Source organism: Mesorhizobium sp. CU3, assembly GCF_006442965.1.
GTDB lineage: Bacteria > Pseudomonadota > Alphaproteobacteria > Rhizobiales > Rhizobiaceae > Mesorhizobium.
In genome coordinates this window covers 110,604-166,485 of sequence record NZ_VFWX01000006.1, presented here as the reverse complement: position 1 = coordinate 166,485, position 55,882 = coordinate 110,604, and the positions used below count along the sequence as shown (strand labels likewise).

Sequence of the window (55,882 nt, the reverse complement as noted above, 5' to 3'; positions counted from 1 at the left end):
ATCGAGCTTGCGCGAAAACACCCGCTGTTTTCCGGCATCGAGACCGGGCCGAAGGGGCTGCACGCCTATTTCGTCCATTCCTATCATCTGGATGCGACGAATTCCGGCGAGGTGCTGGCGACTGCCGACTATGGCGGGCCGGTCACCGCTGCCGTGACGCGCGACAATCTCGCCGGCACGCAGTTCCACCCCGAGAAAAGCCAGACGCTCGGCCTCGCGCTGATCACCAATTTCCTGCGCTGGAGGCCCTAGAGATGAGCAAGAAGGGCTATTGGCTCGTCATGCTGGCCATCACCGATCCGCAAGGCTACCAGCGCTATCGCGAGGCCATCGGCGATGCGATCACCGCTTTCGGCGGCCGCTATCTGGTCCGCGGCGGCGATGTCACCAATCCTGAGGGATCGGATTTCGGCCGGCACGTCGTGGTCGAATTCGATTCCTACGAGACCGCGCTGAACTGCTATCGCTCGCAAGCCTATCAGAGCGCGCTCAAGCACAGGCGGGCGGCCTCAACCGGACATTTTGCCATCGTCGAGGGCGCCTGATGATCCTGTTTCCGGCAATTGACCTCAAGGACGGCAAATGCGTGCGCCTGAAGCATGGCGACATGGCGACGGCCACCATCTATAACGACGACCCTGCGGCGCAGGCCAAGGCCTTTGAGGACCAGGGTTTCGAGTGGCTGCATGTTGTCGACCTCAACGGCGCCTTCAAGGGCCAGAGCGTCAACTCGGCAGCCGTCGGCGCCATCCTCAAGGCGACGAAGAACCCGGTACAACTCGGCGGCGGCATCCGCACCTTGCCGCAGATCGAGGACTGGCTGGATCGTGGTCTCGCCCGCGTCATCCTCGGCACCGTCGCGGTGCGCGAGCCGGAACTGGTGAAACAGGCCTGCAAGGCATTCCCGGGCAAGGTCGCCGTCGGCATCGACGCCAAGGGCGGCAAGGTCGCCGTCGAGGGCTGGGCCGAAGCCTCGGAGCTCGGCGTCATCGAGCTGGCGAAGAAATTCGAAGGTGCCGGCGTCGCGGCCATTGTCTACACCGACATCGACCGCGACGGCGTTTTGACCGGCATCAACTGGGATTCGACCATCGACCTCGCCGAGGCCGTGTCCATTCCGGTGATCGCGTCCGGCGGCCTTGCCTCGATCGCCGACATCGTGCGCATGACCATGCCCGATGCGAGCAAGCTCGAAGGCGCGATCTCGGGCCGCGCGCTCTATGACGGACGCATCGACCCGGCCGAGGCGCTGGCGATCCTGCGCGGCGAGACGGCGGAGGCAAGAGCGTGAAGGTCTCGATCATCCTGGCCTCCTATGACAGCGGCCATTTTCACGGCGGCTGCGGCCAAGGCCCCGACGCGCTGATCTCGGGCGGGCTGGCCGATGCGCTGAAGCTCGCCGGCCACGACGTCGAGGTGCATGACATCGGCAAGGTGGTCGAGGACGAGGACGAACGCGAGATCGGCACCGGCTTTGCCGTCTGCAACGCCGTTTCGGGCGAGGTCCGCATCGCGCTGGACAAGAAGCGTTTTCCGATCGTGCTCGCCGGCAACTGCCTGACCGCCGCCGGCGCGGTGGCCGGCGAAGGCGCCGACGCCATCATCTGGGCCGACCAGCATGGCGACCTCAACACGCCGGAAACCACCACCACCGGCTTTCTCGACGGCATGGCTTTCGCCACCGTGCTTGGCTTGTGCTGGCAGCGGATGGCGGCGCAGATTCCCGGCTTCAAGCCGATCGATCCGGCCCGCAGCATCCTGGTCAACGCCCGCGACCTCGACCCGGCCGAGAAGGAGCTCTTGGAAAAGCTGCCGGTCATCCGCACCGAATGCCCTGGCTGGGCCGCGGCGGCGCAACGGCTGAAGGCGGACGGCGCAAAGCAGGTGCACATGCATGTCGACCTCGACGTGCACGATCCGGAAAAACTGCAGGCCAACCGCTACACCACGCCCGGCGGACCGGGGCCCGAGCAGGTGCGCGATGCGATGTGCGGCCTTGCCGGGCCGCTGGCGATCGCCGGCCTGACCATCTCGGCCTATGATCCGGCCTTCGACCCCAAGGCCGACGTGCCGCCGCTCGTCGGCGAACTGGTGGTGACCCTGCTTTCGACCATGGAAGCCAAGTGATGCTGAAGGCCCGCGTCATCCCTTGCCTCGACGTCAAGAACGGCCGCGTGGTCAAGGGCGTCAATTTCGTCGACCTGATCGATGCCGGCGATCCGGTCGAGGCGGCCAAGGCCTATGACGCGGCCGGCGCCGACGAGCTCTGCTTCCTCGACATCACCGCATCGTCCGACAACCGCGAGACGATCTTCGACGTCGTCGCCCGCACGGCCGAGCAATGCTTCATGCCGCTTACCGTCGGCGGCGGCGTGCGCCAGGTGGCCGACATCCGCAAGCTGCTTCTGGCCGGCGCCGACAAGGTGTCGATCAACACGGCGGCAGTGAAGAATCCCGATTTCGTCTCGGAAGCCGCCGACAAGTTCGGCAACCAATGCATCGTCGTCGCCATCGACGCCAAGAAAGTGTCGGCGCCCAGTGAGGCCGACCGCTGGGAGATCTTCACCCATGGCGGGCGCGAGAAGACCGGCATCGACGCGGTCGACTTCGCCCGGCGCATGGTCGATCGCGGCGCCGGCGAGATCCTTTTGACCTCGATGGACCGCGACGGCACCAAGGCCGGCTACGACATCGCTCTGACGCGCGCCATCGCCGACGCGGTGCGCGCGCCGGTGATCGCTTCCGGCGGCGTCGGCACGCTCGATCATCTCGTCGAAGGCATCCGCGACGGCCATGCGGGTGCCGTGCTTGCCGCCTCGATCTTCCATTTCGGCACCTACACCATTGCCGAGGCCAAGGCGCATATGGCCAAGGCCGGGCTGCCGATGCGGCTGGACTCACCTGTCGAACGAGCATAAACGGTTGTTATGGCAGACTTTTCGCTCGCCGAACTGGAACGGATCATCCATCAGCGCGCCCATTCCGGCGACCCGGACTCGTGGACGGCGAAGCTGTTCGCCAAGGGCATGGACAAGGCGGCGCAGAAGCTCGGCGAGGAGGCGGTCGAGAGCGTGATCGCCGCCATCAAGGGCGACAGGAAAGCCCTCGTTTCGGAAAGCGCCGATCTTATATATCATTGGCTTGTCGTCCTCGGCATAGCGGGAATTCCGCTGGACGACGTGCTGAAAGAGCTCGAAGGCCGCACCGGCCATTCGGGCATCGCCGAAAAGGCATCGCGGCCCAAGGGCTGACCGCGAGGGAGGCAGGAAACTCGATGGATCAGCTTGCTCCTACCGAGAAATACTCCCCTTATCGTTTCTTCTCGGCCGAGCAATGGTCGCAATTCCGCGCCGACACGCCGTTGACGCTGACCGAGGACGAGATCGACCGGCTGCGCTCGCTGAACGACCCGGTCGACCTCGAAGAGGTCAAGCGCATCTATCTGTCGCTGTCGCGACTGCTTTCGGCGCATGTCGAGGCAAGCCAGCTGCTGTTCCGGCAGCGCCAGGTCTTCTTCAACGCGCTGGATGTGGTGAAGACGCCTTTCATCATCGGTATCGCCGGCTCGGTCGCGGTCGGCAAATCGACCACGGCGCGTGTCTTGAAGGAGCTGCTGGCGCGCTGGCCGTCGAGCCCGAAGGTCGACCTGATCACCACCGACGGCTTCCTTTTGCCCAACGAGATCCTGCGCCGCGAAAACCTGATGGAGCGCAAGGGCTTTCCCGAGAGCTACGACGTCGGCGCGCTGCTGAGGTTCCTGTCCGGCATGAAATCGGCGCAAAGCAGCGTACGCGCCCCGGTGTATTCACACCTGACCTACGACGTCATTCCGGGCGAGTTCGTCACCATCGACCGTCCCGACATACTGATCTTCGAAGGCATCAACGTCTTACAGCCGGGCAAGCTGCCGCGGGACGGCAAGATCGTGCCTTTCCTGTCGGACTTCTTCGATTTCGCCATCTATATCGATGCCGACGAGACGCTGATCCATCAATGGTACATCGCCCGCTTCATGCGGCTGCGCGAGACCGCCTTCCGCAACCCCGATTCCTTCTTCCACCGCTATTCGCAGCTGTCGCAAGATGCCGCGCGGGCGATCGCCGAGGGGCTGTGGGCCAACATCAACCTAAAGAACCTGCGCGAGAACATCTTGCCGACCAGGGCGCGCGCCGACCTCATCCTGCGCAAGGGCGCCAACCACCTGGTCGAGGAAGTGGCGCTGCGGAAACTGTGACAATGGGGTTAACGGCAGCTTAGGCAATCCCGAATAGGTTGTACCCCAACCCCGGCGGGTTGGGAGCAACAGGTGATCAACGCGAGCAATACCGCGGGCCGGCGAGCCCCGGTCTATTCCCTGGTGATACCGATCTTCAACGAAGAGGCGGTGCTGCCGTTGCTCGTCCGGCGGATCACGGCCTTGCTGGACAAGTTCGATGCCGGTGCCGAAGCCATTTTCGTCGACGACGGCAGCCAGGACACGAGCGTTATCTTCCTGCGCGGCATGGCCGCCACGGATCAGCGTTTCCGGCTGATCGAGCTGTCGCGCAATTTCGGCCACCAGATCGCGATCACCGCCGGGATGGATGCGGCGGCCGGAGAGGCCGTGATCGTGATGGACGCGGACCTGCAGGATCCTCCCGAAGTGGTGCTCGACCTGGTGGCCAAATGGAAGGAAGGCTACGAGATCGTTTATGCTCGCCGCACCAAACGCGAGGGGGAAACGCTGTTCAAGCGGGCGAGCGCCAGCCTCTTCTACCGCGCCCTCGAACAGATGACTTCGGTGACCATCCCTCGCGACGTCGGCGATTTCCGGCTTGTGGGAAGAAAGGCCCTGGAGACGTTCCGACAGATGCCCGAGCGCGACCGCTTCGTGCGCGGCATGTTCGGCTGGATGGGTTTCAAGCAAACGGCGGTGTCTTTCGATCGGCCCGAGCGGGCGGCCGGCGAAACCAAATATCCGTTCTGGAAAATGGTGCGGCTGGCCGTCCACGGCGTCATCAGCTTTTCCGACAAGCCCTTGCGGTTGGCGCTGTGGTCTGGTCTGGCCATTTCCGGTTTTGCCGCCATGCTTGGCGTCTACGCCCTGTTCTCCTGGCTGTTTGCCAGCGGCGTCGTTCATGGCTGGACTTCGACGGTGATGATCATATCCTTCCTGTCCGGCATCAATCTCTTCATGACCGGCATCATCGGCCTCTATGTCGGCGGCATCCATGCCGAAGTGAAGCGGAGACCACTCTATGTGGTCGATCGCCTGACCGGTTTCGAGGAAGCGATCGCCGCGGCGAGAGACGCAGAAGCGCCTAAGCACCGGGTGCCCGCGACGCGCGAAAGGCGGCTCGGCTGACTTTGCTGCAAACAGTCAAATCCGATAGCTCGCTCGCCTCTGCCGAGCATCGCTTCCGGGCGTGGGCGATGGGCCGCTCCGAGCCTGCGCGAATCCTGCGATTTGCCGCGATCGGCGGCCTGTCGACGCTGATCTATGCCGTCGGGACGCTCGCGCTTTCGGGCCGGTTCGGCCTGTCGGCAGCGATCGGCTCGGTCGTCGCCTATGGCGCCGGGGCGGTGTTTTCCTATTGCGGGCATCGTTTCGTGACGTTCATGTCCGATGGCGCTGTCGGCTTCGAGCTTGCGCGCTTTGCCTGTGCCACCGCGGTCGGATTTCTCCTCTCCGTCGGTCTGGCCTCGATCCTCACCGATCTCGGCGGGCTCTCGCCGTCGATCCCGGTGACGCTGGCTTCCGTCCTGGTGCCGGTTCTGAACTTCGTGCTGTTGCGAAAGTTTGTCTTCGTCGGAAGCGACCCAATAAGTTCGAGCGACCCCCTCTATCTTGAAGGGGGCAGCCGATGAGCGTCGCCCTGGGCGGCTCGACAGCCGGCGCGCCGACCGCCGACGTGCGCAACATGTGGGCACGGACAGCGGTTCTTTGCCTGGTGGTGCTGGCAGCCGCCATACCCTGGCAGATGCGATGGGGCGTCGTACCGGACACCAGCTGGATAATCGCCATGTGCGAGCGGATGCTCGCAGGGGATCGGCTGTATATCGACCTCGTCGAGGTCAATCCGCCTTTCACGCCATGGATGTTAATGCCGGCCGTTGTGGTCGCGCACAAGATCGGTTTGTCGCCGGAAATCGTGGTTCATGCCTATAGCTATGCGATATGCCTGGCAGGATTGGGCTTTGCCGCGCTGGTCGCCAGGCGGGCCGGATTTGCCGAGAACCCCACGCTGTTTGCGATGTTGCCCCTGTTCCTGGCGCTGCTGGTAATTTTCCCAGGCAATGCTTTCAGCCAGCGCGAACAACTTGCGATCGCACTGTTCTTGCCATTTCTGATGCTGGCTGCGTGGCGCGCGGCGCCGATCGAAGGACGCAAGCCAAGCCTCCTGATGGCGGTTCTTGCCGGGCTTGGCGGCAGCGTGCTGGTTCTGGTGAAGCCTTATTACGCGGTGGTCGTGCTTGCGCCAGCACTTTATGTGGCCTGGCGCCGCCGGTCGATCCGGACGCTTTTCGCCGTGGAGTACTGGGTGATCGGCCTGATCTGCATCGCCTATGTCGTTGCCGTGCAGCATTTCTATCCGGAATTCCTGAGCGTCATCTATCCGATGCTGGCAGACACCTATATGCGGCGGGTGGAAAACACCTGGGAGCTGCTGACGGCCTACGGGCCGACCTATGTAGTCGCGCTTCTGGCGTTGCATTTTCTTCGACCGGGACTGTCCTTTTCGCCGCTGGTCTGCGTGCTCACGCTTGCTTCGCTGGCTTCGATCGCGCCGCTGATCTACCAGGCCAAGGGCTGGGCCTATCATGCATTTCCGGCCTTCAGCCTCATTCTGGCAGCCCTCGTTCTGAGGATGGCTCAAGCGGCTCCGGCAACAGAAAAGCCGCCGGGTACTGCATTGGAACTAGGGCGCAAGGTGTTGCTGGCCATCATCATTGGCGCAGCCGCCATCCCGTTCATGCAAACACAGAAGCCCAGCGCCGAGATTGTCGCCAAGCTCGAGGCCGTTGCTCCCCAGCCGACCGTCGCGATGGTCGGTGCCGACATATCGGGGGGCCACCCGCTTACACGAATGCTCGGAGGGACATGGATTTCACGCTATTGCAGCGACTGGCTGGGGGAATCGTCGCTCTATCTTTCGCGCATCGCAAACCGGGACGGCAACAAGGAACTGGCATCCCACTACCGGCAGATCGTCGATCGCTACATCGACGACAAGCTCGCCGAGCTCGAAGCCAAACAGCCCGTCGTGATAATCGTCGAGAAAGCGGACGTGAACTGGAACGAGGAGCTTTCCCTGCACCAGGACTACGTCAACTTCCTGCGAAGCTACAATCAGACTGCCGAAGACGACAAACTGCTGGTGCTGGTGCGCAAATCAGCGACTGCGCAGGCAGAGTGATCCGCGCATCGATTCAGGCTGAAGCTACGTCGCTGCGCGCTTTCCCTGGGTTTGCCTTAAGCTAACGACGGCTCTATGGAGAGCTCGGCTTTCCGGCACCGCGTCCATGTCGAAAGCAGCATCCACGCGGCGATAAACAGTGGGATCAGAACGCCAACGCAATATCCCCAATGGGTGAAGAAGTGTGTGACGAAGGGCCAAAGCCAGCAGACCGCCAGGATCAGCCGGGGTGGCCTTGAAACCATGGCTGCAAGCATCGCAACGGCTATGGAAACACCGATCGTGTCGTACGAGTAGCCGTAGGGCGTAGCAAGGATGGCAAGCACGGCGGTGAGCGCCACGCGCTCCTGATGTGAGACCTGGCGCCCCGGCCACCAGAGCCAGATCGCCGCGGCAATGCAAGCGAGGGTCGCGACCCCCTGCACGGCATAGGCGGCGGACAGCCCCAGGCCTGCCGCCCTCGCGGTGAAAAACACCGTCATCGCATTGTATTGATAAGGCTGCGGATAAGGCGCCTCCATGATCGCCGTCATCAGGGGACGGGTCTCGGTCAGGAACAGACGCCAGACATCGAAGCCGAAGAACAGGCCGGTGGCCATGACAATCAGGACGGCGGTGCCGGCCGCCGACAGGATGGCCCGCCAGTTGCCGCTGGCGAGCAGGCAGAAAGGCACCAGGATGCCGAGATGCGGCTTGGTCGTCAGCAAGCCGAAGAGGATCCCGGCCACCACCGGGCGCTTGGGCGCCACGGCGAGGCCGCCGACCAGCAGTGCCGTCGTCAGCGCGCCGTTCTGGCCAAAGACCGAGTTCCAGATGACTGCGGGACTGAGCACGATCGCCAGTTCCAGCGCCGCGCCGAGCTTCAGCGGCCGGACCGCCAGCCAAAGGCACAGGACGGTGCCCACCGTCCAGATGAGATAGGCTGGCAGGATCGGCACGGTCGCCAGCGGCACACCAAAAAGAAGGATGCTGGGCGGATAACTCCATTCCTGGTCCGGCAGTTCCGGCGAGAACATGGCGCGCAGCGCAGCGCGGTAGGCATCGGCGTCGAAAAGAACGGCGACGTGGCCCTCGATAGCGAGGCGGGAGCCGGCCCACAGATTGGTGAAATCCCAGTAGGGCAGTTTATGCGAGAGGTCGGAAAAACCTCGGCCGTCCAGCGTCCACAGAAGGCTCAGGTAGACCCAGGCCATGCATAGGGCGATGATCGACACGACCGTGACGATGGCCACATCCAAAAGGCTTCGGGTCTTGATCCAGTCCGGCTGCATGGCGCTCTCGGTCTCGCAGCCGCCCTTGTAGCCAAGGTGTCCTTAAGATCGCGTTGCCGCTCGCTTCATGCGGGTATCGGCTTGGTCACCCGCCGCAGCGTCAGATTGATGCGGCCGCCGTTCTTCAGAAGCGCCGAGGTCGCGGGATAGATGCGGTCGACGCCATGGAAGGCGAGGCGCCCTTCGCCGCTGAGCACGACGACGTCGCCGCTCTTCAGCCTGAACGACTTCGTGCCGCCTTCGCGGCTGTTCTGGCCTACCCTGAACAGGCAGTCGTCGCCCAGCGACACCGACACCACGGGCGCGGCGAACTCGTCCTCGTCGCGATCCTGATGCAGGCCCATTTTTGCCTCGGCCGAATAGAAATTGACCAGGCAGGCCTCCGGCGGGTGCGGGTAGGCGGCGACCTCGCGCCACAGTTGCAGCAAGGCTTCGGGGATCGGCGGCCAAGGCTCGCCCGTCGCCGGGTGGGTGGGCTGGTAGCGATAGCCGCGCTCTTTGTCGGTCACCCAGCCGAGCCCGCCGCAATTGGTCATGCGCACGCTCATCTCCTTGCCGGTGCGCGGCATGGACGGCACGTAAAGCGGCGCCGCCTGCACGACGCGCCTGATCGCTTCGACCAGCGCTTCCTGTGCGGGGCGGTCGATGTAGCCCGGCATGTGGCGCACACCCTTGGGTAGAACGAGCATGGGATTCGATCCGTTGTGCCCGCAGCATGCCATCCTTGAAACAAGACGGCGACCCGAAAGCCGCAGCTTCGACGGGATCAGTCGCTGTCCACCCGGCCGCGCAGCTTCTTCACCGTCGAGCGTCCGGCCTTGGACTTGAGGCGGCGCTCGACGGCGCCCTTGGACGGCCTGGTCTTCTTGCGCGGCGGCGGCGGCGGTTCGGCAGCCTTGGCGACCAGGGCGGTCAGCCGGGCGCGGGCATCGGCGCGGTTCTGCTCCTGAGTGCGGAAGCGGCCGGCCTCGATGACGATAACGCCGTCCTTGGTGGCGCGCTGGCCGGCGAGCTTGATGGCGCGGGCGCGGACCCGCTCGGACAGGCCGGAAGCATTCGCGGCGTCGAAGCGCAGTTGCACGGCGGTCGCAACCTTGTTGACGTTCTGGCCACCGGGACCGGACGAGCGGATGAAATCCTCGTGCAGGTCGCCCGGGCGGATGATCGCCTCGCCCGATATGATGATGTCGTCGTCGCTCGCCATGCGCGCAGTCATGACGCGACGGCCGCAAAAAGAAAAGGCCCGGCGCCAGAGGTTCGCCGTTTCACGGAAACGTCGAACCTCTGGCTTTGTATGTCGACGCAATTCCGGACGGAAAACCGTTTCACACTTTTCCTGGAATTGCGCTGGCCGAGCCCTGGAGCAAAGGTGCCTGAGACGGCCCCTTATTCCGCCGCTTCCTGGAGCCGCGGCGCCGCGCCCAGTATGGTTGCGTCGACGTGGTGCTCGAACTTCTCGAAGTTGGTCGCGAACATGTTGACCAGCTTCGTCGCCTGGCGGTCATAGCCGGCCTTGTCGGCCCAGGTCGAGCGCGGGTCGAGGATGGCCGCGTCGATGCCGGGGACGGCGACCGGCACCTCGAAGCCGAAATTGGCGTCGGTGCGGAAGTCGACCGCGTTCAGCGAACCGTCGAGCGCGGCGCCCAGAAGCGCGCGCGTGACCTTGATCGGCATGCGACGTCCCGTGCCGTAGGCGCCGCCGGTCCAGCCGGTGTTGACCAGCCAGCAATCGACCTTATGCGCGGCGATCAGTTCGCGCAGCAGATTGCCGTATTCCGAGGGATGACGCGGCATGAAGGGCGCGCCGAAGCAGGTCGAGAACGTCGCTTCCGGCTCGGTGACGCCCTTTTCGGTGCCGGCGACCTTGGCGGTGTACCCGGAAAGGAAATGGTACATCGCCTGCGCCGGCGTCAGTTTCGCGATCGGCGGCATGACGCCGAAAGCATCCGCCGTCAGCATGATGATGTTCCTCGGGTGGTTGGCGCGGCCGGTCCGCGAGGCATTGGGAATGAAGTCGAGCGGATAGGCGCAGCGCGTATTCTCGGTCAGGCTGCCGTCGTTGAAATCCGGCGCACGGCCGGCGTCGAGCACGACATTTTCCAGCACCGTGCCGAAGCGCTGCGTGGTGGCGAAGATCTCGGGCTCGGCCTCGGCCGACAGCCGGATCGTCTTGGCGTAGCAGCCGCCCTCTAAATTGAAGATGCCGTGCGGACCCCAGCCATGCTCGTCGTCGCCGATCAGCGTGCGCGACGGGTCGGCGGAAAGGGTCGTCTTGCCGGTGCCGGAGAGGCCGAAGAAGACCGCAGCGTCACCAGCCGGGCCTTCATTGGCCGAGCAATGCATCGGCATCACGCCCTTGGCCGGCAAAAGGTAGTTCAGCATGGTGAACACCGACTTCTTCATCTCGCCGGCATAGGAGGTGCCGCCGATCAGCACGATCCGGCGGGTGAGATCGACCGCGATCACCGTTTCGGTGCGGGTGCCGTGGCGCGCCGGATCGGCGCGGAAGGACGGCAGGTCGATGATCGTCATTTCCGGCACGAAACGCTCGAGCTCGGCGGCTTCGGGGCGGATCAGAAGATTGCGGATGAACAGCGAATGCCAGGCGAATTCGGTGATGACCCTGGTCGGCAGCTTCAGATCGGCGTCGGCGCCGCCGACGAGATCCTGGACGTAGAGGTCCTTGTCGGTCGCATGGGCACGAAAATCGGCCAGCAGCGTCTCGAACTGAGCCGGCGAGAGCGCCTTGTTGTTGTCCCACCATACATGCGGCTCGGTGGCGCCGTCGCGCACGACGAACTTGTCCTTCGGCGAGCGGCCGGTATGCTGGCCGGTCTCGGCGACCAGGGCGCCTTGCGCCGTCAGCCTCGCCTCTGAACGCCGGATCGCTTCCTCATAGAGTTCGGCGGCGCCGAAATTGTAGCGCACCGTGCCCGAAGTCTTCAGGCCGATCGCGTCGATGGCGCAGTCGGGGTTGCGTTTGCCGGCTTCCGACATCAAATTTCCTCTCTGGATTTGGCCGTATCTGAACAGGGATTTCCCGGAGCCCGCGGCCGGGCTGACTGATCCAGAACCAGAAAAGCCAAATGATATCAAATCATTAATCGATTTAAAAAATTTGAAAGTTGTTTAAATCGTTTATATGTGCAAAAAATCACAGAGGTTGCCCAAAGGATTGGCAGGTTCTGTTCGTCCAATCCGAGTCGGGGTGCGATTGTGGGTAGCGGCACGCCGCCCGTGACAGCGGACGGGGCGTATGCCACATTTTGTACCTAATTTGTCCTGCAAAAGCCCCTTCTCGACGACAGAAGGGACAGCTCATGAGGGAGCCGCTTGAAATGGCAACAATCGCGCTTGTCGACGACGACCGCAACATTCTGACCTCGGTGTCGATCGCGCTCGAGTCCGAGGGCTATCGCGTCGAAACCTACACGGATGGTGCGTCGGCCCTGGAAGGCCTGGCGGCGCGGCCGCCGAACCTCGCCATCCTCGACATCAAGATGCCGCGCATGGACGGCATGGAGCTTTTGCGCCGGATGCGCCAGAAGTCCGACCTGCCGGTGATCTTCCTGACCTCGAAGGACGACGAGATCGACGAATTGTTCGGCCTCAAGATGGGCGCCGACGATTTCATCCGCAAACCCTTCTCGCAGCGCCTTCTGGTGGAACGGGTGCGCGCCGTGCTGCGCCGCACCAGCGCCCGCGAGGCGGCAGCCAAGACGCCCGCCCAGCAGGCCCGTTCGCTCGAGCGCGGCCAGTTGGTGATGGACCAGGAGCGCCATACCTGCACCTGGAAGGGCGAGCCGGTGACACTGACGGTGACCGAGTTCCTCATCCTGCATTCGCTGGCCCAACGGCCCGGCGTGGTGAAAAGCCGTGATGCGCTGATGGATTCGGCCTATGATGAACAGGTCTATGTCGACGACCGCACCATCGACAGCCACATCAAGCGGCTGCGCAAGAAGTTCAAGGCGGTCGACGACGACTTCCAGATGATCGAGACCCTTTACGGAGTCGGCTACCGGTTCCGCGAAGCTTGAAAGGGCAATAGGCAGTAGTCAGTAGGGAATAGTCGGTAGTCAGTTTTGAATGATGCGAACGGGCACTTCATGCATCGCTGCAATCTCAGTCGTTTCTCCATTGCCTACTGCCTATTGCCTACTCACTACTCACTAAACAGGGCCTGCTAGTCGATGGCAGTGGAAGTAGAGCGAGGCAGGCGAGCGGGCGCGGCAAGGCGCCCGGCGCGGATCGTGCCCGCTTTCGTGTCGAAATTGACGGTGCCGATGCGCCGGTTTCTCGGCCATCACATCTTCTCCAGCCTGACGCGGCGCATCCTGTTCCTCAACATGGCCGGTCTTGCCGTGCTGGTGACCGGCATCCTTTATCTCAACACCTTCCGCGACGGACTGATCGACGCCCGCGTCGAAAGCCTGATGACGCAAGGCGAGATCATTGCCGGCGCAATCGCCGCCTCGGCGACCGTCGAGACCGATTCGATCAGCATCGACCCGGAGAAGCTGCTCGAGCTGCAGGCCGGCGAGAGCCTGGGGCCGGGCTCGGACCAGCTCGACAATCTCGACTTCCCGATCAATCCGGAACGCGTTGCGCCGGTGCTGCGGCGGCTGATCTCGCCGACGCGAACCCGCGCTCGCATCTATGACCGCGACGCCAACCTCTTGCTCGATAGCCGCCACCTCTATTCGCGCGGCCAGATCCTGCGCTACGACCTGCCGCCGGTCGAGGACGAGCAGCCCGACCTGGTCGAGCGGATCGAAAAGTTCATTTTCGATTTCTTCCGCAACAAGGACCTGCCGGTCTATCACGAGCAGCCCGGCGGCAACGGCGCGGCCTTCCCGGAAGTGGTCAAGGCGCTGACCGGCAGCCCTTCGACAATCGTCAGGGTCAGCGAGCAGGGCGAACAGATCGTCTCGGTCGCGGTGCCGATCCAGCGTTTCCGCGCCGTACTCGGCGTGCTGATGCTGTCCACCGAAGGCGGCGACATCGACAAGATCGTCGCGGCCGAGCGCAAAGCGATCCTGCGCGTCTTCGGCGTCGCGGCACTGGTCACCGCCATCCTGTCGATGCTTCTGGCCTCGACCATCGCCAATCCGCTGAGGCGGCTCTCAGCCGCGGCGGTCAGGGTGCGGCGCGGCGTCAAGAGCCGCGAGGAGATCCCGGACTTCTCCGACCGCCAGGATGAGATCGGCAACCTCTCCATCGCGGTGCGCGACATGACCAATGCGCTCTATGCACGCATCGAGGCGATCGAGAGTTTTGCGGCGGACGTCTCGCATGAATTGAAGAACCCGCTGACCTCGCTGCGCAGCGCGGTGGAAACGCTGCCTTTGGCGAAAAACGAGAATTCGCGCGGCCGGCTCATGGAAATCATCCAGCACGACGTGAAACGGCTCGACCGGCTGATCACCGACATCTCCGATGCCTCCCGCCTCGACGCCGAACTCGCGCGCGAGGATGCCGGCACCGTCGATTTGAAGAAGTTCATCACCGACCTCGTCGCGGTGTCGCGCGAGACGACGCGCAACAAGAAGGCAGTCGAGATCGAGCTCAAGGTGGCCAAGTTACCGGCCGGCGCCAAAGGCTTCTTCGTTATCGGCCATGACTTGAGAATCGGCCAGGTCATCACCAACCTGATCGAGAACGCGCGCTCCTTCGTGCCCGACGAACATGGGCATATCGCGATCTCTTTGGCCCGCGCGGGCAAGTTCAACATCATCACCGTCGACGACAACGGCCCGGGCATCCGGGTGGAGAACATCGACCGCATCTTCGAGCGCTTCTACACCGACCGGCCGGCCGGCGAAGCGTTCGGCCAGAATTCCGGCCTCGGCCTGTCGATCAGCCGCCAGATCGTCGAGGCGCATGGCGGCACGCTGACGGCCGAGAACATCCCCGGCACCAAGCCCGGCGAGCTCAAGGGCGCGCGCTTCGTGGTGACGCTGCCCGCCGAAGGCTGATGTCGGACGATGCCGGCAACCGCCAAGCAAAACATCCACGGCACGGCGATCCTGGTCGGCGAGCGCGGCTTGCTGATCACCGGACCATCAGGCTCCGGCAAGACGACGCTGGCGCTGGCGCTGATCGACCACTGCCGCGGGCGCGGACTGTTTTCCCGATTGGTCGGCGATGACCAGCTGTTTGCGGCCGCGCATGGCGGCCAGCTGGTGTGCCGCGCACCCGCCAGCATCGCCGGATTGGCCGAGGTGCACGGGATCGGGCCCCAGAAGGTGCCGTTCGAGCCTTCCGCCGTGATCGACCTTGTCGCGCGTCTGGTGCCGGCGGGCGAGATGGCGCGTCTTCAGGACGAGGCAAGCGAGACGATCGCTGGTTGCGCGGTGGCGCGCATCGATGTTGTCCGACAAAACGTCGCCGCCGCCCTGCCTGCCCTTTCGGCGCGGCTTTGCATCGCGCCTTTTTCATGATCCGGCCGGGGTTTTTTGTTGCGATGCGTCAAAATGGCCCAAGCCGCCGCAATTTTGGACTTGTCAACCGGCCGCGCGTCGACAAGATAGCGCTCCCGCCGCCTGGAATGGCCGGCGACCATAAGATACGCCTGTGAAGCGGCGATGACGGGAGCCACCAGAGAATGATCGGACTCGTGCTCGTGACGCACGGTCAACTCGCCACCGAGTTCCGGCATGCGGTAGAGCATGTGGTCGGGCCGCAGGACAATTTCGAGACCGTAGCGATCGGCGCGGACGACGACATGGAGAAGCGGCGCGCCGACATCGTCGACGCCGTGGCGCGGGTCGACACCGGAACCGGCGTCATCGTGCTCACCGACATGTTCGGCGGCACACCTTCGAACCTCGCCATCTCGGTGATGGAATCGGGCCGCACCGAAGTGATCGCCGGCATGAACCTGCCGATGCTGATCAAGCTGTCCTCCGTGCGCAAAGGCGACAACATGGCCGCCGCGCTCGACGAGGCGCAGGCCGCTGGCCGCAAATACATCAACGTCGCCAGCCAGCTCCTGAGCAGCAAATGAACGCCACCGCGCCGGAAAAGGACGAGGTCGTGCGGGAATTCCCGATCGTCAACCAGCGCGGCCTGCATGCGCGCGCCTCGGCCAAGTTCGTCCAGGTCGCAAGCGGCTTCGACGCCACCATCCATGTCGAGAAGGACGGTGTGAAGGTCGGCGGCACCTCGATCATGGGGCTGATGATGCTGGCCGCCAGCCCCGGCTATTCGATCCGCGTCATGGCCAGCGGGCCGGACGCCGTGCCGGCGATGGACGCGCTGGAGCAGCTGGTGGCGTCGCGCTTCGGCGAAGAAATCTAAGGTTTTCCGCATTCGATGTAGCGCCGTTGAACATATGCGCGCATAAAGATTTCTTTATATCCCATTGTCGTCCGGCAGCCGATCTGCTAGTCAGGCCCGCAACCGCGCCCTTCCATGCGCCTTCCGGCGCCGGCGCGCTTTTGAGAAAAAATCACACCGGAGCACTGCCATGACGGGTAGCAAGGACTATGTGATCGCCGACATCTCGCTTGCCGGCTGGGGCCGCAAGGAGATCGAGATCGCCGAAACCGAAATGCCGGGCCTGATGGCCTGCCGCGAGGAATTCGGCGCCAAGAAGCCGCTCAAGGGCGCGCGCATCACCGGCTCGCTGCATATGACCATCCAGACGGCGGTGCTGATCGAGACGCTGAAGGCGCTGGGCGCCGACATCCGCTGGGCTTCCTGCAACATCTTCTCGACGCAGGACCATGCGGCGGCCGCCATCGCCGAGGCCGGCATCCCGGTCTTCGCCATCAAGGGCGAGTCGCTGGAGGACTATTGGGACTACACCGACCGCATCTTCCAGTGGACCGATGGCGGCACCTCCAACATGATCCTCGATGACGGCGGCGACGCCACCATGTACATCCTGCTCGGCGCGCGGGCCGAAGCCGGCGAGGACGTGCTGTCCAATCCCGGCAGCGAGGAGGAAGAGATCCTGTTCGCCCAGATCAAGAAGCGCCTGAAGGCCTCGCCCGGCTTCTTCACCAAGCAGCGGGACGCGATCCGCGGCGTCACCGAGGAGACCACCACGGGCGTCAACCGGCTCTACCAGTTGCAGAAGAAGGGCCTGCTGCCCTTCCCGGCGATCAACGTCAACGATTCCGTCACCAAGTCGAAATTCGACAACAAATATGGCTGCAAGGAATCGCTGGTCGACGGCATCCGCCGCGGCACCGATACGATGATGGCCGGCAAGGTCGCCGTGGTCTGCGGCTACGGCGATGTCGGCAAGGGCTCGTCGGCCTCGCTGCGCGGCGCCGGCGCCCGCGTCAAGGTCACCGAGGTCGACCCGATCTGCGCGCTGCAGGCGGCGATGGACGGCTATGAGGTGGTCACGCTGGAAGATGCCGCGCCCAGCGCCGACATCGTCATCACCACCACCGGCAACAAGGATGTCGTCACCCTCGACCATATGCGGTCGATGAAGGACATGGTGATCGTCGGCAATATCGGCCACTTCGACAACGAGATCCAGGTCGCCTCGCTGCGCAATCTGAAATGGACCAACGTCAAGCCGCAGGTCGACCTGATCACCTTCCCGGACGGCAAGCGCATGATCCTTCTGTCCGAGGGACGCCTGCTCAATCTCGGCAACGCGACCGGACATCCGAGCTTCGTCATGTCGGCCTCCTTCACCAACCAGGTGCTGGCGCAGATCGAGCTTTTCGCCAAGCACGGCCAGTATCAGAACCAGGTCTATGTGCTGCCCAAGCACCTCGACGAGAAGGTCGCGCGGCTGCATCTCGACAAGCTTGGCGCCAAGCTGACCGAACTGTCGGGCGAACAGGCCGCCTATATCGGCGTGACGCCGCAGGGCCCGTATAAGCCCGAACACTACCGCTATTAACCAAATCGAAATTTTCTACCACATATTGAAGCCGGGCGATTGACTTTCCGCCCGGCTTTATTTTTTGCGCGGTGATTCTTCACGCCGATTCCGGCTCGCGTTATTGTTGTGATTCGCGGTCCAGGGGCATCGAGGGGCCGGGGACGCATTCAGGGCGGTCTTGCATTCAAGCGGCGAAGAGGACCAAGACATGCCGGGGGATTACCCGCCAAGCGCGGGACAGGCCGTTTCCGGCGGCCAGACGGATTCGAGGAACAGCGGCACCGCCGCCAATGGCGACGGTTTTCGATGGCGCGCGCGTCGCATGGGCGCGCTTCTCGGCGTCACGGCGCTTGCCGGACCGCTGCTCAGCTTTGCCGCGCGCGCCGATACGGGCTCGAAGGCGGGGTCTTACGTCAACACCGCCGAGGTCATGCAGCTCGCCATGTTCGTCGGCGTCATGGGCGCTGCCCTGCTCTCGGCCATCTTCCTGATCCGCGAGCGCGCCCGCACCACCTCGCAGAACGCGCAGCTCCGGGCGCGCATCGCCGACGTCAATGCCGCGCTGCAGCGCTCCGAGTCGCTGCTCAACCTGCGCGACCAGCGCGTGATCGTCTGGAGCACGGAGAACAAGAAAGCCGAACTGATCGGCAGCCTGCCGCTGGAAAGCGGCGCGCCCGACGACCGCTCCGCCTTCCTCGCCTTCGGCCGCTGGCTGATGCCGCGCTCGGCCGCGGCACTCGAGCACGCGGTCGCGGCGCTGCGCGAGCAGGCCAAGGCCTTCGACCTCGTCATCGAGACACAGGCCGGCATGCCGCTCGAAGTGCATGGCCGCAAGAGCGCCGCGCATGTGCTGGTGCGCTTCATCTCGCTTTCGGAGACGCTGCGCAACCAGGCCCGGCTGAAGATCGAGAACCAGCGGCTCAGCGCCGACTATGACACGATGCTCGGCCTGCTCGACGCCCTGAAGATGCCGGCATGGCTGCGCGCCGCCGACGGGCGGCTGCAATGGGTCAACCGCGCCTATGCCGACGCGGTGGAAGCGGAAAGCGCGACCGCGGCCATCCGCGAAGCCAAGGAGTTCCTTGGCGGCCAGGCGCGCGAGCAGATCGCCGAGCAGCATAAGACGCGTCCCGTCTTCGAACAGACACTCTCCACCGTGATCGAAGGCGATCGCCGGGTCTTCGCGGTTACCGATTTCGCCGGCGCCGACGGCTCGGCGGGACTTGCCTGCGACACAAGTGCTGCCGAGACGATCCGCGCCGAGTACGAGCGCACCGTGCGCAGCCACGCCGACACGCTCGACCAGCTGAACACCGCGGTGGCGATCTTCGACACCGACGAGAAGCTGCGCTTCTTCAACCAGGCTTTCCAAAAGCTGTGGGGTCTCGATTCGGGCTTCCTGCTCAGCGCCCCCTCCAACACGCTGCTGCTCGACCGGCTGCGCAGCGAGGGCAAGATCGCGGAACAACCGGAATGGCGGCGCTGGAAGGAGAATCTGCTCGGCGCCTACCGCGCCGTCGAATCGCAGGAGCATTGGTGGCATCTGCCGGACGGCAAGACGATCCGCGTGGTGGCCAACCCGCAGCCGAAAGGCGGCGTCACCTGGGTGTTCGAGAACCTGACCGAGAAGATGGACCTCGAAAGCCGCTACCAGACCGCCGTGCGGGTCCAGGGCGAGACGCTGGACAACCTCGCCGAGGGTGTGGTGGTGTTCGGGCCGGACGGCCGGCTGCGGCTGTCCAACCCTGCTTTCGTCTCGCTGTGGGGGCTGACGGCCGAGGACGTCAAGCAGAGCGTCCATGTCTCGGCGATCCGCGATCTCTGCGACCAGCGCGCCGGCGAGAGCCCGTGGAGCGGCTTCGTCGCCGCCGTCACCGGGTTCGACGAGGAGCGCCGCGACCGCCGCGGCCAGACCGAACTGAAGAACGGCAACGTGCTGAGCTACGCGGTGATCCATCTGCCCAACGGGCAGGTGATGATCACCTTCGTCGACGTCACCGACACGGTCAATGTCGAGCGGGCGCTGAAGGACCGCAACGAGGCGCTGGAGAAATCCGACCTGCTGAAGAACGAGTTCGTGCAGCATGTTTCCTACGAACTGCGCTCGCCACTGACCAACATTATCGGCTTCACCGAGCTTCTGTCGCTGCCAGTCACCGGGCCGCTGACATCCAAGCAGCGCGAATATGTCGAGCATGTCGGCTCGTCATCCTCGGTGCTGCTCACCATCGTCAACGACATACTCGACCTTGCCACGGTCGATGCCGGCATCATGCAGCTCGACATTTCCGAGATGAACATCGACCGCACGATCGCCGCGGCCGCCGAGCTGGTCGCCGACCGGCTGGACGAGCACCGGATCAAGCTCGAGATCGATGCGGCCGAGGCGCCGGCGAGCTTCCATGGCGACGAGACCCGCATCCGCCAGATTCTCTACAATCTGTTGAGCAACGCGGCGAACTACGCGCCGGAGGCGAGCACGATCCGGCTGACCTGCCGCCGCCTGACCGACGGCGTCGAGTTCTCGGTGCATGATGACGGCCCCGGCATGCCGCCGGACGTGCTGGAATCGGTGTTCCGCCGCTTCGAGCCGCGCACCAATGGCGGGCGGCGGCGCGGCGCCGGGCTGGGGCTCTCGATCGTCAAGAGCTTCGTCGAACTGCATGGCGGCACCGTGCGCATCGAGACCGGCAAGGACAAGGGCACCACGGTCATCTGCACCTTCCCGGACAAGCCATCCGGAATCCCGGACACGCCGGCGGGCATCCGCGACGCGGCCGAGTAGCGGGCCGTATGACGCAGACGATGCTGGAGCGTTTTCTAGCCGACGAGGCGGCAACGGCAAGGCTTGGCGAGGATCTCGCCATGGCGCTGCGCGCCGGCGATGCGATCGCGCTCAAGGGCGATCTCGGCGCCGGCAAGTCGACGCTGGCGCGCGCGCTGATCCGGGCGCTGGCCGACGATGCCGGCCTCGAAGTGCCTAGCCCGACCTTCACGCTGGTGCAGAGCTACGAAACGCGCGTTCCGGTCAGCCATTTCGACCTCTACCGTCTCGCCTCACCGGACGAGCTCGACGAGCTGGGCCTCGAAGACGCGCTGGCGCAGGGCGCGGCGCTGATCGAATGGCCGGAACGCGCCGGCGACCGCTTGCCGGCAAACGCGCTTTGGGTCGAGCTTGCCGAGCAAGGCGAAGGCCGCGTCGCAAGGCTGTCCGGACAGGGGCCGGTCTTCGAGCGTGCGGCGCGATCGCTGGCCATGCGCGACTTTCTTGACTACGCCGGCTGGGGCGATGCCAGCCGACGCTATTTCGTCGGCGACGCCTCGGCGCGCTCCTACGAGATCGTCTCACTGCCCGGCCAGGCGCCACGTGTGCTGATGAACTCGCCGCGCCTCGTGCTCGGTCCGCCGGTGCGCGACGGCAAGCCTTATGCGGTGATCGCCCATACCGCACAGTCCGTCGCCGCTTTCGTCGCCATCGACCGGGCATTGCTTGCCGCCGGGGTCAGCGTGCCGGTGATCCACGCGCAGGACCTCGACCAGGGTTTTCTGCTCATCGAGCATCTCGGCTCGGAAGGCTTTCTGGGCAGCGATGGCCAGCCGATCGCCGAGCGCTACGAGGCGGCGGCGGAGCTGCTCGCCATGATGCATGACGAGGCCTGGCCCGAGCATATGGAGGCCGCGCCCGGCGTGTTCCACGACGTGCCGCCCTTCGACCGCGACGCCATGCTGATCGAGGCCGATCTTCTGGTCGACTGGTATGTGCCCTGGATCACCGGCAAGCCGGCAAACGACGATTTGCGGGCCGGCTATCATGCGGCGTGGAATGCGGTGCTCGACCGCCTCGCGGGCAGCGAGTACACGCTGATGCTGCGCGACTTCCATTCGCCCAACATCATCTGGCGCGCTGAACGTAACGGCCTCGACCGGCTCGGCATCGTCGATGTCCAGGATGCGCTGATCGGCCCGGCCGCCTATGACGTCGCCTCGCTGGCCATGGATGCTCGCGTCACCGTTTCGCCCGAGATCGAGCGGCGAACTTTCGCGGCCTATGTCGCGGCGCGGCGCAGTGCCGGAGCCTTCGACGAGGCCACTTTCGCCGAGGCCTATGCAATCATGGCGGCGCAGCGTAATTCGAAGATCCTCGGCATTTTCGTGCGGCTCGAAAAGCGCGACGGCAAACCCTATTATCTGAAACACCTGCCGCGCATCCGCGATTATCTGAGGCGGGCACTGGCGCATCCGGAGCTCAGCAAGCTGAAGGACTTTTACATGGCCCACGGGCTGCTCGAGGAACGCGCGCCATGAAGCCGACGACCGCAATGGTGCTGGCGGCCGGCCTCGGCAAGCGCATGCGGCCGATCACCGACACGATGCCGAAGCCGCTGGTCAAGATCGCCGGCAAGACGCTGCTCGATTGGGGGCTGGACAGCCTGCAGGCCGCCGGCATCGGCAAGGCCGTCGTCAACGTGCATTACCTGCCGGAGCAGATCACCGCCCATGTCGCCGGCCGCAAGGCGCCTAAGATCGTCATTTCCGACGAGCGCGAGGGCTTGCTGGATTCGGCAGGCGGCATCGTCAAGGCGCTACCGCTGCTGGGCAGCGAGCCGTTCTACATCATCAATGCCGACACATTCTGGATCGACGGCGGCCAGCCCAGCCTCGACCGTCTCGCCCTTGCATGGGATGCCGGGAGAATGGATATTCTCTTGATGCTTGCCGATCTCGACTCAGCGACGGGGCACGGCGTCGGCACGGACTTCCTGGTCGCGCCGGATGGCGCACTGCGCCGCTCGAAAGGCGACCCTGCTGGATTGATCTATGCAGGTGCCGCGATCATCCATCCGCGCATCTTCAAGAACGCCCCCGCAGGCCCGCATTCGCTCAATGCCTATTTCGACACGGCGATCGCCGCCGGGCGGTTGTTCGGCATGCAGATGCGCGGCCGCTGGATCACCGTCGGCACGCCGGACGCGATCCCTGCTGCCGAAGCCGCCGTGACCGGCGCGCTCGCGAAAGCGGTATGAGCGGCGCGCGCCGCGTTCTTTCCATCCCATCCGGAGCGCCGTTCCTGCCGACTCTGGCGGGGGCGTTGCTCGACGGCCGCCTGATCCCCGGTTTCCGCTTCGACGGCGACCCGCTGGCGCTGGCCGACGCCACCATCTATGTGCCGACGCGGCGCGCCGCGCGCGCCTTGCGCGGCGTCTTCGTCGAAGTATTGGGCCGGCGCTCGGCCATCCTGCCGACGGTGCGACCGCTGGGCGAATTCGACGAGGACGAAGCGGCTTTCGACGCCGAAGCGGCTCCGGCCATCGAGCTGACGCCGCCGATCGGCGCGCAGGAGCGGCTGCTTTTGCTGGCGCCGCTGGTGCGCGCCTGGAAGGAAAGCCTGCCGGCGCATGTCAGGCAGCGCTTCAACGAGGAATTCGTGGTGCCGACCTCGGCCGCCGACGCCATCTGGCTGGCGCGCGACCTCGCCCGGCTGATGGACGAGATCGAGACCGAGGGTACGGATTGGGCGAAGCTCGCGGCGCTGGTACCCGGCAATCTCGCCGGATGGTGGCAGGTGACGCTGGATTTCCTCGGCATTGTCACCGACAACTGGCCGGAGTTGCTGAAGGAGCGCAACCGCTCCAACCCGGCCGCGCATCGCAGCGCGCTGATCAAGCTGGAAGCGGCGCGACTGAAGCGCAATCCGCCTGCGGGACCGGTTATCGCGGCCGGTTCGACCGGCTCCATTCCCGCCACCGCCGAGCTGCTCGGCGTCATCGCCGGCCTGCCCAACGGCGCCGTTGTGCTGCCAGGGCTCGACCGCGAACTGGACGATGCGTCTTTCGCGGCGATAACGGCGCCCGGCGCGCGTCCGGCAACGCTCGGCCATCCGCAATATGGCCTGGCAAAACTGATCGGCGGCATCGGCATGCCGCGCCGCGATGTCGAGGAGATCGGCGCGGCGACAACGCCGCTCGCGCTGCGCGCGGCGTTGGTCGGCGAAGCGCTGCGGCCGGCCGAGACGACCGAGCACTGGACGGAGACGCGGCCGCGATTTTCAGCCGATGACATCGAACAGGCGCTGGCCGGCGTGACGCTGGTGGAAGCCGCCAACGAACGCGACGAAGCCGCCGCGATCGCCATTGCGCTGAAGCGCGCCGTCGAGATACCCGGCAAGCGCGCCGCGCTCGTCACCGGCGACCGCGCGCTGGCGCGGCGTGTGTCGGCCGAGCTGTTGCGTTTCGGCGTCGTCGCCGACGATTCCGGCGGCGCACCGCTCACCAACACGCCGGTGGCGACGCTGCTCAGGCTGGCGCTGCAGGCCGCGTTCCGGCCTGGCGATCCGGTCGGGCTCTTGTCGCTGCTCAACCACCCGTTGCTTGGCCTTGGTCTCGAGCGCCAGATGGTGCGCAAGGCGGCCGAGCTTGTCGAGCTTGTGGCCCTGCGCGGCGGCACCGGCCGCCCCGATATAGCCATGCTCGACGCGCTGTTCGAAACCCGGCTCGCCGGATTGAGCGGCGACAGCCGCCAGCCCTTCTGGTTTTCGCGGCTCAGCGTGCGCGCGATCGAGCAGTCGCGCGATATGCTTAGCCGCCTTACCGATGCGCTCTCCGCGCTTACGGCGATCCGCGAGGAAAAGGATGCCGACATCGCGACGCTGACGCGCGCCAGCGCCGCTGTACTGGAGGCGCTTGGTCGCGCGGCCGACGGCAGCGTGACGGCGCTCTATAACGGCGACGCCGGCGAGGAGCTGGCCGAGCTGTTGCGCGGACTGGTGGCCGTGTCCTCACCCTTCACTTTTCCCGCCAGCGAATGGCCGGATGTGATGGACGCGCTGATCGCGCCGGAGACCGTGAAGCCGGCGCAAGGCACCGACCGCAACATCGCCATCTGGGGCGCGCTGGAAGCCCGCCTGCAAAGCGTCGATACGCTGGTCATCGGCGGGCTCAATGAAGGGGTGTGGCCGCGCAAGCCGGAGAGCGACCGCTTCATGTCGCGGCTGATGAAGACCGGCATCGACCTCGAGCCGCCGGAACGGCGCATCGGCCTTGCGGCACACGACTTCCAGATGGCGATGGGTACCAAAGAGGTGGTGCTGACGCGGGCGGCGCGCTCCGGCGACGCACCGGCGGTGCCTTCGCGCTGGCTGCAACGCATGCTGACCTTCATCGGCAAAGGTGAGGCGACCGCGCTCCGCAGGCGCGGCGATGCGCTGCTCGGCTGGGCGCGCGCGCTGGACGCCGGCGACAAGAAGGATTTTGCGCCACGCCCGCAGCCGAAGCCGCCGCTCAGCCTGCGTCCAGGGCATTTTTCCGTCACAGAGATCGAGACGCTGCGCCGCGATCCATACGCGGTCTATGCCCGCCGCATCCTCGGCCTGATGCCGCTCGAACCCCTGATCCGCGACCCGGGCGCCGCCGAGCGCGGCACGCTGTTCCACGAGATCCTGCATCTGTTTTCGCGGCGGGTGGAAGACCCGCGCGCGCCGGGCGCGCTCGAAGCCCTTATCGAGGCGGGGCGGGTTTGCTTTGCCGACGCAGCGCTTCCGCCAGACATCGCGGCGGTGTGGTGGCCGCGCTTCGAAAAGCTCGCGGCCAGCATCGTCGAATGGGAGCATACGCGCGCCGATACGGTCGCCCGGCGCCATGCGGAAGAACGCGCCGAAAAGACCGTCGTCGGGCGTACCGGCGTGACGCTGTCCGGCTATGCCGACCGTGTCGACCTGCTTTTCGGCGGCATGGCCGACATCCTCGACTACAAGACAGGCTCCTCGCCCTCCAAGGCGCAGGCGCACACGCTTTTATCGCCGCAGCTGGCGCTCGAAGGCGCGTTGCTCAGGCGCGGCGCCTTCAAGGAACTCGGCATCCGCGAACCTTCGCAACTGGCCTTCGTTCGGCTGAAGCCGAATGGCGAGGTGTTCGAGGAATCGATCCTCGAATACAACCGCAAGCCCCGCACCGCCAACGACCTGTCGGAGGAAGCCTGGGCGCGGCTGGAGCGGCTGTTGTTCCACTATGCCGATCCGACCACCGGCTATCTGTCGCGCGCGCTGCCGTTCCGCGAGGGCGACGCCGATGGCGATTACGACCATCTGGCGCGCGTGCTCGAATGGTCGGCCGGCGGCGCCAGCGAAGATGAGGCGGACGGATGAAGTATCCGATCCCCACAGATACCGCCGCCAGCCAGGCGCGCGCTTCCGATCCGGCGAATTCGGCCTGGGTGTCGGCCAATGCCGGCTCGGGCAAGACGCATGTGCTGGCGCAGCGCGTCATTCGACTTCTGCTCAACGGCACCGATCCGTCGAAGATCCTGTGCCTGACTTACACGCGGGCGGCGGCCGCCAACATGTCGAACCGGGTGTTCTCGACGCTGTCGGAGTGGACGGCGCTGCCGGACGGCGAGTTGGCGGCGAAGATCGCGGCGCTCGACGGGCATGCCGCTGACCGCGACACCATGCGGCGCGCGCGCCGGCTGTTCGCCGAGGCGCTCGAGACGCCGGGCGGGTTGAAGATCCAGACCATCCACGCCTTCTGCGAATCGGTGCTGCACCAGTTCCCGCTCGAAGCCAACATCCCGGCGCATTTCGAGATGCTCGATCCGCAGATGGAAGCCTCGCTGTTCGGCGATGCCCGCCGCGACATGATCTCGGGGGCAGGCGCCGGCGTCGAAGGCCTGGCGGAAGCCTTTGCCATGGTTCTGGAACGCGGTGGCGAATTCGGGCTCGACACGCTGCTTGCCGAAATCGTCAACAAGCGCGACGAGTTGCGCGGCTTCATCGCCAGGCTGGGCAAGGAACGGGGTTTCCGGTCGCTATTCGCCGAATTCGGCTTCCAGCCTGCGGAGACGGCTGACGACATCGCCGCTTCCATCTGGCCGCTACCGGGTTTTTCGCCTGACCAGTTCGCCGAATTCGCGCGTGCCGCCGAGGCCGTCGACGCGAAACAGGTGCTGAACAATGTGCTGCCTTATGCACGGGGCGCCTTTGCCGAAGCCGATCCGATCCGGCGGCTGCGGCTGCTCGCCAAGGCCTTCCTGCGCTCGGATGGCGACCCCTACGACCCGCCCAAGATCTTCAGGAAGGCGCTGGTCGACCAACTGCCCGACCTGGCCGAACGCTATCTCAAGGCGGCCAAGGCGATCCTCGACGTCTCCGACCGGCTGGCGCTGTTTCGCATGATCGAAGGCACGGCGGCCGCGCTGACGGTCGCCGGCTGGCTGATCGCGCGCTACGAGCAGTTGAAGCGCGGGCGTGGCTTCCTCGACTTCAACGACCTCATCACCCGCACGGTCAGCCTGCTCTCGCGCCCGGATGCCGGGCCGTGGGTGCAATACAAGCTCGACCAGGGCATCGACCACATCCTGCTCGACGAGGCGCAGGACACCAGCCCCGACCAATGGGAGGTGGTGAAGAAGCTGACCGAAGAGTTCTTCGCCGGACTCGGCCAGCGCGAGGCGGTGCGGCGCACGGTGTTCGCCGTCGGCGACGAAAAACAGTCGATCTATTCGTTCCAGGGCGCCGCACCCGATTCCTTTGCCGACAGCCGACTTCTGTTTGCCGGCCGCGTGCGCGACGCGGAAGCCGCCTTCGCCAATCTCAAGCTCACCTGGTCGTTCCGTTCGAGCGACGATGTGCTCGCCGCCGTCGACCGCGTCTTTGCCGAACCGGGCGTGCGGCGCGGCATCAGCCACGATCCCGATCCGCTGAAACACCAGGCGATCCGCATCGACGCGCCGGGTTATGTCGAGGTGTGGCCGTCGGTCGGCGCCGAGATGGTCGAGGAGCCGGACGACTGGACCTTGCCGGTCAACCATGCCAGCGCGCCGGCGGTGCGCGTCGCCGAACATGTGGCGACGACCATCCAGAACTGGCTCAAGCAAGGCGAGACGATCGAAGGCAAGGGCAGGAAACTGACCGCCGGCGACATCCTCGTCCTGGTGCGCAAGCGCGACCGCTTTGTCCATGCGCTGTCGCGCAGCCTGAAGAACCGGCAGATCCCGGTTGCCGGCGCGGACAGGTTGAGCTTGCCCGGCCATATCGCCGTGCAGGACCTGATCGCGCTCGGGCATTTCCTGATCCAGCCGGAAGACGATCTTTCGCTGGCCGCCGTGCTGCGCAGCCCGATCTTCGAGGTTTCGGAGGACACGCTTTTGGCGCTTGGCGGCGAGCGGGCGAAGGGCCAATCGCTGATCGCCTCGCTGCGGCAGCATGCGGCCGGCGACGAGGCCCTGGCCGCCGTGGTTAGCCGGCTCGACGCCTGGGCGAACGAAGTCGCCTTCAAGCCGGTGTTCGAATTCTATGCCGCCCTTCTGGCCCGCGACGGGCTGCGCCGAAAAATGACGGCGCGGCTCGGGCCGGAGGCCGGCGACATCCTCGACGAGTTCCTGAGCTTCTGCCTCGCCGAGGAGCGCACCGGACTGCCGGGGCTGGAAGCTTTCCTGTCGACGCTGGAAAACGCCGGCCCGGAGATCAAACGCGAAATGGACCAGACCCGCGACGAGGTGCGCGTCATGACCGTGCACGCCGCCAAGGGTCTCGAAGCGCCGGTGGTGTTCCTGGTCGATGGCGGCTCGGCGCCGTTCAGCGACCAGCATCTGCCGCGGCTGATGCCGTTCGAGAGCTCGGGATCCCAATGGAAGGGCAAGGGCTATCTGTGGCGCTCGGCCAGCGACGTCGCCAATGGCGTCTCCCGCGCCGCCTCGGCCCGGGCGCGCGAGCTCGCCGACGACGAATACCGGCGGCTGCTCTATGTCGGCATGACGCGCGCCGAGGACCGGCTGGTCGTCTGCGGCTATCACGGCAAAAGGCAGCCGAGCTCCGGCACCTGGCATTCGATCGTCAGCCGGGCGCTCAGCGGCGCGCCGGAAAGCACAGAACGCCGTCATCCGGCGACAGCCGATATAGGCGTGCATCGCTTCCACATGACCAAGCTGCCGCCGGTGGCGCTCGCCGCGGGTACGGTGGAGAGCCCGATCGAGCATTCGTTGCCCTTGCCGGACGGCCTGTCCCGGCCGCTGCCGCCTTACGAGGACCTGCCTCGGCCGCTGTCGCCATCCGGCGCCTCGGCGCTGATCGACGAGGCGAACGAAGCATTGCCGGACACGCGCTCGCCGGTGCTCGACGCCCAGGCCGAACCCCGCTTCGCGGTGGTGCGGGGCCTTACCCTGCACAAATTGCTGCAAATGCTGCCCGGCATCGCCGAGGAGGAAAGACGCGGCGCGGCGGAACGCTACCTGGCGCGGGCAGGCACCGATTGGCCGCAGGCCGAACGCGACAAGGCGCTGGATGCGGTGCTTTCGATCCTGTCCGACAGCCGCTTCGGCGCGATCTTTTCGCCAGCCTCGCGCGCCGAGGTGGCGGTGATGGGCAGCCTGGAGGTGAAGGGCAGGCTGCGCTCGATCTCCGGCAAGATCGACCGTCTGGCAGTGACGCCGGAAAAGGTCCTTATTGTCGACTACAAGACCAACCGGCCGGCGCCCGATAGCCTGACGCAGGTGCCGCCGGCCTACATCCTGCAGCTGGCGCTCTATCGCGCGCTGCTGCAGCCGCTCTATCCGGGCCGCGCGGTGACGGCGGCACTGTTGTTCACCGAGGCGCCGCGCCTGATCGAACTGCCGGCAGCGGCCATGGACGATGCCCTTGCCCGACTCACGGCAGCGTGACACAAGAACTGCTTGAATAGTGCCGCCACAACCACCACATTTGGTGCAACCCGAGTTTTCGAAAGGATTTCAGCATGGCCACCGTCAAGGTCGACAAGGGCAGTTTCCAGGCCGATGTGCTCAACGCCAAGGAGCCGGTCGTGGTGGATTTCTGGGCGGAATGGTGCGGCCCGTGCAAGATGATCGGCCCGTCGCTGGAAGAGATCGCCAAGGAGCTGGGCTCCAAGGTCAAGATCGCCAAGCTCAACATCGACGAGAATCCCGAGCTTGCCGCCCAGTTCGGCGTGCGCTCGATTCCGACGCTGATGATCTTCAAGGGCGGCGAAGTGGCCGACATCAAGGTCGGTGCCCTGCCGAAAACCGCGCTGTCGCACTGGATCAATGGCAGCCTCGCCTGAGCCAAGCGCAAGTTTCCAAGATCAAGCCCGGCCATCGCGCCGGGCTTTTCTTTGGCGTCATGGCTGATGGCGCCCTGGCCCTGCCGCTTCGGCACGCCATCTCCTTTCCTGTGTGCCAGGACAAAGGAGAGCTTCATGACCGGATCCGCCAAGGCCACCGTCTTCATCGACAATGAGCGCGTCATCGTAACCGAGTACCGCTTCCAGCCCGGCGACAACACCGGCTGGCACCGGCACGGCCATGACTATGTCGTGGTGCCGCTGATGGACGGCAAGGTGAAGCTGTTGACCAAGGACGGCGAATCCTTCGCCGAGATGAAACAGGGCGCCCCCTATTTCCGCCGGGAAGGCGTCGAGCACGACGTCATCAACGCCAATGACGGCGAATATGCTTTCATCGAGATCGAGCTGAAGTGAGCTGGATGGCTAGCCATCTTGATGGCTGGTTCTGTCGGTATCTATTTCCGGCAAGCGGAGTTTCAAATGGCCGAACCAAAGCTGTCAGTTCGTAGCGCGAAAGCACGGGACCTTGCTCATCGCCTTGCGCGTCGCGAGAACCGTTCCATAACAGACGTCGTCGAACGCGCGCTTGAATACTATGAGAACCGGGAAGCTGGGCGCGAACCTGCGTCCACCTTCTACACTCGCCTAGCTGCAACCTGCGGGACCGACATCGATCTGGCGAAAATCATCCGCGAAGACCGAGGGCTCGAGCAGATCTCGAACCGATCAATCAGCTGAATTAGTCACCAGTCGGCGACGCGATCCTCGCCGGTGAACTGCGCGCTTTTGGCGGTGTATTGGAACAGCTCGATCCGCACGCCGTTGGGGTCGGCGATCCAGGCTTGGAAAGTGTCGTCGCAGGCGAGCTTCTTCGGCGTCACCGTGACGCCCTTCGAGCGGATATGGGAGATCGCGGCGTCGATATCTTCCACCTCCAGGCAGAAGTGGTTGATCTGGTTGCGGTCGCTGTAGCTGGCCTCGCTCTTCTCGAACACCTCGACATGGCTGCGGCCGCCGCAATCCAGATAGAAGCCGAAGACCTTGCCGTCGCGCAGGAAGTTGAAGCGCGTGTCCATGCCGAGCACATCGCGGTAGAAGGCGCGCGTCGCCTTCAGGTCATGCGCGAAGATGCAGACATGGGCGAGCTGGTTGACCTTGATCATGGCCGATTCCTTTCGACCCCCGCCGAAAGGTTTCAGGTTGGCGGCGTGCCGTTCTCGGCCAGCACCTCGCCGGCGAAATAGAGCGAGCCGCCGATCAGGATTCGCGGCGCCGGGCCGTCCCATGAATCGCGCAACAGCATCAGCGCGCTGGCGACCGAACTGACCGGCTCGGCCGACAGACCGGCTTCCTCGGCGCGCAGCGCCAATTCGTCGTTTGGCACGCCGGATTCGCTGTTGGCGACCGGCACCGTGTAGACATGCCGGGCAAGGCCCTTGAAGGCGCTGAAATAGCCAGTCTGGTCCTTGGTGTTGATCATGCCGGAGATCAGGATCAGCGGCCTTGGATGCTTCTCCTCCTGCTCGGCCAGCGCCTCGGCGATGACGATGCCGGCGCCCGGGTTGTGGCCGCCATCCAGCCAGATCTCGGCGCCCTTCGGCGCGAAGTCGACCAGTTTGCCTTGTGTCAGCTTCTGCATGCGCGCCGGCCAGGCGACATGCGTCATCGCCCGCTCGGCGGCGCGGTGGCCGATCTCGAAGCCGGCCGCCTTGATCGCGGCGATCGCCGCGGCGGCGTTGGCGAACTGGTGACGTCCGGGCAGGCGCGGCACAGGCAGGTCCATCAGTCCGTCCTCGTCCTGATAGACCATGCGGCCGTTTTCCTCGAAGGCGAGGAAATCCTGGCCGTAGACCACCGTCGGGCAATCCAGCCGCTCGGCGGTTTCGATCAGCACCTGCAGCGCGGTCTCGCTTTCCTGGGCGCCGATCACCACCGGGCAGCCGCGCTTCATGATGCCGGCCTTTTCGGCGGCGATCAGCTCGACGCGATCGCCGAGATAGGCCTCATGGTCCATCGATATCGGCATGATCACCGACACGGCCGGGCGCGCGACTACATTGGTGGCGTCGAAGCGGCCGCCGAGCCCCACTTCGATGATCGCCGCTTCCGCCGGATGCTCGGAAAACAGGATGAAGGTGACGGCGGAAAGGATCTCGAAGACGGTGATCTTCTGGCCTTCATTGGCCTTGGCGACACGGGCGATGGCTTCGGCGAAGACGTCGTCCTCGACCAGCCTGCCGCCACCTTCGGCCGCCAGCCGGTAGCGCTCGGCCCAATTGACCAGATGCGGCGAGGTGTGGACATGGACGAGATGACCCGCGGCCTCCAGCAGCGCCCGCGAGAAGGCGGCGCAGGAGCCCTTGCCGTTGGTGCCGGCGATATGGATGACCGGCGGCAGCCGGTCCTGCGGGTTGCCGAGGCGCTCGAGCAGGCGGGTGATGCGGTCCAGCGAAAGGTCGAAACCCTTCGGATGCAGCGTCATCAGATGTTCGATTTCGCGGTCGGCGGCGAGCGTTGTCATGGCGGAATCCTAGCGCGCAATTCCAAAACCGGGAATCGGTTTCGAAAAGACCATGTGCTGCTCGAAGCTACAGCACGTACTGCGCAGCGCAATAAGGGGTTGCGGCGAACGATGTCGCTTCAGGCGTGCGGCCGCGCGTCGCCGTTGACCACCGCGGGCGGCAGGATTTCCGGCTCCAGCGGCTTCTGCGCTTCCGGCATCTTGAGCAGCATCTTCAAAAGCCGGGAGATGGTCGAGCGCATTTCCAGGCGCGACACGACCATGTCGACCATGCCGTGCTCCATCAGATATTCGGCGCGCTGGAACCCGTCGGGCAGCTTTTCGCGAATGGTCTGCTCGATGACGCGCGGGCCGGCGAAGCCGATCAGCGCGCCGGGCTCGGCGATGTGGACGTCGCCCAGCATGGCGTAGGAAGCGGTGACGCCGCCGGTGGTCGGGTTGGTCAGCACGACGATATAGGGCAGGCCGGCTTCCTTCAGCCGGTCGACGCCGACCGTGGTGCGCGGCAATTGCATCAGCGAAAGAATCCCTTCCTGCATGCGCGCGCCGCCGGAGGCGGCGAACAGGATCAGCGGCCGCTTGCGCTGCAGCGCGACCTCGAAGGCATGCACGATGGCGTCGCCCGCGGCCATGCCGAGCGAGCCGCCCATGAAGGCGAAATCCTGCACGGTGACGACGACCGGCAGGCCGTCGATGCTGCCCAGCGCATTGACGATCGCATCCTCGAGCCCGGTCTTGGCCTTGGCGTCCTTCAGGCGGTCGGTGTAGCGCTTCTCATCGCGGAATCTCAGCGGATCCTGCACGACCTTGGGGTTGTCCAGCGTCTCGTATTTGCCGTCGTCGAAGAAATAGCGCAGCCGCTCCTTGGCCGAGATCTTCATGTGGTGGCCGGAGGCCGGGATGACGAACTGGTTGGATTCGAGATCCTTGTGGAAGATCATCTCGCCGGTCTCGGGATCCTTGATCCAGAGGTTCTCCGGCATCTCGGCGCGGCGGCCGAGCATCGAATTGATCTTCGGGCGGACGTAATTGGTGATCCAGTTCATGGCTTCGGCTCCTGTCCTGGAAGAGACTTCGAGCAATTCAGGAAAAATCTGTGGCGGTTTTCCGTCCGGAATTGCTTGGCAAACAGATAGTCAGGCTATTCGGCGGCAGCAAGGCGTGCCGCGCGCACGCCCTGTGCAAGGCCGCTTACCAGCGTGGCGACGGCTTCGGCCGGATCGGCGGTCTTTTCGCCCTTCGGCCCCAGCACATTGGCGACCGCGTTGACGATCGCCGTGCCGACCACGACGCCGTCGGCCGAGGCGCCGATGACGCGCGCCTGCTCGGCGGTCTTGACGCCGAAGCCGACGCAGACCGGCAGCGCCGTATGGCCCTTGATGCGCGTGACCGCCGCCGAGACCTTGGCGGTGTCGGCCAAGGCCGAGCCGGTGATACCGGTCATCGACACGTAGTAGACGAAGCCGGAGGTGTTCTCCAAAACCTTGGGCAGGCGCTTGTCGTCGGTGGTCGGCGTCGCCAGGCGGATGAAGTTGACACCGGCCTTCAGCGCCGGAATGCAGAGCTCCTCGTCCATCTCCGGCGGCAGGTCGACGACGATCAGCCCGTCGATGCCGCTGGCCTTGGCATCGGTGAGGAAGCGGTCGACGCCGTAGATGTAGATCGGGTTGTAATAGCCCATCAGCACTATCGGCGTGTCGTTGTCGACGGCGCGGAATTCCGAGGCCATCTTCAGCGTCCTGGCCAGCGTCTGGCCGGCCTTCAGCGCGCGCAGGCCCGCCGCCTGGATGGCCGGACCGTCGGCCATCGGGTCGGAGAAGGGCATGCCGAGCTCGATGACGTCGCTGCCTGAAACGGGCAGCGCCTTCATGATCGACAGCGAGGTCTCATAGTCGGGGTCGCCGCCCATGATGTAGGTGACGAGCGCCGGGCGGCCCTCGGCTTTCAGCTTCGCCATGCGGCGGTCGATGCGGGTGGTCATTTCTGGCCCTTTGGATAAATGTTGCTCACAATCAACTCCCAAGTCGAACTGTCCAAAGGGCCTAGATCTCCATGCCCAGCATGTTGGCCACCGTATGCACGTCCTTGTCGCCGCGGCCGGACAGGTTGACGATGACGAGCTGGTCCTTGTCCATCTTGGGCACGATCTTCATCGCATGGGCGATGGCATGCGCCGATTCCAGCGCCGGAATGATGCCTTCGACGCGGGTGGTGAGCTGGAAGGCCTCCAGCGCCTCGTCGTCGAGGATCGGCTCATACTGCACGCGGCCCGAATCGCGCAGCCAGGAATGTTCCGGGCCGACGCCCGGGTAGTCGAGGCCGGCCGAGATCGAATGGCCGTCGAGGATCTGGCCGTCGGCATTCTGCAACAGATAGGTGCGGTTGCCGTGCAGCACGCCGGGCTTGCCGGCATTCATCGAGGCGCAGTGCTCGATGCCGTCCAGGCCGCGCCCGCCAGCCTCGATGCCGATGATGCGGACATCCTTGTCGTCGAGGAAAGGATGGAACAGGCCGATGGCGTTGGAGCCGCCGCCGACCGCGGCGATGATGACGTCGGGCAGCCGGCCTTCCTGCTCCAGCATCTGGGCGCGGGCTTCCGAGCCGATCACCGACTGGAAGTCGCGTACCAGCTCCGGATAGGGATGCGGACCGGCGGCGGTGCCGATCAGGTAATAGGTGTCCTCGACATTGGTGACCCAGTCGCGCAGCGCCTCGTTCATCGCGTCCTTCAGAGTGCCGTGACCGGCGGTGACCGGCCGTACCTCGGCGCCGAGCAGCTTCATGCGAAAGACGTTCGGGCTCTGGCGGGCGACGTCGGTGGCGCCCATGTAGACCACGCAAGGATAGCCGAAGCGCGCCGCGACGGTGGCGGAAGCGACGCCATGCTGGCCGGCGCCGGTCTCGGCGATGATGCGCTTCTTGCCCATGCGCTTGGCGAGCAGGATCTGGCCGAGGCAGTTGTTGATCTTGTGCGAGCCGGTGTGGTTCAGGTCCTCGCGCTTGAAATAGACTTTGGCGCCGCCGAGATGCTTCGTCAGGCCTTCGGCGAAATAAAGCTTCGACGGCCGGCCGGCATAGTGGGTGGAGAGGTTCTGCAACTCGGCCTTGAACTCGGGATCGGTCTTGGCCTTGTTCCACTGCTCTTCCAGATCGAGGATCAGCGGCATCAGCGTTTCGGCAACGAAACGACCGCCGAAAATGCCGAACATTCCCTGCTCGTCGGGTCCGGTGCGGAAGGAATTGGGCATAGCCGGCTTGTTCATCGCCGATCTCCTAGTGTGAATTGCGCTTTCAGGCGGCGCGGTCGTCGCGCGCGGCCCTGACGGCCCGGAAAAACTCAACGATCAGCGCCGGATCCTTGACGCCCGGCGCACTTTCCACGCCGGACGAAACATCTATTCCGGGCGGATTGGCAAGCCTCAGGGCATCGCCGATATTGGCGGCGTTGAGTCCACCGGAAAGCATGTAATCGAGCCCGGCGTCAAGGCCGGCAAGGATGCGCCAGTCGAAGGCGACGCCGTTGCCGCCCGGCATTTGCGAGCCTTTCGGCGGCTTGGAGTCCAGCAGGAAGCGATCGGCGACACCGATAAAGGGTTTTATCCGATCGAGATCGCTTGCTTCGCTGATCGACAGTGCCTTCATCGCCGGCAGGCCGTAGCGCGCCTTGAGCTCGGCCACCCGTTCAGGGGTTTCCGAACCATGCAATTGCAGCATGTCCGGCTGCATTTTGGCGACGATCTCGTCCAGGAACGCATCATCGGCATCGACGGCGACGGCAACCGCCAGCGCCTTGCCACGCGCCGCTTCGCGCAGGCGGCCGGCCTCGGCCGGCTCGACGTAACGCGGGCTTTTGCGGAAGAAGATGAAGCCGACATGGCTGGCGCCACCGGCAAGGGCGACGGCCATCGCGGCGTCGGTCTTCAATCCGCAGATCTTGATGTCGAGCGTCATGGCGCGGGATTGGCACGAAAACCGCTAAGAGTCGAGAAAAAGCATGCTGTTGCCATGGGCACCGGAAGCGCTAGGTTTCAACTGGATAGCAGGCGGGAGCAGCGAGCATGGCCGACCCAACCGTCGCCGAACTGAAGCAGAAGATCGCGCAGGCGCGCGAGGTGATCGCGCATCTGATGGCCAAGGCCGCCTTCAACGGCGCCGAGGCGCACCGGGCGCTGGAGTATTTCAGCAGCGATGCGTTCGACCGTGATTTTTTGCCCTGGCCGCATGCCGATGAAGGGCTGCGGCCGGAGGAGTTGAATGCTGCGAATGACGATTGAGGGGCGTTCGCGAGGCGAGGCAACCGCGCCATCGTCATCCTAGGGCGGAGCAAGGAGCGACGCGACGCGGCGCAGACCCTAGGATCCATGCCGTTACATCGACCGCAGTGTGCGGCGATGGAGAACAAAACGCCGTTCCGGGACGCCTCTCATCAAGTCAAAGCAACTTCTGAACCGCTGCGGCGCTCGGACGTCACGGCATGGATACTAGGGTCTGCGCGCGTCGCTTCGCTCCTTGCTTCGCCCTAGTATGACGAAGCTGAGATGGCTCGGCTAATCTCCAGCAGTAACCGCGTTCTTCGCACTGCTGCCATCTGCCACAGCCTACTCAAACACAATCGCCTGCAGCGCCCCGCCATTGCGCTTCAGCCAGTCTTTGCAGCGGTCGGTGTCCGGACAAAGCTTCTCGCACAATTTCCAAAACTTCGGGCCGTGGTTCATCTCCTTGAGATGCGCCACCTCATGCGCCACCAGGTAGTTTATCACCGGCTGGGGCGCCATCATGATGCGCCAGGAGAAGGAGAGGTTGCCCTCCGAAGTGCATGACCCCCAGCGACTTGAGGTATCCTTGTACCTTATCGCCTTGGCCCGCTTGCCGATCGCCTCGGTGTGCTTGACCACCAGCTTCTCGATCTCCTTCTTGGCCTCGCGCTTGAGGTAATCGGCGATGCGGCGCGGCAGATGGATCCGCTCGCCATGGACGATCAGCAGTGGACCGCGCTCGTCGCGCGAGACGGTGACGGTGCCGCGCTTTGCCGGCTCATGAACGATGCGATGCGGCACGCCGCGGATCGGAATCTTGATGCCGGGCCGCACCTGCGGGCGCGCCGGCACCTTGGCCAGGCGCTGCTCCAGCCAGTCCTGGTGGCGGTCGAGGAATTTTTCCACCTCGCCGCGGCGCAGGCCGGGCGGCACGGTGACGCGCAGGCCCTGGCCGCCGGAATCGATGCGCAGCGTCAGCCGTCTGGCCCTGGCGCTTTCGACGATTTTCAGCGGCAGCGTGCGGCCGGCGACGCAATGTTCGCGCTCCACGACGGGCTTGGGCTTGGGCTTGGTCAGGTTGCGAAAGAAGCCGAGGGTCATGGGGGGACGATACGCGATTCGAAGGAAACGGCCAGTGGAGGGACGTCACACTTAGGGCGGTTCGGCTTCGACCAAAGGGCGCTGCCCCGCTCTAAGTGCTTATTTCTGCGCAATTGCGGTCGTTAACCGCTATGCACTTTTCCTGGAACTGCCTGTAGAACAAAAAAGAAACGGCGCCGCAAGATGCGACGCCGTTGATCATGCCAAGACCTGTCGCAGGATCTCAGTCGTCGAGCAGGTTGGTGCCCTTGCCGCGCTTCGGCGCCGTCTTGTCGGTCGAGCCGGTGGTGGTCGGCGCGGTATGCTTGTTGCGGTTCGCCATGAAGCGGTCGAACTCGTCCTGGTCCTTTGCGCGGCGCAGTTCGCGAGCATAATCGTCGAACTCGGTCAGCATATCGTCGAGCTTGCGGCGCTCTTCGGCCAGGCGCTCGAGTTCCTTCTCGCGCCAGTCGTCGAAAGCGACATTGCCGGTGCGGGCCGAACCGTGGCCCCAGCGGGCCGCCTTGTCGGAACCGCGGCGGCAGCCGGCGAAGATGCCGTCGGTGGCGCGGTTGACGTCGCGCTTGAAGCCATCGAGCCGGTCGCCCCAGATGATGTAGGCGAGCATGGCGAAGCCGAGCGGCCAGAACACCATGAAGCCGATGACCATCAGCGCGATGGTGGCCGGCGTCCAGGCCGGACGGATCAATGCACTCGTGTTCATTTTCTCCCAATCCTTCCGTTGGAGACAGCCAATCCGGCTGCGTGGAATCGAAATGGGAAGAGCAAATCGGCGATTCAAGACAAATCCGGCCAAAACCGGCGAAGCGCCTGAAATGATTATCGCTTTTTGAGCCTGTCGAGGAAAAGCACGGCCATGCCGGCAACCAGGCCCCAGAACGCCGCACCGACGCCGAACAGGGTGAGCCCCGAGGCTGTCACGGCGAAGGTGACGGTCGCCGGCATGCGCTCGGCCTCGTCCCTCAGCGCGATGGCCAGCGCATTGGCCAGGGACGCCATCAGCGCCAGCCCGGCGACCAGCGCGATCAGGCTCTGCGGCAGGACGGCGAAGATCGCCACCAGCGAGGCGCCGAAGATGGCGAAGACCAGATAGGCGAGCGCATAGAACGGGCCCGTCTTCCAGCGCTCGGCAGGGTCGGGATGCACGTCGGGGCCTGTGCAGATCGCCGCCGAAATCGCCGCCAGATTGGTGGTTCCGGCACCGAAGGGCGCGGTTAGCAGGGAAAACAGGCCGGTGACGCCGATCAGCGGCCCGGGTTCGGGGTCATAGCCCGCGGCGCGCAGCACGGCGAGGCCGGAAAGGTTCTGCGAGGCCATGGTGACGAGGTAGAGCGGCAGCGCCAGGCCGACGATCGCCTTGGCGGTAAACGCGGGCGCAATCAGCGTCAGCGTCGACAGTTCCGGCGCCGGCAGGCCGCCGACCCGGCCGGTGAGGAAGGCGGCAAGGCCGCCGCCGACCAGCACCGCCAGCACCGACAGCGCCGGATTGAACAGGCGGATGACGAAGAAGGCCGCGATCAGCGGCAGGATGAGCCACGGGTCCACCGGTACGGTCTTGACCGCATTGATGGCGAAGTTGACGACGATGCCGGCCAGCATGCCGGAGGCGACGGAGGCTGGAATCCGCGCCATCAGCCTGGTCAAAGGCTTGAACAGGCCGGTGGCGGTGAGCAGGACGCCGGTGACGATGAAGGCGCCGATCGCCTCCGGCATGGTGAAGCCGCTGGAGGCGGCGACCAGCGCCAGGCCAGGCGTCGACCAGGCGGTGATCACAGGCATCTTCGTGCGCCAGGACAGCCACAGGCATTCGATCGCCATCGCCAGGCAGATCGCCGTGACGCCGCTCGCGGTCTCGATCTGCGTCGCGCCGACCGCCTTGGCCGCGGCAATGACGATGGCCAGCGTGCTGCCGAAGCCGACGATCGCCGCGACGAAGGCGGATATTGGAATGGACACGCGCATCGTCAGGCGATCCGGCCAACCATGTCGCCGACTGCGCGCTTCAGCATATCGAGATCCTCGGGCCGCGACAGGCGGTGATCGCCGTCGGGGATGAGCGACAGCGTCACGTCGTCGGCGGGCAGCATCACTGCCAGCTTTAGCGCATGGGCGGAGGGCACGTCCGGATCGGCCAGGCCCTGCAGGATATGGACCGGGCAGTGGGTGTCGATCGGCCCGGTCATCACCCGGTTGGCGCGGCCGTCCTCGATCAGCGCGCGGGTGTAGATGTAAGGCTGGTCCGAATAGTCGGAGGGCTCGGCGAAGAAACCTTTTTCTTCGAGGTCGCGCCGCTGCGCGTCGGTCAGCGCCGGCTCGATCAATTCGACGGTGAAATCCGGCGCCGGTGCCAAAAGCACCAGGCCGGCGACCCGATCCTCGCCCGCCTTGTGCAGTTCCTGCGCCATTCTGAGCGCAATCCAGGCCCCCATCGAGGAACCTACGAGGATCTGCTTGCCTTCGCTGAACCGGCGAAACACGGCCAGGCTTTCAGTCAGCCATTTGGAAATGGTGCCGTCGGCGAAGTCGCCGCCCGACTCGCCATGACCGGAATAGTCGTGGCGCAGACAGGCGCGGCCCTCGGCGGCGGCCCAGGCGGCAAGCGTTTCGGCCTTGGTGCCCAGCATGTCGGACTTGTAGCCGCCCAGCCAGACGATGCCGGGCGCGGCACCCGGCGCCTGCCTGACGGCGATGCTCGACCCGTCGACATCGATGAAAACCGGAGCGCTGGCAGTCATGGGCTTTGTCCCTTCCGCCGGTCTTTTGGCACAGGCGGTGGTTCAACGAAAAGTGCTCGCGGCGTTTCTTTGCTTGGTGCAGCTAAAGCCAAGCGGACAGGTGATTTTGCAAGCGGGCTGTGCTATTGACTCACGCCCCGCGCTCACCACATAGGCGCGTCCAGCGACTTGAATTTACTGAAACCCTGAACGAAACGGCCGAGGAGACCACGACCATTCGCAGACCTTTCAAAGCAGCGGCGCCCACCAAGGACGGCCCGCGCTCCAACCGAGACATCCGGGTTCCCCGGGTCCAGCTCATCGACGCCGAAGGCCAGAACCGCGGCGATGTTTCCATCAACGACGCATTGCTGCTGGCCGAAGAGGCCGGGCTCGATCTCGTCGAGATATCGCCCAATGCGGTTCCGCCTGTCGTCAAGATCCTCGATCTCGGCAAGCTGAAATACGCCAACCAGAAGAAGGCGGCCGAGGCGCGCAAGAACCAGAAGGTCATCGAGATCAAGGAGATCAAGATGCGCCCGAACATCGACAGCCATGACTACGACACCAAGATGAAGGCCGTGCGGCGCTTCTTCGAGGAAGGCGACAAGGTCAAGCTGACGCTGCGCTTCCGCGGCCGCGAGATGGCGCATATGGAGCTCGGCATGCAGCTCCTGAACAAGGTGCGCGAGGAAGTGGCCACCATCGCCAAGGTCGAAGCCGAGCCGAAGCTCGAGGGCCGCCAGATGATGATGGTGCTGGCGCCGCGCTGACCAGGCACGCCTCTCCCTACCCGTCCGAACCGTACCGGCGCGAGGCGATCGCGCCGATCACGGTTTCGGGAGAGCAGAATTGACCTGCTCCCGCGATGTCGTGCTCTAAAATCCGCCCGAATTGCCGGGCACGGCGTGCCGACGATCGGCGGGGCGCCTGTTTTTCATCCGATCGCGGGCAAAGCAAGCGGCGATCGGATGTGCCATGGTCGATGAAGTGAAGGTCCCCACCAGCCAATTGGAAGGGCTGGGAGGATACCAGTACATGCGCCGCATCGTCATCGCGGTGCTGGTCGTGGTGCTGTTCTGCGCGCTGCTTTTCGGCCAATCGACTTTTCCGCCGGACACCTGGGTGCATGAATCGATCGAGATGTTCGGCGTGCTGCTGATCTTCCTCGGCGTTGTCGGGCGGCTGTGGTCGACGCTTTATATCGGCGGGCGCAAATCCTCCGAAGTCGTCACCGGCGGGCCTTATTCGATCACCCGCAACCCGCTCTATCTGTTCTCGACGGTGGCAGCCGCTGGCGTCGGCGCGCAGATCGGCTCGTTCACCGGCATCATCCTTTTCGCCGCGCTTTGCGCCGGCGCCTTCCATATCGTCATCCTGCGCGAGGAGAAATACCTCAAGGAAGCGCTCGGCGCGCCCTACCTGGCCTATCTCGCCAAGGTGCCGCGCTTCTTCCCCAACCTGTCGCTCTACGAAGAAGGCGACACCGGCAGCTTCAAGCCGCGCCTGCTGTTGAACACGTTGCTCGACGGGCTGGTGTTCCTGATCGCGCTCCCGGCCTTCGAGCTGATCGACGGCTTGCAGCTGTCGGGGATGCTGCCGGTGTGGTTTACGCTGCCGTAGAGGCTGCCCGTACCGCAAAGACAGCGCGTCGCACGGCGAGGTGTTGCGCACCGGCGCTGTTTGATCTATAGGACCGCCGTTCCAGAAAACCGCCCGGCAGGGCATGCCGTGGCGGTTTCATTTGCTTTTCGGGCTTTGGTCGGCCCGAAGCGAAAAAAGAAGCGCGATGGTGCGCCACCAATACGGAGTAGCAAAATGCCCAAGATGAAGACCAAATCGGCCGCCAAGAAGCGGTTCAAGATTACTGCCACCGGCAAGGTGCTGTCGGCTGCCGCCGGCAAGCGCCACGGCATGATCAAGCGTTCCAACAAGTTCATTCGCGATGCCCGCGGCACGATGGTTCTGGCTGAACCGGACGGCAAGAAGGTCATCAAGAATTTTCTGCCGAACGGCCTCTGAGCAATCGGTTTCAGGAACAGTATTTAAGGAGATCATGACATGGCACGCGTAAAGAGAGGCGTTACCGCCCACGCCAAGCACAAGAAGGTCCTGAAAGCCGCCAAGGGTTTCTACGGCCGCCGCAAGAACACCATCCGCATCGCCAAGCAGGCGGTGGAGAAGTCGCTGCAGTACGCCTACCGCGACCGCAAGAACCGCAAGCGCTCGTTCCGCGCGCTTTGGATCCAGCGCATCAACGCGGCAACGCACGAGCACGGCCTGACCTATGGCCGCTTCATCGACGGCCTCAACAAGGCCGGCATCGAGATCGACCGCAAGGTCCTGTCGGACATGGCCATCCACGAGCCGCAGGCTTTCGCCGCCCTGGTTGCCAAGGCCAAGGTCGCGCTCGAATATCTGAAGAACACCACGCCGAATGCTTTTGAGAGCGCTGTCGCCTAAGCCAGCGCTTCCCAAGCATTTTTAGGACTGATTTGGGGAACCCGCGCTGGCTCGGCTGGCGCGGGTTTTCCTTATGCCTGAACTTTCACTTTAGACGTGACTTTCACGCTCAAAGTGACAACGCAGCGAGTTTTGACCGTGAACGACGCAACCATTGGCCTTGATACACTCGAAAATTCCCTGATGGCCGAAATCGCTTCGGCCGCCGACGAGCCGGCGATCGAGGCGGTGCGCGTCTCGGCGCTGGGCAAGAAGGGCTCGGTCTCCGAAATGTTGAAGACGCTGGGCGCGATGAGCGCGGAGGAGCGGCAGGTGAAGGGGCCGGCAATCAACGGCCTGAAGAACCGCGTCACCGAGGCGCTGACGGCGCGCAAGGCGGAGCTGAAGGATGTCGCGATCGCCGCCAGGCTCGCGGCCGAGAAGGTCGACGTCACGCTGCCGGTGCGCCAGTCGCCGGCCGAGCGCGGCCGCATCCATCCGATCAGCCAGGTGATCGACGAGATCGCGGCGATCTTCGGCGATCTCGGCTTCGCCATCGCCGAAGGCCCAGATATCGAGTCCGACTATTACAATTTCACCGCGCTGAATTTCCCGGAAGGGCATCCGGCGCGCGAGATGCACGATACCTTCTTTTTCCAGCCGGACGAAAAGGGCGAGCGCAAGCTGTTGCGCACGCACACTTCGCCCGTGCAGATCCGCACCATGGAGAAGCAGAAGCCGCCGATCCGCATCGTCATCCCCGGCAAGACTTACCGGCAAGATTCGGACGCCACGCACTCACCGATGTTCCATCAGGTCGAGGGCCTGGTGGTCGACAAAACAGCCAATGTCGCCAACATGAAGTGGGTGCTGGAGGAGTTCTGCAAGGCCTTCTTCGAGGTGCCTTCGGTCAAGATGCGCTTCCGCCCGTCCTTCTTCCCGTTCACCGAGCCAAGCCTCGAGGTCGACATCCAGTGCGACCGCTCGCGTCCGGGCGAAGTGCGCTTCGGCGAGGGCTCCGACTGGATGGAGATCCTCGGCTGCGGCATGGTGCACCCGAATGTGCTGCGCGCCGGCGGGCTCGATCCCGACGAATATCAAGGCTTTGCCTGGGGCATGGGCATCGACCGCATCGCCATGCTGAAATACGGCATGCCGGACCTGCGCGCCTTCTTCGACGCGGATGTGCGCTGGCTGTCGCATTACGGCTTCAGGCCGCTCGACCTCCCGACATTGTTCGGAGGCCTTTCCGCATGACGGCGCCGCACACCGGCGGCTGCCGTTGCGGCGCCGTGCGGTTCGAGGCCTCGGCCGAGCCGCATCACGTCAGCTATTGCCATTGCGGCGATTGCCGGCGCGCCAGCGGCGCGCCGGTGTCGGCCTTTGTCGGCTTCCTGGCCGACCAGGTCGCGCTCAACGGCAAGTCGCTGAAGGCCTACCGCAACGGTCCGGTGGAGCGCACATTCTGCGGCATTTGCGGCTCGCCGATCGCCTATAGCGACAAGCGGCTCGACAACCAGATCTATTTCATGCTCGGCGCCATGGACATGCCGGCCTATTTCAGGCCAACCGTGCATGCGCATGTGCGCGAGCAACTGCCCTTCCTGCACATGCCCGACGCCTTGCCGCGCGAGCTGAAGACCAGCGTCCCCAGACCTGGCGAACAAAGACCCGAAGAACCAATATCCGACGGAATCCAGTCATGAAATTCACCCTCTCCTGGCTCAAGGACCATCTCGAGACCGACGCCTCGCTTGCCGAGATCGTCGAGCGGCTGACCGCGATCGGCCTCGAAGTCGAGCATGTCGACGACAAGGCCGGCCTGAAGCCCTTCGTCATCGCCAAGGTGCTGACCGCCGTGCAGCATCCCGACGCCGACCGGCTGCGGGTGCTGACCGTCGACACCGGCGACGGCAAGCCGCCTGTGCAGGTCGTTTGCGGCGCGCCGAACGCCCGCGCCGGCCTGATCGGCGCCTTCGCCGCGCCCGGCACCTACGTTCCAGGCATCGATGTGACGCTCTCGGTCGGCAAGATCCGCGGCGTCGAAAGCCATGGCATGATGTGCTCCGAGCGCGAGCTGGAAATCTCCGACGAACATAACGGCATCATCGACCTGCCCAAAGACGCGCCGGTCGGCACCAGCTTCGCGGCCTACGCGCATCTCGACGATCCGGTCATCGAGATCAACCTGACGCCGAACCGGCCGGACGCGACCAGCGTCTACGGCATCGCGCGCGACCTCGCGGCGAGCGGGCTCGGTCGGCTGACCGGGGGCGGGATCATGCCGCATGCCGGCGGGGGCCTCTGCCCGGTCAAGGTGACGATCGAGGCGCCGGAGCTCTGCCCCGGCTTCGCGCTGACGCTGGTCAAAGGCGTGAAAAACGGCCCTTCGCCGAAATGGCTGCAGCAGCGGCTGATCGCCATTGGTCTCAGGCCGATCAGCGCGCTGGTCGACATCACCAACTACGTCACCTTCGACCGCGGCCGGCCGCTGCATGTGTTCGATGCCAAGAAGGTCGCCGGCAACCTCGTGGTCCGCCGCGCCAGGGACGGCGAGAAGGTGATGGCGCTGGACGGCCGCGAATACACGCTGACGCCGGAGATGTGCGTGATCGCCGACGACAATGGCGTCGAATCGATCGCCGGCATCATGGGCGGCGAGCATTCGGGCTGTGACGAGAGCACCACCGACGTGCTGATCGAATCGGCGCTCTGGGACCCGATCACCACGGCCCGCACCGGCCGCGCGCTCGGCATCATCACCGACGCGCGCTACCGCTTCGAGCGCGGTGTCGATCCCGAATTCATGGTGCCGGGCGTCGAACTGGCGACCAAGCTGGTACTCGATTTCTGCGGCGGCACGCCGTCGGAGATCGATGGGGCCGGCTATGCCGGCCACAAGGCGAAAATCGTCTCCTTCCCGCTGTCGGAAGTGAAGCGGCTGACCGGCATCGAGGTGCCGCGAGAAGAGGCGCTCGACATCCTGACCCGGCTCGGCTTCGAGCCGAAAGGCTCGGGCGAGATCGTCAAGGTGACGGTGCCGTCCTGGCGGCCGGATGTCGACGGCAAGGCCGACCTCGTCGAAGAGGTGATGCGCATCCACGGCGTCGATAACATCGCGCCGCAGCCGCTGACCTCGCATGACGCGGTCAACGGCAGGATACTGACCACGCTGCAGGTGCGCACCCGTTCCGCCAAGCGCGCGCTGGCCGTGCGCGGCATGATGGAAGCCGTCACCTGGTCGTTCATCCCGGCAAAGCATGCCGAACTGTTCGGCGGCGGCCAGACGGCGCTGAAGCTCGCCAACCCGATCGCCGCCGACATGTCCGACATGCGGCCTTCGCTGCTGCCCGGGCTGATTGCCGCCGCGCAGCGCAATGCCGACAGGGGTATCGGCGACGTGGCGCTGTTCGAGGTTTCCGGCACCTATGAGGGCGATGCGCCCGAACAGCAGCGGCGCGTCGCCGCCGGTGTCAGGCGCGGCACGGCCAAGCTTGACGGTTCCGGCCGCAGCTGGGCCGGCAATGCCGGGTCGGTCGGCGTGTTCGACGCCAAGGCGGATGCGATCGCAGCACTCGAAGCCTGCGGCGCGCCGGTCGACCGGCTGCAGATCGAGCCCGGCGGCCCGGCCTGGTATCATCCGGGACGTTCCGGCACGATCAAGCTCGGCCCGAAGACCGTGCTCGGCACCTTCGGCGAGTTCCATCCGAGGACGCTGGAGGCGCTCGACGCTTCCGGGCCGATCTGCGGCTTCGAGGTCTTTGTCGACGCCGTGCCGGAGCCGAAGGCCAAGCCGACGCGCACCAAGCCGAAGCTGGAGCTGTCGCCCTTCCAGGCGGTGAAACGCGATTTCGCCTTCGTCGTCGACCGGGCGGTCGAGGCCGGCACGCTGGTGCGGGCAGCGCTCGCGGCCGACAAGAAGCTGGTCACCGGCGTCTCGGTGTTCGACGTCTTCGAGGGTGCGGCGCTCGGCGAAGCCAAGAAGTCGATCGCCATCGAGGTCTCGATCCAGCCGGTCGAGAAGACCTTGACCGACGAGGATTTCGAGGCGCTGGCCAAGCGCATCGTCGAGAACGTCAACAAGCAGACCGGCGGCGTGCTGCGCGCCTAAAGAATTCAGAATTGCGGAACGATGGCGAATCGCCGTCCAAAGGGCGATGGACCATCTCCGCTATTCCGGCCTGCCCTTCGAAGACCAGCGTGCGGCGTTCCTCGCCATCGTCGCGGCTGACCCGCTGCTCGGCGAAACGCTGGCGCGGGTGCGCGAGCTTGCCTTGCCGGACTGGCTGGTGGTCTCCGGCGCGCTCTACAACAGCGTCTGGAACCACCTGACCAGCAAGCCGCCGGGCTACGGCATCAAGGATGTCGACCTGTTCTATTTCGACGACGCCGATCTTTCCTACGAGGCCGAGGACGCCGTGATCCGCCGGGCGGCGGTGCATTTCGAAGGGCTGAAACTCCCGGTCGAGGTGCGCAACCAGGCGCGGGTTCATCTGTGGTATCCGGTGAAATTCGGGCGGGAGTGCCCGCGTTATACGAGCTCGAGTGAATCGGTGAGCTGTTTTGCCTCGAAGACGCATGCGGTCGGAGTGCGGTATGGCGCTGATGGGCAATTGGAGCTGGTGGCGCCGTTTGGGCTGGATGACCTGTTCTCGTTTCGGATCACGCCCAACCGGGTGATGGACAATCAGCGGACGCATGAGGCGAAGGGCGCGCGGGCGCGGGCGTGCTGGCCGGAGATTGAGGTGGTGCCTTGGTAGGGCGCGGAGAGAGGATACGTCGGCGCGAGGCCCCCCTCTCTGCCCTGCCGGGCATCTCCCCCTCAAGGGGGGAGATTGGCAGCTTCGGCGCCTCGCTCTTTCTTACTACGTTGGTGATTGGCGAAAGCCGTGGCGACATCTGATCTCCCCCCTTGAGGGGGAGATGGCCGGCAGGCCAGAGAGGGGGGCCTCGCGCCAACCTTTCAACAAAAGGGGCGCCGAAGCGCGCCCCTTTCCATTTCAAGGGCGTGCCTACCCATTCACCAGCGCCAGCAATTCCTCCGTATAGCGCTTGCCGACCACCTTGTCCGGCGACAGCGCATCGCCGATCGCGGCAACCTCGGCCGCACTCAGCTCAATTCCTGCCGCCGCCGTGTTCTGCTCCAAATGCCGCATCTTCCTCGCCCCCGGGATCGGCACGATGAAATCGCCCTGGTGCAGCACCCAGGCGAGCGCCAGCTGCGCCGAGGTCACGCCCTTTTCGGTCGCCATCTTCTCCAGCACGGCGATGACGGCGTTGTTGGCTGCCATCGCCTCGGCCTGGAAGCGCGGCAGCGTGCGGCGCCAGTCGCCGGCGCCGAGCGCATCGGGTTTGGCCATCGTGCCGGTGAGCAGGCCGCGGCCGAGCGGGCTGTAGGGCACGAAGCCGATGCCGAACTCGCGGCAGATATCGAACACCTCATCCTCGGGATCGCGGGTCCACAGCGAATATTCGCTCTGCACGGCGGCGATCGGATGCACGGCATGCGCCCGGCGCAAGGTCGCGCCGCTGACTTCCGAGAGGCCCAGCGCCCGGACCTTGCCTTCGCGCACCAGCTCGGCCATGGCGCCGACCGTGTCCTCGATCGGCACGGTGGGGTCGACGCGGTGCTGGTAATAGAGGTCGATGACATCGGTATCGAGCCGCTTCAGCGAGGCTTCGGCCACCGCCTTGACATGCTCGGGCCGGCTGTCGACGCCGACCATGCGCTCCATGCCCGAGCCTTCTTCCGAAATCTTGAAGCCGAATTTGGTGGCGATGGTCACCTTGTCACGCACCGGCTTCAGCGCCTTGCCGAGCAGGATCTCGTTCTCGAACGGACCATAGACTTCGGCCGTATCGAAAAAAGTCACCCCGATCTCGACGGCGCGGCGCAGCGTGGCGATAGCTTCCGCCTCCGGTTGGCCGCCATAGCCGAAGCTCATGCCCATGCAGCCGAGGCCGACGGGGAAGACTTCGAGTTCAGTTCCTAGTTTGCGGGTTTGCATGGCGCATCTCCTTGTTGCGATGGGCAGGAGATAGCGCCCCGCCTTCCGTTCGATAATCCTGTCAGTTTTGCACGACTTGATCTATAAAATAGAACAATGAACCGAACCAACCTCTCGCAGCTCACCGTGCTGGCCACCGTCGCCCAATGCGCCAGCTTCCGCCGCGCAGCGCGCGAGCTGGGCATCGCGCCTTCGGCGGTCAGCCACGCTGTATCGAGCCTGGAGGCGCGGCTCGGCGTGCGGCTGCTCGCCCGCAGCACACGCAGCGTCGCGCCGACCGAGGAAGGCGCGCAACTGCTGGAGCGGCTGCGGCCGGCACTGTCCGAGATCGACCTGGCGCTGGAGACGGCGGTCGAGGCGCGCGACCGGCCGGCCGGCAATCTCAGGTTGACCGTGCCGCGCACCGCCGCGCATCTGGTGCTGACGCCACGGCTCGCGGCCTTTGCCGCCGCCTATCCCGACATCGTGCTGGAGATCGTCATCGAGGATCGTTTCACCGACGTGGTCGAAGGCGGCTTCGATGCCGGCGTGCGGCTCGGCGAGAGCCTGCAGCGCGACATGATCGCGGTGCGCATCGGGCCGGACATCCGCGGCGCGGTGGTCGCCGCGCCATCCTATTTCGCTTCCATGCCGAAGCCGCGCCATCCGCGCGACCTCGCGGACCACCGCTGCATCCGCTTCCGCTTCTCCAGCGGCATCCTCTACCGCTGGGAGTTCGAGAAAGACGGCGAAGAGATCGAGATCGCGGTGGAAGGGCCGCTGATCCTCGACGAGGACCATCTGATCGCGCAGGCAGCGGTCGACGGCGCCGGGCTCGCCTTCGTGTTCGAGCCCTATGTCAGCGCGCCGCTCGCCGACGGAAGACTGATCCGCGTGATGGAGGACTGGTGCCCGACCTTCGAGGGGTTCTTCGTCTATTATCCCAGCCGCAGGCAGATGCGGCCTGCGCTCAGGGCGTTTGTGGATTTCTTCAAGGTGACAGCTTAGCCTGCGGCAAACCACGCTTGAGACGCGTTGGGTAAAAAATACCAGCGTCAGCGCTGCCCCTCATCTGCCTGCCGGCATCTTCTCCCCGTAAACGGGGCGAAGGGGCTGTCGTCGCCGCTTTCGCCAATCGCCAGCGTTGGAGCATGGGCGCCGGCATCGCGGCCAGCCCCTTTCGCCCCGTTTACGGGGAGAAATGCCCGGCAGGGCAAAGAGGGGCGGCGCCGGCGTCTGAAATTGGCTTGCGTCTCTCGGAAGAAAGCCCATCTCGACGACGTTTTTTCACCATGCAGCCCCTCACCAACACCCCCACCCGCTATGGCTGGCCGACGATCATCCTGCACTGGCTGATTGGCATCCTCTTCATCGGCCAGTTCGCGCTCGGCTATGTCATGGTGCGCACGACCAGCCAGCGCACGTCCTTCGAGCTGATCCAGCTGCACAAATCCTTCGGCTTCCTGCTGCTCGGGCTGATCATACTGCGCATCGCCTGGCGGCTCGGCAATGCGGCGCCGGCACTGCCTCCCTCGGTCGGCATGCTGGAACGCAAGACCGCGCCGTTGGCGCATTTCGCGCTGTATGCTTTCCAGGTTGCGCTGCCGTTGTCCGGCTGGGCGCTGGTGTCGGTGTCGACGCTGGAAATCCCGACCATGCCGTTCAACCTGTTCGTCATGCCCGACCTGCCGATGGGCGAGTCGGACGCCGCTGAAAGCTTCTGGACGGCCGCGCACTGGTATCTCGCCTATGCCGGCATCGCGCTGGTGGCGCTGCATGTCCTTGCAGCACTTCGCCATCATTTCCTGCTGCGCGACGGCGTGCTGAGGCGCATGATCACACCTTCGTCAGCCGGGGAATAGACCAGGCCCATCATTCGTTGACGGGGCGAGATGACAGCAATGCGCTGCCTCAGGATAAGGACCACTCCCATGCATGCGCGTATATTCGGATTGGCGGCTTTTGCCGCTTGCCTTGTCATGCCTGTCTACGCCGCAGTTGCCCTCAGCGATGCCGCCGGCAGCTATACGATCAGCCCCTCGGGCTCCTCGATCCGCTTCACCATCGGCAAGGCCGGCGGCGGCGGTTTCGACGGCGCCTTCGGCCGCTTCAAAGGCACGATCCGCATCGACAATGGCGATGTCGGCCGCTCGAAGGTCGACCTCACCATCTATCCCGAAAGCGTCGGCACCGGGCAGGGCCGCATCGACGCCTTCCTGCGTTCCGACGCGGTGTTCGACGCCGCCAACAGCCCGGAAATCCAGTTCCGCTCGACCAGCGTGACCCGCACCGGCGACACGACAGCCGTGGTGACCGGACGGCTGACGGCGCGCGGCAAGACGTTTTCGGAGAAATTCACCGCCGAGCTCGGCGGGCTGAAGGGCGGAACGATCAAGTTCCGCGTCACCGGCAAGGTGCTGAGGTCACGCTACGGCATGGATGTCGGCACGCCGCTCTATTCCAATATCGTCGATTTCGACATGACGCTGACGGGCAAGCGGGGTTAGTTCCAAGCGCCGCCTCCTCGGGTTCGTCATCCTAGGGCGAAGCAAGGAGCGAAGCGACGCGCGCAGACCCTAGGATCCATTCCGTGACGCTAAGGCGTTGCAACGGTTACAGAATTCTGCACCGTTGCACTTTAGGTCATAGGTCACGGCATGGATCCTCGGGTCAAGCCCGAGGATGACGAAGGTGCTTTATGGCCCGCGTCTCGCATTGGCTTTTCTCCGGATTTGGGGCACACCTCCATCGATGTAATCGACATGGAGATGCGTGATGTTCCGTTGGGGTGTTCTGTCGACGGCCAAGATCGGCCGCGAGCAGCTTTTGCCGGCGATCGTGGAGTCGGAAAACGGTATCTTGTCGGCGATCGCCAGCCGCGACCTTTCGAAGGCAAAGGCGCTGGGCGAACGGTTCGGCGCCCGCCATGCTTTCGGCTCCTATGAGGAACTGCTCGCCTCTCCGGAGATCGACGGCGTCTACATCCCGCTGCCGACCTCGCAGCATGTCGAATGGACGGCGAAGGCGATCGAGGCGGGAAAACATGTGCTGGTGGAGAAGCCTCTCGCGCTCGACGCCAAGGACATTCTGCCGCTGATCAAGCTGCGCGACCAAAAGAAAGTGCTGGTCTGCGAAGCCTTCATGGTCACCTACCACCCGCAATGGATCAAGGTGCGCGACCTGATCGCCGCCGGTGCCATCGGCCGGCTGCGCCACGTGCAGGGCGCGTTTTCCTATTACAATGTCGACCCTAAGAACATGCGCAACCAGCTCGATCTCGGCGGCGGCGCGCTGCCCGATATCGGCGTCTATCCGACGGTGTCGACGCGTTTTTCGACCGGCAAGGAACCGATCCGCGTGCAGGCGACGATCGAGCGCGACAAGACCTTCGGCACCGACATCTACTCCTCGATCCGCGCCGATTTCGGCGACTTCGAGCTGTCCTTCTATCTGTCGACGCAGATGGCGGCGCGCCAGGTGATGGTGTTCCATGGCGAGGAGGGTTTCATCGAAGTGTTCGGACCGTTCAATGCCGGGCTCTACGAGCATCACCGCATCGAACTGCACAACCAGAACCACACCGAGGCGCAGGTGTTCCGCTTCCCCGGCACGCAGCAGTACCGGTTGGAATGCGAAGCCTTCGTGCGCGCAGCCCAGGGCGGCAAGGACCACGTCTTCACGCTGGAGGAATCGGTGCTCAACCAGAAGGTCATCGACGCCATCTTCCGCGCCGGCGAAAAGGACGGCTGGGAAGCCGTCTGACACTCGCAATTAAGATAGCCGGCTAATCCTGGGAGGAACAATGGCTGACGCGGACGTGATCATTGTCGGCGCAGGGCTGGCCGGCCTTGTCGCCGCCGCCGAACTGGCGGAGGCCGGCAAGAAAATCATCATCGTCGACCAGGAGCCGGAGCAGTCGCTGGGCGGCCAGGCCTTCTGGTCGTTCGGCGGGCTCTTTCTCGTCGATTCGCCGGAACAGCGGCGCATGCGCATCCGCGATTCGCATGAGCTTGCGCTCGAAGACTGGATGGGTACCGCCGCCTTCGACCGTCCAGAGGATTTCTGGCCGCGCAAATGGGCGGAGGCCTATGTCGGCTTCGCCGCCGGCGAGAAGCGCTCCTGGCTGATGGAACGCGGCATAAAGTTCTTTCCGGTCGTCGGCTGGGCGGAACGCGGCGGCGGCAATGCTGTCGGCCACGGCAATTCGGTGCCGCGCTTCCACATCACCTGGGGCACCGGACCCGGCGTGCTCGAACCCTTCGTGCTGCGCGTGCGCGAGGCGCAACAGCGCGGGCTGGTCCAGTTCAGGTTCCGCCACCGCGTCAACGAGATCGTCCGTACCGGCAAGACCGTCACCGGCGTGCGCGGCGATGTGCTCGAGGCGAGCAGCATCGAGCGGGGCCGCAAGAGTTCTCGCAGCGTGGCCGGTGATTTCGAACTTCATGCGCAAGCCGTCATCGTCGCCTCGGGCGGCATCGGCGCCAATCACGAGCTGGTGCGCAAGAACTGGCCGCAGCGCCTGGGTGCGGCGCCCAAGCGCATGATCACCGGCGTGCCGGACCATGTCGACGGGCGCATGCTGGCAATCACCGAACAGGCCGGCGGCAGGATCATCAACCGCGACCGCATGTGGCACTATGTCGAGGGCATCAAGAACTGGGCGCCGATCTGGACGGATCACGCCATCCGCATCCTGCCCGGCCCCTCCTCGATATGGCTCGACGCGCGCGGCAAGCGCCTGCCGGTGCCGCTCTATCCGGGCTTCGACACGCTGGGCACGCTCAGCCATATCATGAGCACCGGATTCGATTATTCCTGGTTCATCCTGACCAAGAAGATCATCCAGAAGGAGTTCGCGCTGTCGGGCTCCGAGCAGAATCCGGACCTCACGGGAAAAAGCTGGCGGCAGGTGGCGAAGCGCGCCACGTCGGGCATTCCCGGCCCGGTCAAAGCCTTCATGGAAAAAGCCGAGGATTTCATCGTCGAGGCCGATCTTGCCAAGCTTGTCGCGCGCATGAACGCGCTGGCCGGCGGCGAGCCGCTGCTGGAGCTGGCGCAGGTCGAACGCGAGATCCGCGCCCGCGACATGCAGCTCGACAATCCGTTCTCCAAGGACATGCAGATCACCGCGCTGCGCGGCGCGCGCGCTTACCTGGGCGACAAGCTGATCCGCACGGCAAAACCGCACAAGATGCTCGACCCGGCGAACGGCCCGCTGATCGCGGTGCGCCTCAACATCCTGACCCGCAAGACGCTGGGCGGGCTGGAGACCGATCTCGACAGCCGCGTGCTCGACACGGCCGGCGAGCCGGTGCCGGGGCTCTATGCCGTGGGCGAAGTCGCCGGCTTCGGCGGCGGCGGCGTGCATGGCTATGCGGCGCTGGAAGGCACGTTCCTCGGCGGCTGCATCTTTTCCGGCCGCAGCGCGGGACGGGCGGCGGCCAAGGCTGTCGCCTGAGCGAGAGCGATGCCAGCCTGCTTGTGAGATCGCAAGGACAGTGCGGCTGCCGCTTAGGCGTGGAGCAGTCCACGGTTCGGAAAATCCGTCCGTTAAGTACCAACCGAACAGTTTTAAGGAGGCCATTCGTCCATCTGTTAACAATTCATGCAATATGGCGCAGATAGCCTATGTCCGGACCGGTCCGAGAAAGTGAGCCTTTACAGTGCGCCACACATCCGCCAAGTCATTACAACTTGTCATTCACAATGACGACAAGACCCCGTGGCCGTTTGTCGTCGATCTCATCCGCTCAGTCTTCGGCCGATCCGACGTGGAAGCCGAAGCTTTGACTGCCACAGTGTCCCAGCAGGGAAAGGCCGCGTGTGGCAGCTATCCTTCCGCAGTGGCAAAAGCCATGTTGGACACGGCAAAGGAGCGCATCAAAGCGGCCGGTCATCCGCTTCGTGTCACCGCCACCTCGACTGGAATCGGAAAGGCGGCCGCCTCTAGCCACCCGCCGCAGGCGTCGCGCGACAAGAAGTTCAAGTATGCCTACGAGGCAATCGGATGGCATTTCGGCGGACTGGCGCATGACGAGATCGTCGCGACCTCCCGCCAGTTTCCCGGCCATATGCGCGCCGACGTCCAGGTGGCGCTCGACAAACTGTTCTCGGCCTCGCCGGTTCGCTTCTTCGGGCTCTACGAGCAGCATCGCTACGAGACGCTGACCTACGCCGCGTTGACGAAAGACGGGCAATACGCCGTCACCATCTCTGCAGCGCAATACCAGGATGTCGATATCGGCGAGAGCGAACCGATAAAATGCCTCAGCAACGGTTTGTGGCTCAATCGCGATGGTGGCCTGCAGTATGCCGTGGTGCTGTCCTTTCATCGCGAGTTCGGTCGCGAGGCCGGAACCTGCGTCGAGATCGCGGTGCCGGCGGGCGAGGCGGGCCTTACCCTGGTGAACCGTTGCTTCTCGGAGTTGGAGGCTGCCATCAATGCAGCGCGCTCTTACCGCGGCAAGGTTCTCTCGCTCGAAACGGAGGGCGACTATAGCGGCCAGTCCAAAGGCGTCATGGTGCACCGCTTGCCTCAAGTGTCGCGCGACGAAATCATTCTTCCGGAGCCGACCCTGAAGCTTCTCGACCGCAATGTGATCCGCTTCATCGAGAGCCGTGAGGCACTGAGGCGGCTAGAACAGTCGACGCGCAAAGGCATTTTGCTCTACGGCCCGCCGGGCACCGGCAAGACGCATACCATTCGCTACCTGGCCGCCAATCTGCCGGGACATACGACGCTCATCATTACGGCCGGCCAGATGGGCCTGTTGTCGCAATACATGACCCTGGCGCGCCTGCTGCAGCCGGCAACAGTCGTGATCGAGGACGTCGACCTGATTGCCCGGGCGCGCGAGACAATGGGCGGTCCATGCGAGGAGTCCCTCCTCAACACCCTGCTCAACGAGATGGACGGCTTGAAGGACAATGCCGACATCCTCTTCGTCCTGACCACCAACCGGCCCGAACAGCTTGAAGGCGCGCTGACCGGGCGGCCGGGCCGCATCGACCAGGCTATCGAGGTACCGCTGCCGGACGACGACTGCCGGCGGAAGCTTGTGCGCCTTTACGGCGGCGGGCTGAAACTACCCGACACGATGGTGGCCGAGGCCGTGGCGCGCACCAAGGGCGTCAGCGCGGCGTTCATCAAGGAGCTTATGCGTCGCACCGCGCAAACCAGCATCATGCGTGGCGACGGAGAGGCAGTGACGTCCAAGGACCTTGCCGAGGCCCTGGACGACATGCTGTTCACGGGCGGCCGGCTCAACATTAAGCTGCTTGGCGGAGCC

54 protein-coding genes (2 of these 54 only partly in view) are annotated in these 55,882 nt (G+C 64.8%); 39 read left to right on the top strand and 15 right to left on the bottom strand.

Translation table 11 applies throughout. From position 1 onward, the window contains the following. The 10 genes from hisH to FJ988_RS11425 all read left to right on the top strand — a co-directional run. Positions 1–252 carry the 3' end of an imidazole glycerol phosphate synthase subunit HisH gene (hisH, locus tag FJ988_RS11470; protein ID WP_140817564.1) on the top strand. 399 nt of this gene lie to the left of the window's left edge, so only the last 252 of its 651 coding nucleotides appear in the window; the start codon falls outside the window, past its left edge; its stop codon occupies positions 250–252. 2 nt (positions 253–254) lie between these two features. Continuing rightward, complete coding sequence (locus tag FJ988_RS11465) at positions 255–545, top strand: DUF1330 domain-containing protein (RefSeq protein ID WP_140817562.1); 291 nt, start codon at positions 255–257, stop codon at positions 543–545. After that, positions 545–1,291: a 1-(5-phosphoribosyl)-5-[(5-phosphoribosylamino)methylideneamino]imidazole-4-carboxamide isomerase gene (gene hisA, locus FJ988_RS11460; protein WP_140817559.1), complete on the top strand. Its 747-nt coding sequence runs from the start codon at positions 545–547 to the stop codon at positions 1,289–1,291. Before FJ988_RS11465 ends, hisA begins: the two co-directional genes overlap by 1 nt. Next, positions 1,288–2,127, top strand: coding sequence for an arginase family protein (locus tag FJ988_RS11455; protein ID WP_140817557.1), 840 nt, complete (start codon positions 1,288–1,290; stop codon positions 2,125–2,127). The genes hisA and FJ988_RS11455 overlap by 4 nt, the downstream gene beginning before the upstream one ends. Beyond that, entirely contained in the window at positions 2,124–2,918 is a 795-nt protein-coding gene (gene hisF, locus FJ988_RS11450; RefSeq protein ID WP_181183504.1) for an imidazole glycerol phosphate synthase subunit HisF, read from the top strand. Before FJ988_RS11455 ends, hisF begins: the two co-directional genes overlap by 4 nt. 9 nt (positions 2,919–2,927) lie before the next feature. Further along, positions 2,928–3,251 carry a phosphoribosyl-ATP diphosphatase gene (locus tag FJ988_RS11445; RefSeq protein ID WP_140817553.1) on the top strand — a complete coding sequence of 108 codons (324 nt, stop codon included), beginning with the start codon at positions 2,928–2,930 and terminating at the stop codon, positions 3,249–3,251. 23 nt (positions 3,252–3,274) lie between these two features. Further along, complete coding sequence (gene coaA, locus FJ988_RS11440) at positions 3,275–4,234, top strand: type I pantothenate kinase (protein ID WP_140817551.1); 960 nt, start codon at positions 3,275–3,277, stop codon at positions 4,232–4,234. Positions 4,235–4,306: 72 nt separating this feature from the next. Next, entirely contained in the window at positions 4,307–5,344 is a 1,038-nt protein-coding gene (locus FJ988_RS11435) for a glycosyltransferase family 2 protein (protein WP_246688512.1), read from the top strand. 68 nt (positions 5,345–5,412) lie between these two features. Then, positions 5,413–5,847 carry a GtrA family protein gene (locus FJ988_RS11430; RefSeq protein WP_140817549.1) on the top strand — a complete coding sequence of 145 codons (435 nt, stop codon included), beginning with the start codon at positions 5,413–5,415 and terminating at the stop codon, positions 5,845–5,847. Then, on the top strand, positions 5,844–7,397 hold the full coding sequence (locus FJ988_RS11425; RefSeq protein ID WP_140817547.1) for a hypothetical protein: 1,554 nt from the start codon (positions 5,844–5,846) through the stop codon (positions 7,395–7,397). Before FJ988_RS11430 ends, FJ988_RS11425 begins: the two co-directional genes overlap by 4 nt. Positions 7,398–7,453: 56 nt before the next feature. Here FJ988_RS11425 and FJ988_RS11420 read toward each other — a convergent pair whose 3' ends face one another. The 4 genes from FJ988_RS11420 to FJ988_RS11405 all read right to left on the bottom strand — a co-directional run bounded on the left by FJ988_RS11420 (position 7,454) and on the right by FJ988_RS11405 (position 11,665). Continuing rightward, a complete protein-coding gene (locus tag FJ988_RS11420) occupies positions 7,454–8,668 on the bottom strand; it encodes a glycosyltransferase family 87 protein (RefSeq protein WP_246688511.1) in 1,215 nt (404 codons plus the stop codon). A gap of 65 nt (positions 8,669–8,733) precedes the next feature. Further along, positions 8,734–9,357 carry an alpha-ketoglutarate-dependent dioxygenase AlkB gene (locus FJ988_RS11415; protein WP_140817545.1) on the bottom strand — a complete coding sequence of 208 codons (624 nt, stop codon included), beginning with the start codon at positions 9,355–9,357 and terminating at the stop codon, positions 8,734–8,736. 77 nt (positions 9,358–9,434) lie between these two features. Further along, on the bottom strand, positions 9,435–9,872 hold the full coding sequence (arfB, locus tag FJ988_RS11410; RefSeq protein ID WP_140817832.1) for an alternative ribosome rescue aminoacyl-tRNA hydrolase ArfB: 438 nt from the start codon (positions 9,870–9,872) through the stop codon (positions 9,435–9,437). A 182-nt stretch (positions 9,873–10,054) separates the two neighbouring features. Next, positions 10,055–11,665, bottom strand: coding sequence for a phosphoenolpyruvate carboxykinase (locus FJ988_RS11405; protein ID WP_140817543.1), 1,611 nt, complete (start codon positions 11,663–11,665; stop codon positions 10,055–10,057). Between the two features lie 341 nt (positions 11,666–12,006). Here FJ988_RS11405 and FJ988_RS11400 point away from each other — a divergent pair, with 341 nt between their 5' ends. From FJ988_RS11400 to FJ988_RS11330, 14 genes are all read left to right on the top strand, one after another. Further along, on the top strand, positions 12,007–12,708 hold the full coding sequence (locus FJ988_RS11400; RefSeq protein ID WP_140817541.1) for a response regulator transcription factor: 702 nt from the start codon (positions 12,007–12,009) through the stop codon (positions 12,706–12,708). A gap of 153 nt (positions 12,709–12,861) precedes the next feature. Beyond that, positions 12,862–14,646: a sensor histidine kinase gene (locus FJ988_RS11395; RefSeq protein WP_140817539.1), complete on the top strand. Its 1,785-nt coding sequence runs from the start codon at positions 12,862–12,864 to the stop codon at positions 14,644–14,646. A 9-nt stretch (positions 14,647–14,655) separates the two neighbouring features. After that, a complete protein-coding gene (locus FJ988_RS11390) occupies positions 14,656–15,111 on the top strand; it encodes an HPr kinase/phosphorylase (protein WP_140817537.1) in 456 nt (151 codons plus the stop codon). Between the two features lie 164 nt (positions 15,112–15,275). Continuing rightward, on the top strand, positions 15,276–15,677 hold the full coding sequence (locus FJ988_RS11380) for a PTS sugar transporter subunit IIA (RefSeq protein ID WP_140817535.1): 402 nt from the start codon (positions 15,276–15,278) through the stop codon (positions 15,675–15,677). Next, the gene (locus FJ988_RS11375) at positions 15,674–15,970 is read left to right on the top strand and encodes an HPr family phosphocarrier protein (protein WP_140817532.1); all 297 of its coding nucleotides are present in this window, start codon (positions 15,674–15,676) and stop codon (positions 15,968–15,970) included. Before FJ988_RS11380 ends, FJ988_RS11375 begins: the two co-directional genes overlap by 4 nt. A gap of 169 nt (positions 15,971–16,139) precedes the next feature. Then, complete coding sequence (gene ahcY / locus FJ988_RS11370; RefSeq protein ID WP_140817530.1) at positions 16,140–17,540, top strand: adenosylhomocysteinase; 1,401 nt, start codon at positions 16,140–16,142, stop codon at positions 17,538–17,540. Positions 17,541–17,730: 190 nt separating this feature from the next. Then, the gene (locus FJ988_RS11365) at positions 17,731–20,307 is read left to right on the top strand and encodes a PAS domain-containing sensor histidine kinase (protein WP_140817528.1); all 2,577 of its coding nucleotides are present in this window, start codon (positions 17,731–17,733) and stop codon (positions 20,305–20,307) included. Between the two features lie 8 nt (positions 20,308–20,315). Beyond that, positions 20,316–21,827, top strand: coding sequence for a tRNA (adenosine(37)-N6)-threonylcarbamoyltransferase complex ATPase subunit type 1 TsaE (gene tsaE, locus FJ988_RS11360; RefSeq protein WP_140817526.1), 1,512 nt, complete (start codon positions 20,316–20,318; stop codon positions 21,825–21,827). Further along, on the top strand, positions 21,824–22,546 hold the full coding sequence (locus FJ988_RS11355; protein ID WP_140817524.1) for a nucleotidyltransferase family protein: 723 nt from the start codon (positions 21,824–21,826) through the stop codon (positions 22,544–22,546). Before tsaE ends, FJ988_RS11355 begins: the two co-directional genes overlap by 4 nt. Further along, positions 22,543–25,662 carry a double-strand break repair protein AddB gene (addB, locus tag FJ988_RS11350; RefSeq protein ID WP_140817521.1) on the top strand — a complete coding sequence of 1,040 codons (3,120 nt, stop codon included), beginning with the start codon at positions 22,543–22,545 and terminating at the stop codon, positions 25,660–25,662. The genes FJ988_RS11355 and addB overlap by 4 nt, the downstream gene beginning before the upstream one ends. Then, positions 25,659–29,171: a double-strand break repair helicase AddA gene (addA, locus tag FJ988_RS11345; protein WP_140817519.1), complete on the top strand. Its 3,513-nt coding sequence runs from the start codon at positions 25,659–25,661 to the stop codon at positions 29,169–29,171. Before addB ends, addA begins: the two co-directional genes overlap by 4 nt. 74 nt (positions 29,172–29,245) lie before the next feature. Next, entirely contained in the window at positions 29,246–29,569 is a 324-nt protein-coding gene (gene trxA / locus FJ988_RS11340) for a thioredoxin (protein WP_140817516.1), read from the top strand. A gap of 135 nt (positions 29,570–29,704) precedes the next feature. Continuing rightward, complete coding sequence (locus tag FJ988_RS11335; RefSeq protein ID WP_140817514.1) at positions 29,705–29,986, top strand: cupin domain-containing protein; 282 nt, start codon at positions 29,705–29,707, stop codon at positions 29,984–29,986. 66 nt (positions 29,987–30,052) lie between these two features. Next, positions 30,053–30,310: a type II toxin-antitoxin system VapB family antitoxin gene (locus tag FJ988_RS11330; protein ID WP_140817511.1), complete on the top strand. Its 258-nt coding sequence runs from the start codon at positions 30,053–30,055 to the stop codon at positions 30,308–30,310. 5 nt (positions 30,311–30,315) lie between these two features. On the opposite strand, the gene FJ988_RS11325 is transcribed toward FJ988_RS11330, so the two are convergent. The 6 genes from FJ988_RS11325 to FJ988_RS11300 all read right to left on the bottom strand — a co-directional run bounded on the left by FJ988_RS11325 (position 30,316) and on the right by FJ988_RS11300 (position 36,044). Then, positions 30,316–30,735, bottom strand: a complete 420-nt coding sequence (locus FJ988_RS11325; protein WP_140817509.1) for a VOC family protein — start codon at positions 30,733–30,735, stop codon at positions 30,316–30,318. Positions 30,736–30,767: 32 nt separating this feature from the next. Continuing rightward, complete coding sequence (locus FJ988_RS11320; protein ID WP_140817507.1) at positions 30,768–32,093, bottom strand: folylpolyglutamate synthase/dihydrofolate synthase family protein; 1,326 nt, start codon at positions 32,091–32,093, stop codon at positions 30,768–30,770. A gap of 119 nt (positions 32,094–32,212) precedes the next feature. After that, complete coding sequence (accD, locus tag FJ988_RS11315) at positions 32,213–33,139, bottom strand: acetyl-CoA carboxylase, carboxyltransferase subunit beta (protein ID WP_140817505.1); 927 nt, start codon at positions 33,137–33,139, stop codon at positions 32,213–32,215. Between the two features lie 95 nt (positions 33,140–33,234). Further along, positions 33,235–34,074 carry a tryptophan synthase subunit alpha gene (trpA, locus tag FJ988_RS11310; protein WP_140817502.1) on the bottom strand — a complete coding sequence of 280 codons (840 nt, stop codon included), beginning with the start codon at positions 34,072–34,074 and terminating at the stop codon, positions 33,235–33,237. Between the two features lie 61 nt (positions 34,075–34,135). Next, positions 34,136–35,356, bottom strand: a complete 1,221-nt coding sequence (gene trpB, locus FJ988_RS11305) for a tryptophan synthase subunit beta (RefSeq protein WP_140817500.1) — start codon at positions 35,354–35,356, stop codon at positions 34,136–34,138. Positions 35,357–35,384: 28 nt separating this feature from the next. Beyond that, positions 35,385–36,044, bottom strand: coding sequence for a phosphoribosylanthranilate isomerase (locus FJ988_RS11300; RefSeq protein ID WP_140817497.1), 660 nt, complete (start codon positions 36,042–36,044; stop codon positions 35,385–35,387). A 107-nt stretch (positions 36,045–36,151) separates the two neighbouring features. Here FJ988_RS11300 and FJ988_RS11295 point away from each other — a divergent pair, with 107 nt between their 5' ends. Beyond that, positions 36,152–36,367 (top strand): hypothetical protein, encoded by a 216-nt coding sequence (locus FJ988_RS11295; protein WP_140817495.1) that lies wholly within the window; start codon positions 36,152–36,154, stop codon positions 36,365–36,367. Between the two features lie 324 nt (positions 36,368–36,691). On the opposite strand, the gene FJ988_RS11290 is transcribed toward FJ988_RS11295, so the two are convergent. The 4 genes from FJ988_RS11290 to FJ988_RS11275 form a co-directional block, all read right to left on the bottom strand. Further along, the gene (locus FJ988_RS11290) at positions 36,692–37,450 is read right to left on the bottom strand and encodes a M48 family metallopeptidase (RefSeq protein WP_140817493.1); all 759 of its coding nucleotides are present in this window, start codon (positions 37,448–37,450) and stop codon (positions 36,692–36,694) included. A gap of 223 nt (positions 37,451–37,673) precedes the next feature. Next, positions 37,674–38,153: a DUF2852 domain-containing protein gene (locus FJ988_RS11285; RefSeq protein WP_140817491.1), complete on the bottom strand. Its 480-nt coding sequence runs from the start codon at positions 38,151–38,153 to the stop codon at positions 37,674–37,676. 116 nt (positions 38,154–38,269) lie between these two features. Continuing rightward, a complete protein-coding gene (locus FJ988_RS11280; protein WP_140817488.1) occupies positions 38,270–39,412 on the bottom strand; it encodes a benzoate/H(+) symporter BenE family transporter in 1,143 nt (380 codons plus the stop codon). A gap of 2 nt (positions 39,413–39,414) precedes the next feature. After that, entirely contained in the window at positions 39,415–40,185 is a 771-nt protein-coding gene (locus FJ988_RS11275; RefSeq protein ID WP_140817486.1) for a carboxylesterase, read from the bottom strand. A 215-nt stretch (positions 40,186–40,400) separates the two neighbouring features. Here FJ988_RS11275 and infC point away from each other — a divergent pair, with 215 nt between their 5' ends. From infC to FJ988_RS11235, 8 genes are all read left to right on the top strand, one after another. After that, on the top strand, positions 40,401–40,937 hold the full coding sequence (infC, locus tag FJ988_RS11270) for a translation initiation factor IF-3 (RefSeq protein WP_095819095.1): 537 nt from the start codon (positions 40,401–40,403) through the stop codon (positions 40,935–40,937). Positions 40,938–41,142: 205 nt separating this feature from the next. After that, positions 41,143–41,787, top strand: a complete 645-nt coding sequence (locus tag FJ988_RS11265) for an isoprenylcysteine carboxylmethyltransferase family protein (protein ID WP_140817483.1) — start codon at positions 41,143–41,145, stop codon at positions 41,785–41,787. Positions 41,788–41,982: 195 nt separating this feature from the next. Continuing rightward, the gene (gene rpmI, locus FJ988_RS11260; protein ID WP_027166935.1) at positions 41,983–42,186 is read left to right on the top strand and encodes a 50S ribosomal protein L35; all 204 of its coding nucleotides are present in this window, start codon (positions 41,983–41,985) and stop codon (positions 42,184–42,186) included. Positions 42,187–42,225: 39 nt separating this feature from the next. Beyond that, complete coding sequence (gene rplT / locus FJ988_RS11255; RefSeq protein WP_042637600.1) at positions 42,226–42,627, top strand: 50S ribosomal protein L20; 402 nt, start codon at positions 42,226–42,228, stop codon at positions 42,625–42,627. 183 nt (positions 42,628–42,810) lie between these two features. Continuing rightward, complete coding sequence (gene pheS, locus FJ988_RS11250) at positions 42,811–43,863, top strand: phenylalanine--tRNA ligase subunit alpha (protein WP_246688510.1); 1,053 nt, start codon at positions 42,811–42,813, stop codon at positions 43,861–43,863. Beyond that, positions 43,860–44,312 carry a GFA family protein gene (locus FJ988_RS11245; protein ID WP_140817478.1) on the top strand — a complete coding sequence of 151 codons (453 nt, stop codon included), beginning with the start codon at positions 43,860–43,862 and terminating at the stop codon, positions 44,310–44,312. The genes pheS and FJ988_RS11245 overlap by 4 nt, the downstream gene beginning before the upstream one ends. Beyond that, positions 44,309–46,717 (top strand): phenylalanine--tRNA ligase subunit beta, encoded by a 2,409-nt coding sequence (gene pheT / locus FJ988_RS11240; RefSeq protein ID WP_140817476.1) that lies wholly within the window; start codon positions 44,309–44,311, stop codon positions 46,715–46,717. The genes FJ988_RS11245 and pheT overlap by 4 nt, the downstream gene beginning before the upstream one ends. 46 nt (positions 46,718–46,763) lie before the next feature. Then, a complete protein-coding gene (locus FJ988_RS11235) occupies positions 46,764–47,366 on the top strand; it encodes a nucleotidyltransferase family protein (protein WP_140817473.1) in 603 nt (200 codons plus the stop codon). A 252-nt stretch (positions 47,367–47,618) separates the two neighbouring features. On the opposite strand, the gene FJ988_RS11225 is transcribed toward FJ988_RS11235, so the two are convergent. After that, positions 47,619–48,614, bottom strand: coding sequence for an aldo/keto reductase (locus FJ988_RS11225; protein ID WP_140817471.1), 996 nt, complete (start codon positions 48,612–48,614; stop codon positions 47,619–47,621). 96 nt (positions 48,615–48,710) lie between these two features. Between FJ988_RS11225 and FJ988_RS11220 the strand changes: the two genes are divergently transcribed. From FJ988_RS11220 to FJ988_RS11195, 6 genes are all read left to right on the top strand, one after another. Beyond that, a complete protein-coding gene (locus tag FJ988_RS11220) occupies positions 48,711–49,601 on the top strand; it encodes a LysR family transcriptional regulator (protein ID WP_140817469.1) in 891 nt (296 codons plus the stop codon). Positions 49,602–49,885: 284 nt separating this feature from the next. Then, positions 49,886–50,455 carry a cytochrome b gene (locus tag FJ988_RS11215; RefSeq protein WP_140817467.1) on the top strand — a complete coding sequence of 190 codons (570 nt, stop codon included), beginning with the start codon at positions 49,886–49,888 and terminating at the stop codon, positions 50,453–50,455. A gap of 69 nt (positions 50,456–50,524) precedes the next feature. Further along, positions 50,525–51,100, top strand: coding sequence for a YceI family protein (locus FJ988_RS11210; protein ID WP_140817465.1), 576 nt, complete (start codon positions 50,525–50,527; stop codon positions 51,098–51,100). 268 nt (positions 51,101–51,368) lie between these two features. Further along, positions 51,369–52,355 (top strand): Gfo/Idh/MocA family protein, encoded by a 987-nt coding sequence (locus tag FJ988_RS11205; RefSeq protein WP_140817462.1) that lies wholly within the window; start codon positions 51,369–51,371, stop codon positions 52,353–52,355. Between the two features lie 40 nt (positions 52,356–52,395). Next, positions 52,396–54,051: an FAD-binding dehydrogenase gene (locus tag FJ988_RS11200; RefSeq protein WP_140817460.1), complete on the top strand. Its 1,656-nt coding sequence runs from the start codon at positions 52,396–52,398 to the stop codon at positions 54,049–54,051. Positions 54,052–54,256: 205 nt separating this feature from the next. Next, positions 54,257–55,882, top strand: partial view of an ATP-dependent Clp protease adaptor ClpS gene (locus FJ988_RS11195; protein WP_140817458.1) — the 5' portion only. The gene runs 21 nt beyond the window's last position; only the first 1,626 of its 1,647 coding nucleotides appear in the window; its start codon is at positions 54,257–54,259; the stop codon falls past the right edge of the window.

Excerpts from the sequence above, each read along its gene's own strand:
- FJ988_RS11275 (WP_140817486.1), bottom strand. The coding sequence starts at position 40,185 with ATGACTGCCAGCGCTCCGGTTTTCATCGATGTCGACGGGTCGAGCATC.
- FJ988_RS11380 (WP_140817535.1), top strand. The coding sequence starts at position 15,276 with ATGATCGGACTCGTGCTCGTGACGCACGGTCAACTCGCCACCGAGTTC.
- FJ988_RS11215 (WP_140817467.1), top strand. The coding sequence starts at position 49,886 with ATGCAGCCCCTCACCAACACCCCCACCCGCTATGGCTGGCCGACGATC.
- FJ988_RS11320 (WP_140817507.1), bottom strand. The coding sequence starts at position 32,093 with ATGACAACGCTCGCCGCCGACCGCGAAATCGAACATCTGATGACGCTG.
- rpmI (WP_027166935.1), top strand. The coding sequence starts at position 41,983 with ATGCCCAAGATGAAGACCAAATCGGCCGCCAAGAAGCGGTTCAAGATT.
- FJ988_RS11300 (WP_140817497.1), bottom strand. The coding sequence starts at position 36,044 with ATGACGCTCGACATCAAGATCTGCGGATTGAAGACCGACGCCGCGATG.
- FJ988_RS11395 (WP_140817539.1), top strand. The coding sequence starts at position 12,862 with ATGGCAGTGGAAGTAGAGCGAGGCAGGCGAGCGGGCGCGGCAAGGCGC.
- FJ988_RS11290 (WP_140817493.1), bottom strand. The coding sequence starts at position 37,450 with ATGACCCTCGGCTTCTTTCGCAACCTGACCAAGCCCAAGCCCAAGCCC.
- FJ988_RS11245 (WP_140817478.1), top strand. The coding sequence starts at position 43,860 with ATGACGGCGCCGCACACCGGCGGCTGCCGTTGCGGCGCCGTGCGGTTC.
- FJ988_RS11280 (WP_140817488.1), bottom strand. The coding sequence starts at position 39,412 with ATGCGCGTGTCCATTCCAATATCCGCCTTCGTCGCGGCGATCGTCGGC.
- trpA (WP_140817502.1), bottom strand. The coding sequence starts at position 34,074 with ATGACCACCCGCATCGACCGCCGCATGGCGAAGCTGAAAGCCGAGGGC.
- FJ988_RS11425 (WP_140817547.1), top strand. The coding sequence starts at position 5,844 with ATGAGCGTCGCCCTGGGCGGCTCGACAGCCGGCGCGCCGACCGCCGAC.
- FJ988_RS11335 (WP_140817514.1), top strand. The coding sequence starts at position 29,705 with ATGACCGGATCCGCCAAGGCCACCGTCTTCATCGACAATGAGCGCGTC.
- FJ988_RS11295 (WP_140817495.1), top strand. The coding sequence starts at position 36,152 with ATGGCCGACCCAACCGTCGCCGAACTGAAGCAGAAGATCGCGCAGGCG.
- FJ988_RS11430 (WP_140817549.1), top strand. The coding sequence starts at position 5,413 with ATGGGCCGCTCCGAGCCTGCGCGAATCCTGCGATTTGCCGCGATCGGC.
- arfB (WP_140817832.1), bottom strand. The coding sequence starts at position 9,872 with ATGGCGAGCGACGACGACATCATCATATCGGGCGAGGCGATCATCCGC.
- FJ988_RS11445 (WP_140817553.1), top strand. The coding sequence starts at position 2,928 with ATGGCAGACTTTTCGCTCGCCGAACTGGAACGGATCATCCATCAGCGC.
- FJ988_RS11330 (WP_140817511.1), top strand. The coding sequence starts at position 30,053 with ATGGCCGAACCAAAGCTGTCAGTTCGTAGCGCGAAAGCACGGGACCTT.
- FJ988_RS11285 (WP_140817491.1), bottom strand. The coding sequence starts at position 38,153 with ATGAACACGAGTGCATTGATCCGTCCGGCCTGGACGCCGGCCACCATC.
- trpB (WP_140817500.1), bottom strand. The coding sequence starts at position 35,356 with ATGAACAAGCCGGCTATGCCCAATTCCTTCCGCACCGGACCCGACGAG.
- addB (WP_140817521.1), top strand. The coding sequence starts at position 22,543 with ATGAGCGGCGCGCGCCGCGTTCTTTCCATCCCATCCGGAGCGCCGTTC.
- FJ988_RS11225 (WP_140817471.1), bottom strand. The coding sequence starts at position 48,614 with ATGCAAACCCGCAAACTAGGAACTGAACTCGAAGTCTTCCCCGTCGGC.
- FJ988_RS11420 (WP_246688511.1), bottom strand. The coding sequence starts at position 8,668 with ATGCAGCCGGACTGGATCAAGACCCGAAGCCTTTTGGATGTGGCCATC.
- FJ988_RS11390 (WP_140817537.1), top strand. The coding sequence starts at position 14,656 with ATGCCGGCAACCGCCAAGCAAAACATCCACGGCACGGCGATCCTGGTC.
- tsaE (WP_140817526.1), top strand. The coding sequence starts at position 20,316 with ATGACGCAGACGATGCTGGAGCGTTTTCTAGCCGACGAGGCGGCAACG.
- FJ988_RS11365 (WP_140817528.1), top strand. The coding sequence starts at position 17,731 with ATGCCGGGGGATTACCCGCCAAGCGCGGGACAGGCCGTTTCCGGCGGC.
- pheS (WP_246688510.1), top strand. The coding sequence starts at position 42,811 with ATGGCCGAAATCGCTTCGGCCGCCGACGAGCCGGCGATCGAGGCGGTG.
- FJ988_RS11375 (WP_140817532.1), top strand. The coding sequence starts at position 15,674 with ATGAACGCCACCGCGCCGGAAAAGGACGAGGTCGTGCGGGAATTCCCG.
- addA (WP_140817519.1), top strand. The coding sequence starts at position 25,659 with ATGAAGTATCCGATCCCCACAGATACCGCCGCCAGCCAGGCGCGCGCT.
- FJ988_RS11220 (WP_140817469.1), top strand. The coding sequence starts at position 48,711 with ATGAACCGAACCAACCTCTCGCAGCTCACCGTGCTGGCCACCGTCGCC.
- FJ988_RS11210 (WP_140817465.1), top strand. The coding sequence starts at position 50,525 with ATGCATGCGCGTATATTCGGATTGGCGGCTTTTGCCGCTTGCCTTGTC.
- FJ988_RS11200 (WP_140817460.1), top strand. The coding sequence starts at position 52,396 with ATGGCTGACGCGGACGTGATCATTGTCGGCGCAGGGCTGGCCGGCCTT.
- rplT (WP_042637600.1), top strand. The coding sequence starts at position 42,226 with ATGGCACGCGTAAAGAGAGGCGTTACCGCCCACGCCAAGCACAAGAAG.
- FJ988_RS11355 (WP_140817524.1), top strand. The coding sequence starts at position 21,824 with ATGAAGCCGACGACCGCAATGGTGCTGGCGGCCGGCCTCGGCAAGCGC.
- ahcY (WP_140817530.1), top strand. The coding sequence starts at position 16,140 with ATGACGGGTAGCAAGGACTATGTGATCGCCGACATCTCGCTTGCCGGC.
- FJ988_RS11205 (WP_140817462.1), top strand. The coding sequence starts at position 51,369 with ATGTTCCGTTGGGGTGTTCTGTCGACGGCCAAGATCGGCCGCGAGCAG.
- hisA (WP_140817559.1), top strand. The coding sequence starts at position 545 with ATGATCCTGTTTCCGGCAATTGACCTCAAGGACGGCAAATGCGTGCGC.
- FJ988_RS11405 (WP_140817543.1), bottom strand. The coding sequence starts at position 11,665 with ATGTCGGAAGCCGGCAAACGCAACCCCGACTGCGCCATCGACGCGATC.
- FJ988_RS11265 (WP_140817483.1), top strand. The coding sequence starts at position 41,143 with ATGGTCGATGAAGTGAAGGTCCCCACCAGCCAATTGGAAGGGCTGGGA.
- coaA (WP_140817551.1), top strand. The coding sequence starts at position 3,275 with ATGGATCAGCTTGCTCCTACCGAGAAATACTCCCCTTATCGTTTCTTC.
- FJ988_RS11235 (WP_140817473.1), top strand. The coding sequence starts at position 46,764 with ATGGACCATCTCCGCTATTCCGGCCTGCCCTTCGAAGACCAGCGTGCG.
- FJ988_RS11465 (WP_140817562.1), top strand. The coding sequence starts at position 255 with ATGAGCAAGAAGGGCTATTGGCTCGTCATGCTGGCCATCACCGATCCG.
- pheT (WP_140817476.1), top strand. The coding sequence starts at position 44,309 with ATGAAATTCACCCTCTCCTGGCTCAAGGACCATCTCGAGACCGACGCC.
- trxA (WP_140817516.1), top strand. The coding sequence starts at position 29,246 with ATGGCCACCGTCAAGGTCGACAAGGGCAGTTTCCAGGCCGATGTGCTC.
- FJ988_RS11325 (WP_140817509.1), bottom strand. The coding sequence starts at position 30,735 with ATGATCAAGGTCAACCAGCTCGCCCATGTCTGCATCTTCGCGCATGAC.
- FJ988_RS11415 (WP_140817545.1), bottom strand. The coding sequence starts at position 9,357 with ATGCTCGTTCTACCCAAGGGTGTGCGCCACATGCCGGGCTACATCGAC.
- FJ988_RS11400 (WP_140817541.1), top strand. The coding sequence starts at position 12,007 with ATGGCAACAATCGCGCTTGTCGACGACGACCGCAACATTCTGACCTCG.
- accD (WP_140817505.1), bottom strand. The coding sequence starts at position 33,139 with ATGAACTGGATCACCAATTACGTCCGCCCGAAGATCAATTCGATGCTC.